Source organism: Pseudomonas sp. MF08831, from assembly GCF_059862645.1.
In genome coordinates this window covers 285,082-342,752 of sequence record NZ_JCBCUX010000005.1, presented here as the reverse complement: position 1 = coordinate 342,752, position 57,671 = coordinate 285,082, and the positions used below count along the sequence as shown (strand labels likewise).

Genomic DNA, 57,671 nt, shown 5'->3' with positions numbered 1-57,671 from the left:
TAGAAAGTCAAAGCCTTCCTTTATATGGACGACACGCGTCTTCTCGAGTGACAACTGCAGCCCCCGCACTGCTAGGAACTGCTCTACCCAAGGTCTGACTTCAGTTTCCAGCACCTCTCGCGAGGTTCCGGTTATCACAAAGTCATCCGCGTAACGCACCACATTGATTTTCAGCTTCTTGGCCTTGGTCACACCCAGATGTTGCTTAAGTTGTGACTCCAGCCCATCCAGCACCAGATTCGCCAAGCTGGGCGAGACAATCCCGCCCTGTGGCGTACCGGCATCCGTTGCCTGTAGCTGGCCTTTATGAATCACGCCAGCTTTCAACCATTTTCGGAGAACCACCTTATCCGTTGGGACGTTGGTGATAAGCCAGTCATGATTGATATGGTCAAAGCAGCCTTTGATGTCCGCCTCCAAAACCCATTGGGCCGAAACCTTCTTGGATAGGCATACGAACAACTGCCCCATTGCATCCGCCGTAGATCGCTCGATCCTAAAGCCGTAGCTGTTTGGATCGCCGGTGGTTTCTGCAATGGGTGCCAGAGCAAGCAAATACAACGCCTGCATTGCCCTGTCCGTCATGGTCGGAATGCCCAGAGGGCGCTCCTTTCCATTTGACTTCGGAATAAACACACGCCGTAAAGGCCGTGGCTTATAACCGTGGCGCCTCAACCCATTTGCCGCCTTCCATTTGGCATCGGGTGTATCCCAGAGCACGCGGTCGACTCCCGCCGTGCGCTTACCCTGGTTTTCAGTGACTCGCCGTACGGCCAAGTATCTGGCCGAGCGTGAGCGGGTCAGCATCCGCTGCAAGGCTTTCACCCTGCGCCAGTTGCCTTCCCGACAAGCCTTCGCAATCCGTATCTGCATCGCCCGGACATTCCGCTGAACACGCCACCAATCGATGTCATGCCATTGTTGCGGAGCGCCGGAAGGCGCAGACACGGCCAATTGGCTATGTTCTAACATGCTGCCTTCCTCTCAAGTTGCCCCAAGCGAAAGACGCACACATCCCCTGACGGGAATGGACGCTCCCGCCAGGGCTGGATTAATAGAAGATCCGTTACAGCTGGATCTCTAGGTTTATTGAGACAGGTTCACTCAGAGTTCATGCGACGAAAGACCACGCAGAAGTCTGCCCGGTTTCCCGTGGAGCAATGTTCCAGCCCCTATCCAGGCCATTACAGCCCGGCTTTCGCTTTCTCTGCGATCCCATACCCGCACAGCCAACGGATCACCTTGCGGTTCACCTGCCCGAAGGCAGCTATACGGGCTTACCACGTTCCCTGCCTGTCACACGACTGGGTTAGAGTCTGCCTATTCGCCGGCGACCTTATGTGACGACGTGTTCCGACCCTTGACCAGAACAACCGGTCGCATCACCTTTTTGGTTAATGCCTATCAGCAGATTAGGCACCGTAATGCTGACGACGTTTATTAGCAGTTCACTTGTGTTACCCATACCAGCCAGCCTAGCGCCTCAACCCGGTACTGCTCCGAGCATCTGCGCTCCGCCTCACGGCGAAGACGCACCCATACGGGGGCTACATTGTTGGAAGAGCTTCACACCCCACCGTTACCAGTGACGCATGTCTTCCTAGGCTATCGTTGGTCGCACAACGAGTCCGCTGCCACTCCAAACAGGCAATGGTTGGACAATGACAGACAGAGCTTTCGCTCATGTCTCCGGTTTGATGTGAACAGGGACTGCCGAGGCAGCATGCTCAAAGAATTGTTACCTCCTGTTTCAAAAGCAGGAGGGAACCCCAGCGGGGATTCTCTCCCGCATGGGTTTAGCCCTGAATAGGGCTGATGTGTAGTAGGCACTCCAATACCGGAAATCCAGTACTGCGGTCGAGCCACCGAGCGCTAATCGACCTTGAGTTTGCCACCGCCGCTGCGGCAAGTCCTTGAAGGCATTGGACTTCTGGGAGGGTTTTGTTTCTTGGGGTTGGGTACCCAAGCTCTCGGCTCTCTTTCGAAAACCCTTCAAGATGACTCTACACCTCGAAGTTTAGGAGACACGCCACGCGTGTCGCACCAAGGGCATGCATTCTAGTGGGTCAAACTCAAGAAGTCACCCTACTGAAAACGGGTAGAAAAACAGCAGGCCATTTATAGGTTCAAGTGCACGCATGCACTTCATCCCGTAAGCAAATACAGCTCATCATGCCAAGGCTCTGCATCAGCCTTCTATATATAGAAGAGCGTGGACGTCCAACCTTGGCGACCGACCTTGCACGCAAGGTCGAAGGGCGCGGCAGCAGCATCGAGAAACACAAATACGACGAAACGCCCCACCCTGGAAACTCAAGACACTTAAACAAAAACGGCACAGCCCTTTTCAGGTACTGCGCCGTTATTCGCTATTAAATAGCTGCACTGACCCCGATAGAGCCGGGAATCAGTTCTACACGCTCAAAACCGGCAACGATTCTAACGCCAAGGCATTGAGAATGCTTGCTTTTTCTTGGCGTCAAGCCACAGCGTCGACAGACAGGAAATTCTGGGCGCAAAAAAAAGCGCCAGATCATTGATCTGGCGCTTTTTCTGAATATGGGGTGGACGAAGGGGATCGAACCCTCGACAACGGGAGTCACAATCCCGTGCTCTACCAACTGAGCTACGCCCACCATATTGCATTAACAAAGAACTCAACCATCTTCTTTGTCGAACCTCGCACCCCCTGACGGCGGTGCAAAGCTTTAATTGGTGCGGATGAAGAGACTCGAACTCTTACGCCTCGCGGCGCTGGAACCTAAATCCAGTGTGTCTACCAATTCCACCACATCCGCGCTTGAAGCTCTTAAAGCAAAGGCGCCAGATGATTAATCTGGCGCCTTTTAAAATATGGGGTGGACGAAGGGGATCGAACCCTCGACAACGGGAGTCACAATCCCGTGCTCTACCAACTGAGCTACGCCCACCATATAGCGCTACTTGTGCCAAAGCTGCCTAATGGCGCACCCGGCAGGACTCGAACCTGCGACCATCCGCTTAGAAGGCGGATGCTCTATCCAGCTGAGCTACGGGCGCCTGATTAATCTGTACTCTTGGAGGATTACAAACTAAGTGCTTCCAGCCTTGCACGACAACAATTGTGCTCGACCTTCTTAACCAGTGCTAGGCTGTGCCCGACAAGTGCGACGAATAGTATAGACGCCTCGGAAACCCGTCAAATCTTTTTTGAAAAAAATTCATTTTATTTAAGGGGTTAGGGCAATTTGCAGACCAAGCGCCTTTGCCCTCACGTCTTGGCATGCGAGAATGCGCGCACTTTTCTTCCCCCTCTCGATGGTTAATCACGCGTAATGACTGCACAACTTATCGACGGCAAATCAATCGCCGCCAGCCTGCGCCAGCAGATCGCCAAACGAGTCACCGAGCGTAGCCAGCAAGGCCTGCGCACGCCTGGCCTCGCGGTGATCCTGGTCGGCAGCGATCCTGCCTCTCAGGTTTATGTCTCGCACAAGCGTAAAGACTGTGAAGAGGTCGGCTTTATTTCCAAGGCCTACGACCTGCCGGAAGACACCACCCAGCAGGCCCTGACCGACCTGATCGACAGCCTTAATGACGACCCGGGCATCGACGGCATACTGCTGCAGCTGCCACTGCCCGAGCACCTGGATGCCTCTAAATTGCTGGAGCGCATCCGCCCGGACAAAGACGTCGACGGTTTCCACCCTTATAACGTCGGCCGCCTGGCCCAGCGTATCCCGCTGCTGCGCCCGTGCACCCCGAAAGGCATCATGACCCTGCTGGAAAGCACCGGTGTCGACCTGTACGGCCTCGATGCCGTCGTGGTCGGCGCGTCCAACATTGTCGGGCGCCCGATGGCCATGGAGTTGCTGCTGGCTGGCTGCACCGTGACCGTCACTCACCGTTTCACCAAAGACCTCGCTGGCCATGTCGGCCGCGCCGACCTGGTAGTCGTGGCTGCCGGCAAACCCGGCCTGGTCAAAGGTGAGTGGATCAAAGAAGGTGCCATCGTCATCGACGTCGGTATCAACCGCCAGGAAGACGGCAAGCTCGTCGGCGACGTGGTGTACGAAACCGCCCTGCCCCGCGCCGGCTGGATTACACCAGTGCCAGGCGGAGTGGGCCCGATGACTCGAGCATGCCTGCTGGAGAACACCTTGTACGCGGCAGAAACACTGCACGACTGATAAGTGCCTGTTATAAAAAGCCCCGCCTGATCGCGGGGCTTTTTATTGGGCGCAATTAACGAACGACGCTGCGTCGTACCTGCCGTGGCACCTTGTTCAGCGGGTGGCAATGCTCTCCCCTGGCCAGCCTCGCTTCCAACGAAGGCGTCATTATCGCCGGTGGTACTGGCAGAACCGCGTTTACACGCCTGTTACTTAGGACCAGGCGCGTAGCCCGGAGTACACCGATGCACTCATCGAAACACTCAATGACCGAGCGTTTGAGCTCAACCTGAAAGTGGGCTATTTATGTTTAAGCACCCTGCCTGACTTTGTGGGCAACTTCACCCGGCACACACTGGTAAAATCGTCGGCCTAAAGCCGCTTTGAAAAAAAACTGGCGCGATGAGCAGGATTTTTAAAAACCGGTACAACCCTGACCAATCATCGGCTTACAGCCTTTATTTAAAGGCCTCTATCGCTTTCTGATCCATACTCCTAAAATGTAACGGCATTTGTCATATAACCCGTTCCTGAACGGTATTTCCTTACTTTTTAGCGAGTTCACCCGCGTGAAAATTCGTCTCTCTATTGTCAGCCTATTTTTTGTATTTACAGGCACCTTCGCGCACGCAGCCGAAACCACTCTGGCGCCGCGCGACACCTCCAAACTGCAGATCGCTTCCGGCAGCGCCATGCTGGTTGACCTGCAGACCAACAAAGTCATCTATTCCAGCAACCCCGACGTGGTCGTGCCCATCGCATCCGTCAGCAAACTGATGACCGGCCTGATCGTGCTTGAAGCCAAGCAGAACATGGACGAGTACATCGACATCAACATCAAAGACACGCCAGAAATGAAAGGCGTGTTCTCGCGCGTGAAAATCGGCAGCGAAATGCCGCGCAAGGAAATGCTGCTGATTGCCCTGATGTCTTCGGAAAACCGCGCCGCCGCCAGCCTGGCCCACCACTACCCAGGTGGCTATCCAGCCTTTATTGCCGCAATGAACGCCAAGGCCAAAGCCCTGGGCATGACCAGCACGCACTATGTCGAACCCACCGGGCTGTCGATTCACAACGTGTCCACCGCGCGCGACCTGAGCAAGCTGCTGGCCTATGCGCGCAAGTTTCCGATGCTGAGTCAGTTGAGCACCACCAAGGAAAAGACCGTGTCGTTTCGCAAACCCAACTACACCCTGGGTTTCTCCAACACTGACCACCTGATCAACCGCGCCAACTGGGACATCAAGTTGACCAAGACCGGTTTCACCAATCAGGCCGGCCACTGCCTGGTGCTGGTCACCAGCATGAGTAACCGCCCAGTGTCGTTGGTGATTCTGGATGCCTTTGGCAAGTTCACCCACTTTGCCGATGCCGGGCGCATTCGCAACTGGGTTGAAACCGGCAAGAGCGGCTCAGTGCCGGACGTAGCGCTGCGCTACAAGGCTGACAAGAACCTGAAGAACCGTCCTAACGCCGCAGAAGTGCGTCGCTAAGCACCACAGTGTCAATGTGGAAGCGGGCTTGCTCGCGAAGGCGGTGGGTCAGTCATGAATGTATCGACTGACACTCGGCTTTCGCGAGCAAGCCCACTCCCACCTGTTTGGGTCTGCGTTGCCTTTACTTGCGTTCCGCCAACACCTTGAGCGCCTGCGCCGCTGCCTGCTCCTGGCCGGCTTGGGCGGTGGCGTTCGCCGCCGCCTGCCAGCGCTGCGCATCCACATTCGCCGGCAACTGGCTCGGGCGCTGAGTCAGGATGGCCCAGTTGCCTGCGCTCTTCCACGCTGACTCAAAGTCGCTGAAGCTCATCAACAAACGCCGGTCCATGCCCGAGCGCAACAGCACCGTGCTCTTCTGTTGATTGAACCCCACCACCACGACATAGCGCGTGCCAGACCAAAAGCTCGGGTTAATCCGCGCCATCACCGGGTAACCCGCCGCCACCTGCGCCAGAACGGCCGTCAGCTGGTTGTCCAGCGGATACACCATCAGCCCGTATTCACGCGCCAACACCTGCATGTTGCGCTCCAGGTCCGCCTCGCCGCCTGGCAAGTGCAGGGGCTTATCGAGCAAACCGGGTGTCATGACAATGCCTTGTTGCGACAGCATGCTGGCTAAAGCCGAGGGGCCACTCAGGTAAGCCTCGCTGCGAAAGGTCGGCACGCCGTTGAGTTCTACACGCTCCGGCAGACCCGCCAGCCTCGACGGATGCCCGGAACAGGCCGCGAGCCCCAGGGCGCAGGCCAGCAGCAGGGATGTTTTAACGTTCGACCGTAACCGCAATTTTTTACTCTCTTGATCAACTGCCGGTAAGGGCCCTGATCATAGGATGCTCCGCAAGGCGGGTATAGCCCGAGGCGTCAGTAAAATGCGCTGGATAGAGCAAACAAGTTGGATGGACTCGACCATTGGTCAATAGCAGGCAACCGTCAGGTAGCTAGACTGTCCATTGAGAAGACTGTGTGTGCCCCCTGCGGGGCGAAAGGAGGCCCTAATGAGCCTTGCAACAACGATTTTCCTGTTGATCTGCGGTTGGCTGGCGGTAGCCAGCGCCATGTTGTGGGGGGTCATGCGCGTAACTCGCCGGCATCATCACCCCCACGTCAAACCCGCTGCACCGGCCGAACCCCCCAAGGCAGCAGCGCATCACGCCTAGCCGGGCATGCAATTGAAGTCTTGAGTCGCTGCCACTTCCTTGCCGTGCCCGTCCTTGAGGACGGCACGCACGGTGGTGCCCAGGCTCGATTCGGTCAGGGTGTAATGCTCACCCGCCTGGAAATGCTTGTACTCGACCCGACCCTGGCAGTCCTGCTGATTGTCATCGCCTGCCTCCTCCTCGAATAAGGTCACATCCAGGCGATGGTCACCCGGTGTCACCTCGAAAAAGCGCCCGTCGTCCACGCGCTTGCCGTCGACACGCTCGGCCATCAGGTCGTTCGGCGCCTCTTCTTTCAAACCAATCCAGGCTTCGCTCGGGTCAGCCTTGGGAATCGGACCGGCGCAGGCCGACAACAACAAAACAGCACCAAGGGCTGGAATCAACAACAACGGTTTAAGTGACATGGCAGGGCTCCAAAGGACATCAGAAAAAAACGTTGGACGGCGTACAAATGTGTCGCGTCCGATGGGAGACAAGCTTGGAGAGCTGCCCTTTGTAGAACAAATGAATACATATGAAACGATCTTCAGCCGTTAACTAAATGTTCCTTCACCTGGCTGAAAGGTCCGTGTTAGGTGGGTCGGGCAAGACTGCCGGGGTTTGCAATCCTGCTCCCTCGGAGGTTCACGCATGCTCGGGCTGGTAAAGACCGCACTGCAAAAGCCGTACACGTTTATCGTGTTGGCCATATTCATCTGTATCGTCGGGCCGATGGCGGCCCTGAAAACCCCTACGGATGTTTTCCCCGATATCGGCATCCCCGTCGTCGCGGTGGTCTGGCAGTACAACGGCCTGTCGCCGGACGCCATGGCCGGTCGGGTGATCTACACCTACGAACGTTCCCTGAGCACCACCGTCAACGACATCGAACACATCGAATCGCAATCGCTGCCCGGCATGGGCATCGTCAAGATCTTCTTCCAGCCCGGTGTGGACATCCGCACCGCCAACGCGCAAGTGACCGCGGTGTCACAAACCGTGCTCAAGCAGATGCCACCGGGCATCACGCCACCGCTGATCCTCAACTACAGCGCCTCCACGGTGCCGATCCTGCAAATGGCGTTCTCCAGCCCCAGTCTTTCGGAAGCCAAGATCCGTGACCTGGTGCAGAACAACATTCGCCTGCCGCTGAGCGCCCTGCCCGGCCTGGCCATGCCCACGCCAATGGGCGGCAAGCAGCGCCAGATCACCCTCGACCTCGACCCGCAAGCCCTGGCCGCCAAAGGCTTGTCGGCGCAGGACGTGGGCAACGCCCTGGCCCTGCAAAACCAGATCATCCCGGTGGGCACCGCCAAACTCGGCCCCGACGAATACACGATCCTGCTCAACAACAGCCCCAAGGCGATTGATGAACTCAACGACCTGCCGATCAAGACGGTCGATGGCGCACTGATCACCATCGGCCAAGTGGCCCACGTGCGTGACGGCTCGCCGCCGCAGACCAACATCGTGCGCGTCGACGGCCACCGCGCGGTGCTCATGCCTGCGTTGAAAAACGGCAGCATCTCGACCTTGTCGATCATCGACGGCATCCGCCAGATGTTGCCGCGCATCAACGAAACCCTGCCGCCGTCGCTGAAGACCTCGCTGCTGGGCGACGCCTCGGTGTTCGTCAAGCAATCGGTGGGCAGCGTGGCCCAGGAAGGCATCATCGCCGCACTGCTGACCAGTGCGATGATCCTGCTGTTCCTCGGCAGCTGGCGTTCGACGTTGATCATCGCCGCGTCGATTCCCTTGGCGGTGCTGTCGGCGATCGCGCTGCTGGCGGTCACCGGGCAAACCCTCAACGTCATGACCCTGGGCGGGCTGGCGTTGGCGGTGGGGATTCTGGTGGACGACGCCACGGTCACCATCGAAAACATCAACTGGCACCTGGAACAAGGCAAGGCGGTGAAGACCGCGATCCTCGACGGCGCCGCACAAATCGTCGGCCCGGCGTTCGTCTCGCTGCTGTGTATCTGCATCGTGTTCGTGCCGATGTTCCTGCTGCAAGGCATCGCCGGCTACCTGTTCCGGCCAATGGCGCTGGCGGTGATTTTCGCCATGGCCAGCTCGTTCATACTTTCGCGCACCCTGGTGCCGACCCTGGCGATGTTCCTGCTCAAGCCGCACACACCGGAACAAGGCGCCGGGCATCACCCCGAAGATGCATTCATCAACCACCACGAAGGCGATCAGCACAAAAAACCGCGCAACGCCGTGCTGCAATCGGTGCTTAATTTTCAGCAAGGCTTCGAGCGCCACTTCTCGAATATCCGCGACAGCTACCACGGCTTGCTGATTCTTGCGCTGGGCAACCGCAAGCGCTTTATCGTCGGTTTCCTGGCCTGCGTGCTTGCCTCGTTCCTGCTGCTGCCCAGCCTGGGCCAGGACTTCTTCCCGGCCACCGACGCCGGCGCCCTCGCCCTTCATGTGCGTTTGCCGCTGGGCACGCGGATTGAAGAAAGCGCGGCGGCGTTCGACCGTATTGAAGCGCGGATTCGTGAAGTGATACCCGCCGAAGAACTCGACACCATCGTCGACAACATCGGCATTCCGCTCAGCGGCATCGACATGGCCTACAGCAGCAGCGGCACCATCGGCCCGCAGGATGGCGACATCCAGGTCACGCTGAAAAAGGACCACGCGCCCACCGCCGACTACGTGAAAAAACTGCGTGAAGCCTTGCCCGAAAGCTTCCCCGGCAGCCACTTCGCGTTCCTGCCGGCGGACATCAGCAGCCAGATCCTCAACTTCGGCGCACCGGCCCCGCTGGACGTGAAAATCTCCGGGCGCAGCGATGAAGAAAACCGCACCTACGCGGTGGAACTCGAACGTCGCCTGTCGCACATTCCGGGCATCGCCGACCTGCGCATCCAGCAGTCCACCGGCTACCCGTCGCTGCAAGTCAATGTTGATCGCATGCGCGCCAATGGCCTGGGCATCACCGAGCGTGACGTGACCAACAGCATGGTCGCCTCCCTCGCCGGCAGCTCGCAAACCGCGCCGACTTTCTGGCTCAACCCGGCCAACGGCGTGTCGTATTCCATCGTCGCCGCAACCCCGCAATACCGCCTCGACAGCCTGCCGTCACTGGAAGCCTTGCCGGTCACCGGGGCCGATGGCCAGTCGCAGATCCTCGGCGGCGTTGCCACCATCTCCCGCGTGCAAAGCCCGGCGGTGGTGACCCACTACAACATCGAACCCACCCTGGACCTGTATGCCAACGTGCAGGGCCGCGACCTCGGCGGCGTGGCGCGCGACGTGCAAAAAGTGCTGGATGACACCGCCTCCATGCGCCCCAAAGGCGCGGTGATCAGCCTGCATGGGCAGATCGATGCGCTGCACGAAGCCTTCAGTGGTTTGAGCTTCGGCCTGCTCGGCGCCGTGGTGCTGATCTACTTGCTGATCGTGGTCAACTTCCAGTCCTGGGCCGACCCGTTCGTGATCATCACCGCCTTGCCGGCCGCGCTGGCGGGCATCGTGTGGATGCTGTTCCTCAGCGGCACCTCGCTGTCGGTGCCGGCGTTGACCGGGGCCATCCTGTGCATGGGCGTGGCCACCGCCAACTCGATTCTGGTGGTGAGCTTCTGCCGTGAACGCCTGGCCGAACATGGCGATGCGTTGAAGGCCGCCATGGAGGCCGGTTACACGCGCTTCCGGCCGGTGTGCATGACGGCCCTGGCGATGATCATCGGCATGTTGCCGCTGGCGTTGTCCGAAGAACAGAACTCGCCCCTTGGCCGGGCGGTGATCGGCGGCTTGATCTTCGCCACCGTCGCCACCCTGTTGTTTGTACCCGTGGTCTTCAGCCTGGTCCACGGTCGTCACCCTACTCGCGCTGCTGCTGGAGAAACTTCACATGTCGTCTGATCACAAACCCTCGCGCAAGCGTCTGATGCTCATGGGTGTCGGCGGCCTGACACTGGCCGCCCTGTTGGTCGCCAACGGCCTGCACGCCCGCACGATGCACGAACAGTCGGTGAGTGCCTGGACCGAAACCGCCGCCATCCCGCAAGTGATGGTGTTCCAACCCAAACAGAACGTCGCCGGCGATACCTTGCGCCTGCCCGCGCACCTTGAGGCATGGAGCAAGGCGCCGATTCACGCGCGCGTCAGCGGCTACTTGAAGGACTGGAAAGCCGACATCGGCACCCAGGTCAAAGCCGGGCAAGTGCTCGCCGAAATCGACAGCCCCGACCTCGACCAGCAAATGGCGCAGACCCACGCGCGCCTGGTGCAGGAGCAGGCCAACGCACGCCTGGCCGAAACCACCGCCACGCGCTGGCAGAACCTGTTGGCCAGCCACTCGGTGTCGCGTCAGGAGGCCGATGAAAAAACCTCCAACGCTGCCGCCGCCAAAGCCAACGCCGAGGCGGCCGCCGCCGACTACGCACGGCTGTCGGCACTGGAAAGCTACAAGACCATCCGCGCGCCGTTCGCCGGCACCATCACCGCGCGCAACACCGACATCGGCCAGTTGATCAAGGCCGACACCGACAGCGACCCGGAGCTGTTCAACATTGCCGATACCCATCAGCTCAGACTCTACGTGCCGGTGCCGCAGAACTATGCAGCCGTGATTCATCCAGGGTTAGAAGCCGAGCTGACGGTGCCCGAGCACCCCGGCGAGCACTTCAAGGCGCGCCTGATCGGCGACTCCACCGCCATCGACCGCCGCTCCGGCACCCTGCTGGCGCAGTTCGTCGCCGACAACCCCAACGGCGAATTGCTGCCCGGTGATTACGCCGAAGCCACCCTGCCAATTCCGGCGGACACCCACGGCGTGAGCATCCCGGCCAGCGCACTGATCTTCCGCGCCCAAGGTACCCAGGTTGCGGTGCTGGACGCGCAAAATCACGTGCACTTGCAAGACATCCACATCGGCCTCGACCTCGGCGAACGCCTGGTGATCGACCAAGGCCTGAAACCCGCCGACCGCGTGGTCGACAACCCGCCCGATGCCCTGCGCGAAGGCGACCCCGTGCAACTGGCCGACGCCGGAGGTGCGCATGCGCCCAAGGCTTAAACCCCTGGCGGCGTTGATGCTGCTGCTGTTGCAGGGCTGCTCGATGGCGCCCACCTACAAGGTGCCGTCGGTGGACCTGCCGGCAGGCTATCGCGAACAGACCAGCGATGGCCCGTGGCACAGCGCGCAACCGTCCGACCAACTGGCGCCCGAGTGGTGGAAGCTCTACAACGATCCGTGCCTGACTGACCTGCAACAGCAACTGCTCAAGGCCAACCCTGACCTGGCGGCGGCATTGGCGCATTTCGATGCGTCCCAGGCGTATGCCAGCCAGTTGCACGCCGGGTTGTTCCCGCAAATTACCGCCAGTGCGCAGCCGCTGCGTCAGCGGCAATCGGATTCGCGGCCGCTGCGCGGGGACACACAGCCGTCGGTGTACAACAGCAATACGGCGGGCTTCTCGCTGAGCTACGACTTGGACCTGTGGGGTAAAATCCGCAACCAGGTCGCGGCCGGCGATGCCCAGGCGCAAGCATCCGGCGATGACTTGGCGGTGGCACGCCTGAGCCTGCAACATCAGTTGGCGACGCTGTATGTGCAGCTCAACGGGCTGGATGCGCAGAGCCGGATTCTGAACAGCTCACTGGATGATTTCAGCCAGGCATTGCAACTCACGCGCAGCCGTTACGAGGGCCAGATTGCTTCAGAGCTGGACCTCACCCGTGCGCAAAACCAACTGGCCGAAGCCAAGGCGCAACTCGACGAAGTGCGCGGGCAACGCAACCTCACCGAGCATGCGATTGGCGAATTGGTGGGTGTGGCAGCCAGTAACTTCAGCTTGCCGTCCAGCCAGCAATTGATTGCGCTGCCAGGGATTCCATCGCAGTTGCCCAGCCACCTGTTGCAACGGCGCCCAGACATTGCGGCGGCGGAACGCCGAGTGTTTGCCGCCAATGCCAATATCGGCGTGGCGAAGGCCGCGTGGTACCCGGACTTCAGCTTGACCGGGTTGATAGGCGGGCAAACTCAGGGAGTTGGCAACCTGCTGTCCGCCGGTAACCGCTACTGGGCGCTGGGGCCGTTGGTGAACTTGCCGATCTTTGATGGCGGGCGCTTGAGTGCCAATGAACGTCAGGCCAAAGCCGAGTTTGAAGAGGCTTCGGCGCAGTACCGCAGCCACGTGCTCAAAGCTGTGCGCGAGGTGGAAGACAACCTGGCGCAGCTAAGGGATTTGCAGCAGGAAGCGCAGGATGAGCAAGCGGCGGCAGATGCGGCGCAGCACACGCAATCTCTGGCGATGAACAGCTATCAGGCCGGAGCCGTGAGTTACCTGGATGTGGTGACCGCGCAGACAGCGGCGTTGCAGGCGCAAAGGACCTTGCAAGCGGTGCAGACGCGGCAGTTGCAGGCGAGTGTGGGGTTGGTCACGGCGCTGGGTGGTGGGTGGCAACCGGGCGCCTGAGATCGCTTGGAGGTTCAGCTCGGTTGTAAAGGTGAGAAAGGGCTCGCCCTCGATTGCGGTGCGCCATAGGGCTCATTTGTAACTGATACACCGCCATCGGGGGCAAGCCCCCTCCCACAGGGGACCTGCGTCAGACACATGATGTATGAACACATCAGATCCAATATGGGAGGGGGCCGGCCCCCAACATGGGTTCTGCGCCAGACACAGCATGTATGAACACCTCAGAGCCAATGTGGGAGAGGGCTTGCCCCCGATGGCGTCCCTCCAGACACATCCTGCCAAAAGCCTGTCGATCACTCCTGGATTACTCGATCTAGCCTCTCAACACCCATCCAGAGAGAGGCCAAGGAATGCCTGACTTACCCGCTTCACACCGCCTGCGCATTGGACGCTTCAGCGAACCCAACCGCATCTACCTCATCACCACCAACACTCACGAACGTCTTCCCATCTTTAGCACTTTCCATCTAGGTCGCCTGGTGGTCTGGCAATTTCGGCTGGCCCAATACCAAGGACTCGCCAACTCCCTGGCGTGGGTGATCATGCCGGACCATTTCCACTGGATTATCGAACTGCAAAAAGGCTCGCTGGCGGATTTGATGCGGCATGTGAAATCCAAGAGCACGCGGTCCGTCAATGGCGCAAGTGGGCGCAAGGGAAGGCTCTGGCAGGAAAGTTTCCATGACCGAGCGCTGCGCAAGGAAGATGACGTAGTGAAGATGGCCAGGTATGTGGTGGCCAATCCACTGCGGGCCGGGTTGGTGGAACGAATTGGCGACTACCCTTTATGGGACGCGATTTGGATCTAGCGCCCAGCAAACCCGTTCAAATGTGGGAGGGGGCTTGCCCCCGATCGCGGTGTATCAGAGCCAGCTCAGCCAAATGACCCACTGCCATCGGGGGCAAGTCCCCTCCCACATTTTTCAACCGCCGGTCAGGCAGCCAGCTTGCCGCTGGCGATCGCCGCCGAAGCCGCCACCATCGCCCTCAACAACACCGCACACCCCGCCGCCAGGTCATCCGGTGCGGCGTTCTCGATTTCGTTGTGGCTGATGCCGCCTTCGCACGGCACAAAGATCATCCCGGCCGGGCCGAGTTCGGCGACGAAGATCGCGTCGTGCCCTGCCCCGCTGACAATGTCCATGTTCGACAGCCCCAGCCCATTCGCCGCATCCCGCACAGCGTCCACGCAGCCTTTATCGAAATACAGCGGCGGGAAATCGGCGGTGGGTTCCAGCTCAAACGTCAGCCCATGCTTGGCGCAGGTTTCGTCAATCACCTTGCGCACCTGGGCAATCATCGAATCCAGGCGTGCCGGTTCCAGGTGACGCAAGTCCAGGGTCATGCGCACCTCACCCGGAATCACGTTGCGCGAGCCGGGATACGCCTGCAGGCAACCGACAGTGCCACACGCATGCGGCTGATGCCCCAGCGCCGCCGCATTCACCGCCGCCACCACGGCCGCCGCGCCCACTAACGCATCCTTGCGCAAGTGCATCGGCGTCGGCCCGGCATGCGCCTCAACACCGCGCAGTTTCAGGTCGAACCACTTCTGTCCCAATGCCCCCAACACCACGCCGATGGTTTTCTTTTCATCCTCAAGAATCGGCCCTTGTTCGATATGCGCCTCGAAGTAAGCCCCGACTTTATGCCCGCTGACCGGCCGCGTGCCCGCATAGCCAATGGCATTGAGCGCATCCCCCACGCTCACGCCCTCCACATCCACCTTGGCCAAGGTCTCGGCCAGGGTAAATTTTTCGGCAAACACGCCAGAGCCCATCATGCACGGCGGAAAGCGTGAGCCTTCCTCGTTGGTCCACACCACCACTTCCAGCGGTGCTTCGGTTTCGATCTTGAGGTCATTGAGCGTGCGCAGCACTTCCACACCCGCCAACACGCCGAAGCAACCGTCAAACTTGCCGCCCGTGGGCTGGGTGTCGATATGGCTGCCCGTCATCACTGGCGGCAAGTTGGGATTGCGACCCGGGCGACGGGCGAAGATGTTGCCGATGCCGTCGATGGTCACGGTGCAACCGGCTTCCTCGCACCACTGCACAAACAGGTCACGGGCTTTGCGATCAAGGTCGGTGAGGGCCAGTCGGCACACACCGCCTTTGGGTGTGGCGCCGAATTTGGCCAGGTCCATCAGCGACTGCCACAAGCGGTCGCGGTTGATGTGCTGATGGGTGGATTGCAGAACGTCGATGGCAGCGTTCATGGGGATCTCCTCAGGCTACTGTTCTTATGAATTGACTCGCTCAAATAGGGGGAGCCGGTATGTGTGGGAGCTGGCTTGCCTGCGCTCCAGGCGGCTCGATATTCCTGCAGAGCCGAGGTGATGCAATCGCAGGCAAGCCAGCTCCTACATTGGCCGTTTTTACAAAGGTGATTTAGCGGTGACTGGGCTGATACCACGTTTGGCATTCAACCCGTAATACAACAACCCACCCAGCGCCGATCCGGTAAACCAGCCATAGCTGTAGAACCAGCTGAACGCATCACTGCCCAGCGACAGCAAGGTCAGCACCACGGGCACGCCGAAGGCGATAAAACCGCTCCAGTTCCACGCCGGGTACACGTCGTCACGGTACAAACCGGCCAGGTCGAGCTGCTGTTTGCGGGTGATGAAGTAGTCCACCACCATGATCCCGGCAATCGGCCCCAACAGGCTTGAATAGCCCAGCAACCAGTTCGAATACACGGTTTCCAGGCTCACGTCCGAGACGATCAGCCCGAGTTTTTTCAGCAGTTCATGGCCCATCAACGCAAGCCCCACCAGGCCAGTGAGGATCACCGCAGTGGTGCGGTTGATCAGCTTGGGCGCGATGTTCTGGAAGTCGTTGGTCGGTGAGACGATGTTCGCCGCAGTGTTGGTGGACAAGGTGGCGATGATGATCAGCAGCATGGCGATGGCCACCCACACCGGGCTCTGGATGTGCCCGATCAAGGTCACCGGGTCGGAGACGCTCACGCCCACCAGTTTCACCGACGCGGCGGTCATGATCACGCCAAGGGCAGCGAACAGGAACATGGTCAGCGGCAGGCCGAAAATCTGCCCGAGAATCTGGTCCTTCTGACTTTTGGCGTAGCGGCTGAAGTCGGGAATATTCAGCGACAACGTCGCCCAGAAACCCACCATCGCCGTGAGCCCCGCCATGAAGTAACCGGTGAGGCTCGCGCCTTCGGGGCGCTTGGGTGGAATCGCCATCAGCTCGCTGATTGACACGTTCGGCATTGCCCACACCAGCAGGCCGATCCCCACCGCCACCAGCAACGGCGCAGACAGGGTTTCGAGGCGTTTGATCGACTCGGCGCCGCGCAGCACCACCCACAGGTTCAGGCACCAGAAAATCATGAACCCGATGACTTCACCGGTACCGCCAAGGGATTTCCAACCCTCGAAAATCGAGCCCAGAAACAGGTGAATCGCCAGCCCGCCGAACATTGTCTGAATGCCAAACCAGCCGCACGCGACCAGCGCGCGAATCAGGCACGGCACGTTGGAGCCGAGGATGCCAAACGATGAACGCAACAAGACGGGAAACGGAATGCCGTACTTGGTGCCGGGAAACGCGTTAAGGGTCAGCGGGATCAGCACCACGATATTGGCCAGCAAAATCGCCATCAGCGCCTCGCCCACCGACAAGCCAAAGTAGGCGGTGAGCACCCCGCCGAGCGTGTAGGTGGGCACGCAGATCGACATGCCGATCCACAGCGCGGTGATGTGCCACGTGTTCCAGGTGCGTTCGTGCACCTTGGTCGGTGCCATGTCGTGGTTGTAGCGGGGGCTGTCGAGGACGTCGGCGCCGGCGTCGAGTTCGTACAGGCCGTTGCGTTCAATGACTTGCGATCTGTTCTGTTGCATGGCCGCTCCACGGTTTTTTCGAATTATTGTTGCTCACCCAACGCTAAGCGCAGGGTGGCCGGAGTACCTCGTAAACAACATGACATCACGGGCCCGGCCAGCCGCCACTGCACTCAATAACCGTGCCGACCTGCCACCTTGAACCCGCACCGCTTATATAACGTGCTGATGTTAATCAGCTTTCCGATTGCGCCTTCGGAACTTGCCGCCTCACTCAGGCTACATAATGCGAAGTTGCCGAACTGTCAGGACTCAATCTGGTGCAACACAATTATTTTTATTTCCTGTCGCCGTCAAGGGGCATGTCTCAAGCGTCTGATTTGCAATAAGAAATGTTGCTCAAATCCAGAACCTGTCAAGTGCGTCAAAATAGTGAACGGTCGCCACATTTTGGTGAATTTATATTTTTATCGTTATTAATCAATAATTTAAAACAAATATAAGCTTATAAAAAATCTTCTTGCTCATTCGAAAAACTCCGGATAGTTTCTATTCCTGTCACCGATGACAGGATTTAATTGTTCATCGGCAAGCAGCATTACAACACTTAGAACTGGCACAAGCCGGTCAAGCCTGTGAGGAACTCGACATGTCGCTGTTGATCCGTGGCGCCACCGTTATTACCCATGATGAAAGTTACCGCGCCGATGTGTTTTGCGCAGGCGGTCTAATTCGCGCTATTGGCACGGATCTGGATATTCCCGCCGGCACTGAAATACTCGATGGCAGTGGCCAATATTTGATGCCCGGCGGCATCGATCCGCATACGCACATGCAATTGCCCTTCATGGGCACTGTGGCCAGTGAAGACTTTTTCAGTGGCACCGCGGCAGGCCTGGCGGGCGGCACCACCTCGATCATCGACTTTGTGATTCCCAACCCACAGCAATCCTTGATGGAAGCCTTCCACCAGTGGCGCGGCTGGGCGCAAAAGTCTGCCTCCGACTACGGTTTTCACGTGGCGATCACCTGGTGGAGCGAACAGGTGCGCGAGGAAATGGCCGAACTGGTCAGCCACCACGGCATTAACAGCTTCAAGCATTTCATGGCCTACAAGAACGCGATCATGGCGGCTGATGACACCCTGGTCGCCAGCTTCGAGCGCTGCCTTGAACTCGGCGCAGTGCCGACGGTGCACGCAGAAAACGGCGAGCTGGTGTATCACCTGCAACGCAAGCTGATGGCCCAGGGCATCACCGGGCCGGAGGCGCACCCGCTGTCGCGCCCGTCCCAGGTCGAAGGCGAGGCCGCCAGCCGTGCGATTCGTATCGCCGAAACCATCGGAACGCCGCTGTACCTGGTGCACGTATCGACCAAGGAGGCGCTGGATGAAATCACCTATGCCCGTGGCAAGGGCCAGGCGGTGTACGGCGAAGTGCTCGCCGGCCACCTGCTGCTCGACGACAGCGTTTACCAACACCCTGACTGGCAAACCGCCGCCGGCTACGTGATGAGCCCGCCATTCCGCCCGCGCGGGCATCAGGAGGCACTGTGGCACGGCCTGCAATCGGGCAACCTGCACACCACCGCTACCGACCATTGCTGCTTCTGCGCCGAGCAAAAAGCCGCCGGCCGTGACGATTTCAGCAAAATCCCCAACGGCACTGCCGGTATCGAAGACCGCATGGCGTTGCTGTGGCACGAAGGCGTCAACACCGGGCGCCTGTCGATGCAGGAATTTGTCGCGCTGACTTCCACCAATACCGCAAAGATCTTCAATCTTTACCCACGCAAAGGCGCGATTCGCGTGGGTGCCGATGCTGACTTGGTGCTGTGGGACCCCGAGGGTACCCGGACGATTTCGGCCAAGACCCACCATCAGAAAGTCGATTTCAATATCTTCGAAGGCAAGACCGTACGCGGCGTGCCGAGCCACACCGTCAGCCAGGGCAAGCTGGTCTGGGCCGATGGCGACCTGCGTGCCGAACGCGGCGCCGGGCGGTATGTAGAACGCCCGGCATACCCGTCGGTGTTCGAGCAGTTGAGCAAGCGGGCGGCGCATTCCAGGCCTGTCGCTGTGAAACGCTGATACCGCCAATCGCGGGCAAGCCCGCTCCCACATTCGATCGGGTTTACACAATCCAACTGTGGGAGCTGGCTTGCCTGCGACGAGGCCAGCCCAGGCAACACAAAAACCAATGCCCATCAGAGGCAGCACCTCAATAACCGTGAGGCCAAAACCGTGATCCAGACCCTGACCCACCTCCCCCATCCCCATGAAGATGGGCCGACACTCGCCAGCCATTTCACCGACCTGGCGCCGCCCCTCAATGCGCGCCAGGCTGCACTTGAAGCGTCGCGCTGCCTGTATTGCTACGACGCGCCGTGCGTCAATGCGTGCCCTAGCGAGATCGATATCCCGTCGTTCATTCGCAATATCCACACTGAAAACGTTCAGGGCGCGGCGCAGAAGATTCTTTCGGCCAACATCCTCGGCGGCAGTTGCGCACGGGTTTGCCCCACCGAAATTCTGTGCCAGCAGGCCTGCGTGCGTAACAACGCCGAAGAATGCGCGCCAGTGCTGATCGGCCTGTTGCAACGCTACGCCATCGACAATGCGCACTTCAGCGAACACCCCTTCCAGCGCGCCGCGCCCACCGGCAAGCGCATCGCCGTGGTCGGCGCCGGGCCTGCGGGGTTGGCCTGTGCGCATCGCGCCGCCCTGCACGGCCATGACGTGGTGATTTTCGAAGCGCGGGAAAAAGCCGGCGGCCTGAATGAATACGGAATCGCCAAGTACAAACTGGTGGATGACTTCGCCCAGAAGGAACTGGATTTCCTCCTGCAGATTGGCGGCATCGAAATCCGCCACGGCCAGCGCCTGGGTGACAACCTGACCTTGAGCGAGCTGCACCAGCAATTCGACTCCGTGTTTCTTGGCCTCGGCCTCGCCGCCAGCAAACAGCTCGGCCTGCCACACGAGGACGCCCCCGGCCTGCTGGCCGCCACCGACTACATCCGCGAATTGCGCCAGGCCGATGACCTTACCCAACTGCCGCTGGCCGACCGCTGCATCGTGCTTGGCGCGGGCAACACCGCCATCGACATGGCCGTGCAAATGGCCCGCCTCGGCGCCCGCGATGTGAACCTGGTGTACCGCCGTGGCTTGGCGGACATGGGCGCCACCCACCATGAGCAGGACATCGCCAAGGCCAATCAGGTGCGCCTGCTGACCTGGGCCCAACCCGAAGAAGTGTTGCTCGATGATCAAGGCCACGTGCGCGGCATGCGCTTCGCTCGCACACGCATGGACAACGGCCGCCTGCACCCTACCGGCGAGACCTTTGAACTGGCTGCCGATGCGATTTTCAAAGCCATCGGTCAGGGCTTCGACAGCGAGGCATTGCACGACCCGTTGGCCCAGCAACTGCACCGCGTGGGCGAACGCATCTTTGTTGACGAACACCTGCGCACCAGTATTCCCGGGGTGTACGCCGGCGGCGATTGCGTCAGCCTTGGCCAGGACCTCACCGTGCAGGCGGTACAACACGGCAAGCTGGCGGCTGAAGCCATGCACGCCCAACTCATGCTGAATGTGGAGGCTGCGTAATGGCCGATCTCTCGATTGTGTTCGCCGGTATCAAAGCCCCCAACCCGTTCTGGCTGGCCTCCGCACCGCCCACCGACAAGGCCTACAACGTGGTCCGCGCCTTTGAAGCCGGCTGGGGCGGCGTGGTCTGGAAAACCCTCGGTGAAGACCCGGCGGCGGTTAACGTGTCGTCACGCTACTCGGCGCACTTCGGCGCCAACCGTGAAGTGTTGGGCATCAATAACATCGAGTTGATCACCGACCGCTCGCTGGAGATCAACCTGCGCGAAATCACCCAGGTGAAAAAGGACTGGCCGGACCGCGCGCTGATTGTGTCGCTGATGGTGCCCTGTGTTGAAGAATCCTGGAAAAACATCCTGCCGCTGGTGGAAGCCACCGGCTGCGACGGCATCGAGCTGAACTTCGGTTGCCCCCACGGCATGCCCGAGCGAGGCATGGGCGCAGCGGTCGGCCAGGTGCCGGAGTACGTGGAACAGGTGACGCGCTGGTGCAAGACGTATTGCTCGCTGCCGGTGATCGTCAAGCTCACGCCAAATATCACTGACATCCGCGTGGCCGCGCGTGCGGCGTATCGCGGCGGTGCGGACGCGGTGTCGCTGATCAACACCATCAACTCCATCACCAGTGTCGACCTTGAGCGCATGGTCGCCCTGCCGGTGGTCGGCACCCAAAGTACCCATGGCGGGTATTGCGGCTCGGCCGTCAAGCCGATCGCGTTGAACATGGTCGCGGAAATCGCCCGCGACCCGCAGACCCAAGGCCTGCCGATCTGCGGGATTGGCGGCATCGGCAACTGGCGCGACGCGGCGGAATTCGTCGCGCTGGGTTGCGGCGCGGTGCAGGTGTGCACGGCGGCGATGCTGCATGGGTTTCGGATTGTGGAAGAGATGAAGGACGGCCTATCGCGGTGGATGGACAGCCAAGGCTACAAAAGCCTGCAGGAATTTTCCGGGCGCGCGGTGGGCAATACCACCGATTGGAAGTACCTGGATATCAATTATCAGGTGATCGCCAAGATTGACCAGCAAGCCTGCATTGGCTGTGGGCGTTGCCACATTGCCTGTGAGGACACGTCGCACCAGGCTATCGCGAGCTTGAAGCAACTGGATGGCACGCACAAATACGAGGTGATCGATGATGAGTGCGTGGGCTGCAATTTGTGCCAGATCACCTGCCCGGTGGCCGATTGCATCGAGATGGTGCCGATGGAGACGGGCAAGCCGTTTTTGAATTGGACACAGGACCCACGTAATCCGTATCGGGAGGCGGTGTAGTCCTGTAGACCGCTATCGCAGGCAAGCCAGCTCCCACACTTGAATGTGTTCACCCATCAACTGTGGGAGCTGGCTTGCCTGCGATAGGCCATAAGCCTTCAGACAAGGCTCAAGGCTCCAACCCCACTGGACCGCCTTGGCGAGCAAGCCCGCGTCCCCCAGTCGACAGCATTTCCTTCAGGCAAAACGCGGTCAACTGTGGGAGCTGGCTTGCCTGCGATAGGGCCATAAGCCCTCACACAAGTCTTAAGGCTCCAACCCAATCCCGCGCAAAATCACCGCGGTCACGGTCTGAATCGCCTTTTCGAACTGCATGTCCGACAACGGCTGGTGATCATTCAGAATCTTCACCTGGTGATCAAAGTCGGCATAGTGCTGGGTCGATGCCCAGATCATGTACAGCAGGCTCGACGGTTCCACCGGCAGGATGCGTTTGTCCTCCACCCACTGGCGAATTTTCGCTTCTTTCATCTTGGCCCAGTCGTACAGGCTTTCGTCCAGTGCCTCACCGAGCGTCGGCGCACCGTGGATGATTTCATTGGCCCAGACTTTCGAGCCATAGGGCCGAGTACGCGAGCGCTGCATCTTGGCGCGGATGTAGCTGCTGAGCACCACCCGCGGATCATCAAAGGTTTCAAAGCTCAGGGCATCCTGCTTCCACAGCTCCAGCAGGTCGAACAGCACCGCGCTGTACAGTTCGCTTTTGGTGGTGAAGTAGTAATGCAGGTTGGAGCGTGGCAGTTGCACTTCTTCAGCGATGTCAGCCATGGCGGTGCTGCCGTAGCCTTTTTCAGCGAAGATTTTCTCCGCCGCCAGCAGGATTTTTTCGACGTTGACCCGCCGAATTCCGATCTTGTGATTGCCCATAAGGGCTCCCCGACAACAACATGGCCTCAAGACTACCATCGGCTCTAGATCGCGGCGACAGGGCATAATGAAACTTCTTACGCGAACCTTTCCCCTGCAAAACGGATTGGTTAGGATCGCGATCCCCATGAAGGATCATTGCCATGACTATCCGACCTCGCGTGGCCGCCGACGACCCAGTGCTGGGAGCACTGTGGGAGCGCTCGGTGCGGGCCACCCATGACTTCCTCCCCGAGGATGACATCCAGCGTTTGCTGCCACTGGTACGCGACGCTTACCTGCCGATGCCGGCCCTCGACGTTTGGGTCTATGAAGACCAGAACGGCATCGCCGGTTTTATCGGCACCGGCGGCCACAATGTAGAAATGCTGTTTATCGACCCCGATCGCCGTGGCCAGGGCATCGGCCGCCAATTGCTCGACCACGCCCGCGCACGCCACGACACGCTGACGGTGGATGTGAACGAACAAAACCCGCAGGCCGTGGGCTTCTACCTGCACTATGGTTTTATCCAGGTCGCGCGCTCGCCGCTGGATGGCGAAGGCAAACCCTTTCCCTTGCTGCACATGGCCTTACCGACTCCCTAAACCTGAAGGTATTGAACAATGTTGATCAAGAAAACCCTGACCACCGTCGCCCTGCTCGCCTCCTTGCTGGGCGCCTCGGCAGCCTTTGCCCATGCCCACCTCAAGAGTTCGACACCGGCGGCTGACAGCTCCGTCGCAGCGCCCGCCGACCTGCGCCTGACCTTCACCGAAGGCGTTGAAGCGACGTTCACCAAAGTGTCCCTGAGCAAGGACGGCACCGAAGTCGCGATCAAAGGCCTGGAAACCCCGGACGCCGACAAGAAAGTCCTGGTGGTCACGCCGGCGGCACCGCTGGCGGCCGGCACCTACAAAGTGGAATGGCACGCCGTGTCCGTGGACACCCACAAGAGTGAAGGCAGTTACAGCTTCAAGGTCGGCCAATAACCCATGGCGACCCTGCTGGTGCTGTGCCGCTTCCTGCATTTCATCGTCGTGCTGTTGATGTTCGGGGCCTGTGTGTTCAGGCCCTGGCTAGTCGGCGCTGAACCGCAGCCGGCGCTGGACCGGCAACTGCTGCGCCTCACCCGCGCGCTGGCCTGGCTGGGGCTGGGCTCTGGCGTGGCCTGGCTGCTGCTGATCACCGCCAGCATGGCCGGCAGCTGGGACGCGGCCTTGCAACCGGCCACCGTGCAGTTGGTGCTGGGCAAGACCTTTTTCGGCCAGGTGTGGGTCTGGCATCTGCTGCTGAACCTGTTGCTGGTGATCGCGCTGATCAAACCCTGGCCCGCCCTGCGCCTGCCACTGACTGCGCTGCTGTTGGCAACGCTGGCACCTGTGGGCCATGGCGCCATGCTCAATGGCTTGAGCGGGCAATTGCTGATCCTCAACCAGGTAGTGCACCTGGTGTGCGTCGGCGCGTGGCTCGGCGGGCTGCTCGTGCTGGTGCTGATCTTCAGGCAGCCGCAGGGCTACGCGCTGCAGCCGATCCTCAAGCGCTTCAGCGGCGTGGGTTATGGCCTGGTCGGCGGGTTGCTGGTGACGGGTTTGATCAACGTGCGCGTCCTGACCGGGCAACTGTGGCCCACACCGCTGTTCAACGGGTTCGCGCTGATTCTGTTGATCAAAGTGCTGCTGGTGCTGGGCATGCTGGCGTTGGCGTTGCTGAACCGGTTGCGTATTGAGCGCTGCGAAGAGCGCCGGGCCAGTTTGAAGGCCAGTGTGATGCTGGAGTGGGGATTGGGGGTGTGTGCAGTTGCCGCCGTTTCGCTCCTGGGCACCCTTCCGCCGATGGTCATGGCCAACTGAACATCTCTTTTGACATGCAATCGATGTGGGAGCGGGCTTGCCTGCGATGGCATCCACTCGGTGCACCTGACACACCGAAGTGTCTGCATCGCAGGCAAGCCAGCACCCACATTAACTGTGCCCGCTTTTGATCGGAACACCCGGCGTCATCGTACAACTTCCGCTTGACACCCTACGAAAACCCCGTAAATATCCTGCCCAATGTTGTACGACAACGTATAACAAATAATAAAAACAACAAAAGAAAAAGGGAGCTTCTCTGTGAATCAATTCACCCGCAATTCCTCCTCGCGTATCGGCCTTATCGGTCTCGGCAGCCTGGCGTTCGCCCTGCCCCTCAGCGCCCAGGCCGACGGTTTCCTTGAAGACGCCAAAGCCACGCTCAACCTGCGCAACGCCTACTTCAACCGTAACTTCACCAATCCGACCTACCCGCAGGCCAAGGCCGAGGAGTGGACGCAAAACTTCATCCTCGATGCCAAATCCGGCTTCACCCAGGGCACTGTGGGTTTTGGGATTGATGTGCTGGGCCTGTATGCGCAAAAGCTCGATGGCGGCAAAGGCACCGGCGGCACGCAGCTGCTGCCGATCCACAGCGACGGCCGGCCCGCCGACAATTTCGGCCGCCTGGGCGTGGCCCTGAAAACCAAACTGTCGAAGACCGAACTGAAAGTCGGCGAATGGATGCCGGTGCTGCCGATCCTGCGTTCGGACGACGGCCGCTCGCTGCCCCAGACCTTTCGCGGTGGTCAGGTCACGTCCAATGAAATTGCCGGCTTGACGCTCTACGGCGGACAGTTTCGCGGCAACAGCCCCCGTAATGACGCGAGCATGGAAGACATGTTCATGAACGGTAAAGCCGCGTTCACCTCCGACCGTTTCAACTTCGGCGGCGGCGAGTACAGCTTCAACGACAAGCGCACACAGGTCGGCGTCTGGTATGCCGAGCTGACGGATATCTACCAGCAGCAGTATTTCAACCTGACCCACAGCCAGCCGGTAGGCAACTGGACCCTGGGCGCCAACCTCGGTTATTTCAACGGCAAGGAAGACGGCAGCGCCCTGGCCGGAGACCTCGACAACAAGACCGTGTCCGCCCTGCTCTCGGCCCGCTACAACGGCAACACGTTTTATGTCGGCCTGCAAAAACTCACCGGTGACAGCCTGTGGATGCGGGTCAACGGCACCAGCGGCGGCACGCTCGCCAACGACAGTTACAACGCCAGCTACGATAACGCCAAGGAAAAATCCTGGCAGGTGCGCCATGACTTCAACTTTGTGGTGCTTGGCATTCCGGGGCTGACCATGATGAACCGCTATATCAGCGGCAGTAACGTGCACACCGGGGCGATCACCGACGGCAAGGAATGGGGACGCGAATCGGAACTGGCCTACACCGTGCAAAGCGGCGCGCTGAGGGACTTGAACGTGCGGTGGAGGAATTCGACTCTGCGTCGGGACTTCAGCAACAATGAATTTGATGAGAATCGGATTTTTATCAGCTATCCGATTTCGCTGCTGTAATGCGGTGAATGTGGCCTCTGGCTTGCCTGCGATAGCGGTGTTTAAGCAAAACGCCTATCCACTGACAGACGGCTATCGCAGGCAAGCCAGCTCCCACTTTTTTCAAACCTGTCGTCTGGCAGCGTTGACAACCTGGGGAATCCCTAACGATACTTCCATCAAGTCATACGACAACCTACAACAAAAATGGAACCCTCATGACCACCTCTACCATCACGCCTGTTCCATTCAACCGCCTGCTGCTCACCGGTGCCGCCGGCGGCCTGGGCAAAGTCTTGCGCGAACGCCTGCGCCCTTACGCCCAAGTCCTGCGCCTGTCGGACATCGCCAACATGGCGCCAGCGGCCGATGCATCCGAGGAAGTGCAACCTTGCGACCTGGCCGATAAACAAGCCGTGCACCACTTGGTGGAAGGCGTCGACGCCATCCTGCACTTCGGCGGCGTGTCAGTGGAGCGCTCGTTCGAAGAGGTCCTCGGCGCCAATATCAGCGGCGTGTTCCACATCTATGAAGCCGCTCGCCGCCACGGCGTGAAGCGTGTGATCTTCGCCAGCTCCAACCACGTGATCGGCTTCTACAAGCAAGGCGAAACCCTCGACGCCCGCTCGCCTCGCCGCCCGGACAGCTACTACGGTTTGTCCAAGTCCTATGGCGAAGACATGGCAAGTTTCTACTTCGACCGCTACGGCATCGAGACCGTGAGCATCCGCATCGGCTCCTCGTTCCCCGAACCGCAGAACCGCCGCATGATGCACACCTGGCTGAGCTTCGATGACCTCACTCAGCTGCTCGAGCGCGCGCTGTACACGCCGAACGTCGGTCACACGGTGGTCTACGGCATGTCGGACAACCTCGATACCTGGTGGGACAACCGCTACGCCGCGCACTTGGGTTTCACCCCCAAGGACAGCTCCGAAGTGTTCCGCGCCCAGGTCGAAACCCAGCCACCGGTCGCCGCCGATGACCCGGCCAAGGTCTATCAGGGCGGCGCCTTCTGCGCGGCGGGGCCGTTCGGTGACTGACTGCACACCCAAGGGAATGAGTTGCCATGACTGCTGAACTGATTGTTGACGCCCGCAATGCCGTGGGCGAATGCCCGGTGTGGGTGCCTGAGGACAACGCGCTGTACTGGGTGGATATCCCCAACGGCGGCCTGCAGCGCTGGAGCGCCGCCAGCGGCCACAGTGCCGCCTGGAAAGCCCCGCAGATGCTCGCCTGCATTGCGCGCACCACGGCAGGCAACTGGGTCGCCGGGATGGAAACCGGGTTTTTCCAACTCACGCCACACGATGACGGCAGCCTGGACACCACCGCGCTGGCGAGCGTCGAGCACCCGCGCCCCGACATGCGCCTCAACGACGGCCGCTGTGACCGCCAGGGTCGCTTCTGGGCCGGCAGCATGGTGTTGAACATGGGCTTGAATGCGGCCCAGGGCACGCTCTACCGTTACGCCTGTGGTAGCGCGCCGCATGCCCAGCTGGACGGGTTTATCACCCTCAACGGCCTGGCATTCAGCCCGGACGGCCGCACAATGTATGCCTCGGACTCACACCCGCTGGTGCAGCAGATCTGGGCCTTCGATTACGACACCCAGACCGGCACGCCCTCCAATCGTCGCGTGTTTGTCGACATGCATCAGTTTCTCGGTCGCCCCGACGGCGCGGCCGTCGACGCCGACGGCTGCTACTGGATCTGCGCCAACGACGCGGGGCTGATTCATCGCTTTACCCCCGACGGTCGCCTGGACCGTTCCCTCGCCGTGCCGGTGAAAAAACCCACCATGTGCGCCTTTGGCGGCAGCCGCCTGGACACCTTGTTTGTCACCTCGATCCGTGATGACCACAGTGAACAATCGCTGTCCGGCGGCGTCTTCGCCCTCAACCCTGGCGTACAAGGACTGCCCGAACCCCGCTTCACCCTCTAGCTGCATGGCTGTGCCTTGAATACAAAAATAACAACACAGGAGTGACATTCCATGGACTTCAAACGCACCTTGCTCGCCGCCACACTCGTTGCCCTCAGCAGCGCCGCCCACGCGCTGGAAATCAAGTTCGCCGACATCCATCCCGCCGGCTACCCCACCGTCGTTGCTGAAGAGAACATGGGCAAAGCCCTGACCCAGCAAAGCAACGGCGAACTGACCTTCAAGTACTTCCCAGGCGGTGTCCTGGGCTCTGAAAAAGAAGTCGTCGAACAGGCACAGGTCGGCGCGATCCAGATGACCCGGGTCAGCCTCGGCATCGTCGGCCCGGTGGTGCCGGACGTGAACGTGTTCAACCTGCCGTTCGTGTTCCGCGACCAGGCGCACATGCGCAAGGTCATCGACGGCCCGATCGGCGACGAGATTCTCGCCAAGATCACTGACTCCGAATTCGGCCTGGTAGCCTTGGCCTGGATGGACGGCGGCACGCGCAATATCTACACCAAGAAACCAGTGCGTACGATCGAAGATCTCAAGGGCATGAAGATTCGCGTGCAAGGCAACCCGCTGTTTATCGACGCTTTCAATGAAATGGGCGCCAACGGCATTGCCATGGACACCGGCGAGATCTTCAGCGCATTGCAGACCGGCGTGATTGACGGCGCGGAAAACAACCCGCCGACCCTGCTGGAGCACAACCACTTCCAGAACGCCAAGTTCTACACCCTCACCGAACACCTGATCCTGCCCGAACCGATCGTGATGTCGAAAATCACCTGGAACAAACTCACCCCCGTGCAACAGGACATGGTGAAAAACGCCGCCAAGGTTGCTCAGGCCGATGAGCGCGTGCTGTGGGACGCCAAGTCCGCCAGCAGCGAAACCAAGCTCAAGGCCGCCGGCGTCGAGTTCATCACTGTCGACAAAAAGCCCTTCTATGAGGCCACCGCGCCTGTTCGCGCGAAGTACGGCGCAGCTTACGCCGACATCATCGAGCGCATCGACGCCGTCGAGTAAGCCCCCTCCTCCTCTTAGTCAGGCCCGGCGCGGTCCGCTTTGACGTGCCCGGTTACGGTGAACGCCATGAAGAATCAACTGCTGCGCTTCAACGACCGCCTCTACATGACCTGCATCTGGGTCGCCGGCCTCTCGGTATTGGGCGTCGCGCTGATCATCCCCTGGGGCATTTTCGCCCGCTACATCCTCGGCACAGGCGCAAGCTGGCCAGAGCCCAGCGCCATCCTGCTGATGCTGGTGTTTACCTTTATCGGCGCCGCCGCCAGCTACCGCGCCGGGGCGCATATGTCGGTGGCCATGATCACCGACCGCCTGCCACCGCGCCAACGCCAACTCGTCGGCATCGTCTCGCAACTGTTGATGGCAACCATCTGCCTGTTCATGACGATTTGGGGCAGCAAGCTGTGCCTGTCTACCTGGAACCAGTTCATGAGCGCCATCCCCACCCTGCGCGTGGGCATCACCTATATGCCGATCCCGATTGGCGGCTTGCTGACCCTGGTGTTCGTGCTGGAAAAACTCCTGCTCGGCGACCAGAGCCACCGGCGCGTGGTGCGCTTTGACCTGGTTGAAGAAAGCGAAGGGGCTGCCTGACATGGACGCATTGATTCTGTTGGGCAGCTTTATCGCGTTGATCCTGATCGGCATGCCGGTCGCTTACGCCCTGGGGCTGTCGGCGCTGATCGGCGCGTGGTGGATCGACATTCCGTTCCAGGCCTTGATGATTCAGGTGGCAGGCGGGGTGAACAAGTTTTCGCTGATGGCGATCCCGTTCTTCGTGCTCGCCGGGGCGATCATGGCCGAAGGCGGCATGTCGCGCCGGCTGGTGGCGTTTGCCGGCGTGCTGGTGGGCTTTGTGCGCGGCGGCCTGTCGTTGGTCAACATCATGGCCTCGACGTTTTTCGGCGCCATTTCCGGCTCATCAGTGGCAGATACCGCCTCGGTCGGCTCGGTGCTGATTCCGGAAATGGAGCGCCGCGGCTACCCCAGGGAGTTCGCCACGGCGGTGACCATCAGCGGCTCGGTACAGGCGCTGCTGACCCCGCCCAGCCACAACTCGGTGCTCTATTCCCTGGCGGCCGGCGGCACGGTGTCGATCGCCTCGCTGTTCATGGCCGGCGTGGTCCCGGGCCTACTGATGAGCGCGTGCCTGATGGTGCTGTGCCTGATCTTCGCGAAGAAACGCGACTACCCCAAAGGTGAAGTCATCCCGCTGAAGCAGGCGCTGAAAATCTGCGCCGACGCGCTGTGGGGCCTGATGGCGATGGTGATCATTCTTGGCGGCATCCTCTCGGGCATTTTCACCGCCACCGAGTCCGCCGCGATTGCCGTGCTGTGGGCGTTCTTCGTGACCATGTTCATTTACCGCGACTACAAATGGCGTGAGTTGCCCAAGCTGATGCACCGCACGGTGCGCACCATATCCATCGTGATGATCCTGATCGCCTTCGCCGCCAGCTTCGGCTACATCATGACCCTGATGCAGATCCCGGCGAAGATCACCACGATGTTCCTGACCCTGTCGGACAACCGCTACGTGATCCTGATGTGCATCAACATGATGCTGCTGTTGCTCGGCACCGTGATGGACATGGCGCCGCTGATCCTCATCCTCACGCCCATCCTGCTGCCGGTGATTCTCGGCATCGGCGTCGACCCCGTGCACTTCGGCATGATCATGCTGGTGAACCTGGGCATCGGCCTGATCACCCCGCCAGTGGGCGCAGTGCTGTTTGTCGGCGCGGCGGTGGGCAAGGTCAGTATCGAGAAAACCGTCAAAGCCCTGCTGCCGTTTTATGGCGTGCTGTTTCTGGTGCTTATGGCCGTCACCTACATCCCGGCGCTGTCGCTGTGGCTGCCGGGGCTGGTGCTGTAAGCCTTTCTTCGAGGCCGAGGTTCAACGGTGGACGCAGGCTTGCCAGCGTCCACAAATCACCTCTGTGTTGGTTTATTCATGCGGCGGGACACCCATGCCTTCAGACTTGATCGAGCTCAGCGACCCTCTCACCCACCTCACCCTGGCCCCGGCCCTGGGTGGCAGCATCGTCAATTGGACGGTACGCGCCACCGGGCAGCCGTTGTTGCGACACAGTGACGAGCACGCGGTAAATACCGGTTTACCGGGCAAGTTGGGGTGCTACCCGTTGGTGCCCTGGTCCAACCGGATCGCCCAAGGCGGTTTCGATAACCCCGACGGCTGGCTGGCGCTCACCGCCAACAGCCTGACCGATCCGTTGCCGATTCACGGTTCGGCCTGGCAACAGGCGTGGCACGTGGTCAGCCAGGCGGCGGATGAAGTGGTGCTGGCGCTGCGGAGCGACACGCCGTTCGCCTATCACGCCGAACAGCGCTTTGCCTTGCGCGACGGTGAGCTGAGCATCGCGTTGCGCGTAACGCATCTGGCCGAACAGGCGGCGTGGCATGGCTTGGGCTTGCACCCGTACTTGCCGCGTACGTCGGGCACGCGGTTGCAGGCCAAGGCTGGGCAGGTATGGATGAGCGATGCCTCAAAGCTGCCCACAGGATTGGCGCCAGTGCCGCGGGATTGGGATTTCAGCACATTGAACACCCTGCCCGAAGGCCTGGTGGACAATGGGTTCTGCCAGTGGGACGGGCATTGCCGGATCGAGCAGCCGCACTTGGGCTACACCCTGGAATGCCGGGCGACCGGGGCGGATTACTTCCTGCTGTATTGCCCGCCGGGGTTGGCATTCTTTTGCATCGAGCCGGTGAGCCATCCGGTGAATGCGCATCACCTGCCCGGCAGGCCGGGGCTGAGGTTATTGGAGCAAGGCCAGTCGACCCAACTCGATTTCACCCTCAAATACAGTGCCCATGGGGACGCGGGCTTGCCCGCGAAAGCCGTGGGTCGGTAACCACGCGCTCTCCGGCACTGCGCTTTTGCGAGCACGCCCGCGTCCACAGGGTGACCTGTACTGTGTCAGGGCGGGGTGTCTTTCAGGCGCCCCGCCGTGTCGATACTCACCACCACCGATAACCCCGGCCGCAGGCGCTCGCTCTCGGCCTGATCCGGGTCAACGGTGATCCGCACCGGCACGCGCTGGGCGATCTTCACAAAGTTGCCGGTGGCGTTGTCCGCCTGCAACAGGCTGAATTCCGAACCGGTCGCCGGGGAAATGTGCTGCACCGTGCCGTGAAACTTGCGGTGGTTCAGCGCGTCCACCGTGAAGGTTACCGGCTGGCCCACCTGCACATTGTCCATTTGGGTTTCTTTCATGTTGGCGATCACCCACAGCTGGGGCGGCACCAATGCCATCAACTGCGCACCGGAGTTGACGAAGGCGCCCAGGCGCACGCCGATCTGCCCGAGCTGGCCGTCACGCGGCGCGAGGATACGGGTGTTGGACAGGTCAATACGCGCCAGCTCCACTGCCGCGTCGGCACTGGCCACGGCGGCCTCCAGTGAACCGCGGTTGACGATCACGGTTTGCAGGTCCTGCCGGGCGATTTCCAGGCTGGCCTGGGCCTGGGCCACGGCGGCGATGGTCTGGGCATTGGCGGCGCGCGTCACGTCCAGTTCACGCTTGGACACCGAGCCATCGCTGATCAGCTCTTCGTTACGGCGCAAGTCAGCGGTGCTTTTTCGCGCCTGGGCCTGGCTGTCGACCAGCGCGGCCTGGCGCAGCTTGATGGTGGCTTCGGCACTGTTGCGTTGCTGCACCACGTTGGCCAACGAGGCTTTCTGCACCGCCAGTTGCGCCAACGCCTGGTCGAGGCGCTGCTTGTAGATGCGATCATCCAGGCGCACCAGCAGGTCGCCGGCCTTGACGAACTGGAAGTCCTGCACCGGCACTTCATACACATAGCCGCTCAGTTGCGGGCCGATAATGGTCACCTGGCCGCGCACCAATGCGTTTTCAGTGCTCTCCACGGCGCTGCTGAAGGGCGGCAATTGCCAGGCATAGAGCACGATCAGCACGCCGACGATGGCAATCGCGGCAAAGCCCAGCGATGAGATGATGCGCACCCGCAGTGAGCGTGGCTCAGTCGCGGTTGCTCCCGGTGGAGCGGTGCCTTCCGGGGTGGAGGCGATGGCGTTGGTGGTGGTCGTGGTTGTTTCGGTCATGAAGTAACGCCGCTGGGTTGAACGGGAGGGGCTGCTGCTTTGGTGGTGCTCATCAGCCACAGACTGCGGATGAAGATCCAGAGCATGGTGAGGATCGCGATGATCGCAATCAACATGAACACATCGTTGTAGGCCATTACATTCGCCTCACGCGTGGCCGCCGTGGCCAGGCTGCGAATGCCCATCAGGTTGCGCAATTGCGGGTCGGCGATGATGCCGCCATACGCCGAACCGCCGCTTTGCACCCGCGCGGCCACACGCGGGTCCAGTAAGGTCAGGTGTTCGACGATCATGCTGGAGTGATACTTCTCGCGCACGATCTGGAAAGTGCCCAGCAACGCCGCGCCTATCAGGCCGCCAAGGTTCTGGCAGATGCCGAACATCACCGAAAAACTCACCAGGTTGCGCGGGTTGGTGAGCACGTTGCGCGTGCCCAGCACCATGGTCGGCCCCAGAAAAAAGGTGCCGCCAAAGCCTAGCAGGAACTGGCTGATATACAGGTTCTGTGGACGGGTCAGGTTGCTTGAGAAGCTGTCCATCACCGAGCCGGTGGCCATCAGCGCCAGGGAGATGATCAAGGGCATCAACAGGTGCGCCGGGTTGATCGTCAGCGCACTGACCACCAGCCCGGCAATCGCCCCGGCCAGCATCACCACGTAGAGGGTGTGCATCTGCTGGTAGCTCATGTTCAACATTTGCATGAAGCCCACGGCGCCAGTGGATTGCTCCGACAACACCATGCGAATCAACACCACCGCCAGGGCCAGGCGAATCATCACCCCACTGCCCAGCCAACGGGTCATCAGCAATGGGTTGGCGCGGTTATGCTCGATGGCCAGGCCGGCCATGATCAACACCAGGGAACAGGCCGACGCCACGCCGATCCACGGGGCTTCCAGCCACCAATCGATACGCCCCAGCGACAACACCGCGCAGAGCAGCGCCACGCCGGTGGCGAGGATGCCGAAGGTGAGGAAATCGAGTTTTTCAAAGGTCTTGAAGCGATCGCCGGGCGGCAGTTTGAGCAGGAAGACGCAACCCAGGCAGATCAGCGCCATGCCCAGTTCGAACAAGTACAGCCCGCGCCACTCGGCAATTTGCAGCAGGTCTTCAGAGAACAACCGCGCCAGCGGCAGTGCCAGCTGCGCCGTGCCCAGGCCGAGCACCAGGGCTTTCATGCGCCACTTGGCCGGGAACGCCTGGATCATGTAGTACAAACCCAGCGAACTCAGCGCCGCGCCCACCATACCGTGGGCCGCCCGCACCGCGATGGCGGAGCTGAGGTCGTTGACGAACAAGTGGCCGAAGGTGACCAGCGCATACAGCACCAGAAACACCTCGGTGAACGCGCGCAGGCCAAACTGCTGGCGAAACTTCACCAGCAGCAGGTTCATGCACACATTGGTCATCACATAGGCGGCGGGCAGCCAGGCCATTTCGGCGGTGGTCGCGCCCAAGGCGCCTTGCAAATATTGCAGGTTGGCGATCACCAGCGCGTTGCCCAGCCCACCAGTGATTGCCACCAGCACACCGACCATCGCAAACAACCAGCGCTTGTGCGTGGGGTGCAGCGGCGTCGACGGCGAGCCGGGCAGGCTCGGTCGCTCGTGGGGCTGCCAGGTGTGGGGGGTGTATTTGTCCATTCGATAGCCTTGATAAGCCGACGTGCAAGGTCGGTGAATCCATTACTCAGGGAGTAGTAAACCTGAGAGACGTTCATCTTGCCATGTCAGGGCAGCAATTGAACTCTTGAACGGGCACGTTCAAAACGGTGGGAGCGGGCTTGCTCGCGAAGACGGTGGGTCAGTCGACTCATTCGGTGTCTTGCACACCGCTTTCGCGAGCAAGCCCGCTCCCACCGTTGGAATGTATTTCAGGTCGGTCAGAGTGTGGCCTTGAGCACCATGCCAATAGCCACCACCACGCACAGGCTGGCAAAGCCGACTTGCAGGGTGCGCGCCTTGATCACCGAACACAGGCGCCGCCCAATCAGCATGCCGACGATGCTCGCGCCGATAAACACCCAGCCCACAGGCTCGATGCTCACCCCGGCATGAAACGCACCCGCGACGCCAATCAGCGAGATCAGGCTGATCACCATCAACGAGGTGGCGACGATGCCGCGCATCTGCACATCCGTCAGCTGCTTGAACGCCGGCACGATCAGAAAGCCGCCACCCACGCCGAGCAAACCCGACACCGCACCGGTCACCGCGCCGAGGGCGGCCAACGTGGCGCTGCACTTGGCCGTCCAAGCCAGGCGCCCGGTCTGCTGATCAAGCATGCAGTTCTTCTGGCCCCACGACGCGGCGCCATGATCGCTGGGCCCGACCTCGACCTTTTCGCGCTGCAACATGCGCCAGGCCACCAGCACCATCAATGCGCTGAACAGCCCCATCAGCACGGGCTCCGGCAGTTGATGGGCGAAAAATACACCCAGGGGCGAAAACAGTGCGCCGAGCAAGGCGATCAATAAGGCCGCGCGGTAACGCACCAGACCATGGCGCAAGCCGTCGATTGCGCCGACCGCCGCCGCCGCGCCCACCGCGAGCAATGACACCGGCGCCGCCTGGGTCATCGTCAAGCCCAACCCCAGCACCAGCGCCGGCACCCCAAGGATGCCGCCGCCCGCGCCCGTGAGGCCCATGACCAGGCCCATCAACACGCCCAATACGCTTGCCAGCAGCATTTAATCCACCTTGCTCAGACGGGTCAGCCACTCGCGGCCCTTGAGCATGCCGTTCCAGTAGAACCACGGCAGCAGCGTGGCCTTGAGAAACCACATCGAACGGCGCGCCTGGGTCGGGTCCAGCGGGAAGGTCGGCAGCAGTTTGCCGCCGTAGCCGAACTCGGCCAGTACCACCTTGCCCTTCTCCACCGTCAGTGGGCAGGAACCATAGCCGTCGTACTTGAGCGGCAGTGGCGCCTGTTGACGCAGGGCCAACAGGTTTTCAGCGACCACCACGATCTGCTTGCGCACAGCGGCAGCGGTCTTGGCATTGGTGGTGCCGCACACATCGCCCAGGCCAAAGATGTGTGGGTAACGCAGGTGTTGCAGGCTGTGGGGGTTCACTTCACACCAGCCGGCGGCGTCGGCCAGCGGGCTTTGGCGGATAAAGTCCGGAGACACTTGCGGCGGGACCACGTGCAGCAGGTCGAAGGATTTCTCTTGAACCGTGACCGTGCCCGCAGCGTCTTTCACCTCGAACCAGGCCTTGCGCGCCGGGCCATCGACCTTGACCAGGTTGGAATTGAACGCCAGGCGTGCCTGGTATTTTTCGACGTACTTCATCAATGGCGGCACAAAGGTCGCGACGCCAAACAGCGCGGCGCCCGCGAGATCGAATTCGACGTCGATGTTTTTCAGATGGCCTTGTTTGAGCCAGTGATCGCAGGACAGGTACATCGCCTTTTGCGGCGCCCCCGCGCATTTGATCGGCATGGCCGGCTGGGTAAAAATCGCCTTGCCGCCCTTGAGCTGCTGAACCAGTTGCCAGGTGTAGGCGGCATGCTCGTAGCTGTAATTGGAGGTCACGCCGTTTTGGCCCAGGGTGTCTTGCAGGCCTTCGACCTTTTCCCAGGCCAGGCGCAGGCCGGGGCACACGATCAGGTTGTTCCAGGTAACGCGCTGGCCGCTGTCGAGCACCAGGGTCTGCGCCTCGGGCAGCACTTCGGTGACGGCGGCCTGCACCCAGGTGACGCCATTGGGCAGCACATCGGCGAGTGGCCGCCGGGTCTTTTTGACGTCGTAGGCGCCGCCGCCGACCAGGGTCCAGGCCGGCTGGTAGCAGTGATAGTCGCTCGGTTCGATCAGGGTGATGTTCAGGTGCGGGTCACGTTTGAGCAGGCTGGCCAGCAGGCCGATGCCCGCCGAACCGCCGCCGATGACTACGATATCGCCACTGATGGTAGGGCCACAGTGTTGGTCATTCATGGTCAATCGCCTTTCTTTTACATGCACACAAGGGTCGCTGCCGGATGGCGTCACGCCCAGCTTTTCATGACCGCGCCGCAGTACAGCCCGGACAGGGTTTTCATCACTTGAATCACTTCATGGCTGGCCAGCCCGTAGAAAATGTATTTGCCTTCCCGACGGGTGGCGACCAACCCTTCGTCACGCAGGATGCCCAACTGTTGAGACAGCGTGGGCTGGCGCACGCCGGTCAGCGCTTCCAGTTCACCCACGTTGCGCTCGCCCTGGGTCAATTGGCACAGGATCAACAAACGGTCCTCGTTGGCCAACGCCTTGAGCAAGGAGCAGGCCTTGGACGCCGATGCGCGCAACTGGGCGACTTCGCCCTCACTCAGAGTAGATTCCATTTGCTTCGAGTCCTTTACGTCACTTAAGCTCAAAACATTATGTGTAAACGTAAACTGATTGTAACGACTTTTTTCTTCACCGTTTTTCTTCCTCAACAGGGACAGCCGCCATGCCAGCGTTGATTCACGCTTTTCTGGACGAGGCATCGTCGACCTTCACCTACGTCATCCATGAAACGGACGGCGGCCCATGTGCCATCGTCGACTCGGTGCTCAACTACGACCCGGCCTCCGGGCGCACCGACACGGCCCAGGCCGACAAAGTCATCGCGTTTGTGCGTGCGCACGGCCTGCAGGTGCAATGGCTGCTGGAAACCCATGCGCATGCCGATCACTTGTCTGCCGCGCCGTACCTGCGCCGTACGCTGGGCGGCAAGATCGCCATTGGTCAGTCGATCAGCAAGGTCCAGGACGTGTTCAAGAACCTGTTCAACCTGGAGCCGGAATTTCGCGTCGATGGCTCGCAGTTCGACCATTTGTTTGCGCCCGATGAGGTCTTTCATATCGGCAACCTGAAAGCGCAGGCGCTGCATGTGCCCGGGCATACCCCGGCGGACATGGCCTACTTGATCGACGACCGCTTGATTCTGGTGGGTGACACACTGTTCATGCCGGACGTGGGCACGGCGCGCTGCGATTTCCCGGGTGGCGATGCGCGGCAGTTGTATGCGTCGATGCGTAAGTTGCTGGCCTTTCCTTTGGAAACCGAACTGTACGTGTGTCATGACTACCCACCTGAAGGCCGCGAGGCCAAGTGCCTGACCACAGTCGCGGAACAGCGCGCGGGCAATATTCATGTGCATGACGGGGTGGATGAGGCGACGTTTGTTGCGATGCGCACGAAACGTGATGCCGGGCTGGGGATGCCGACGCTGTTGTTGCCGGCGATTCAGGTGAATGTGAGGGCGGGGCATATGCCGCCTGCCGAGGGGAATGGGGTGACTTACCTGAAGATTCCGCTTAACCAACTCTGAAAGAGGATCTAAACGTGGGAGCGGGCTTGCTCGCGCCCACTTTTTTACAGCGGCGCGGCTGAGGTCATGTGCCGAGGTTGATGCCATTGGCGGGTAAAGGCAGCGCCGTCTTGTAGCGCACTTGCTTGAGCGCAAAGCTGGAGCGGATATTCGCGACGCCGGGCACTTTGGTCAAAAAGTCCATCATGAAGCGCTCCAGCGACTGGATCGTCGGCACCAGCACGCGGATCAGGTAGTCCGGATCACCGGCCATCAGGTAACACTCCATCACTTCCGGGCGGTCCGAGATCGCGCCTTCGAACTGCTGCAGCGCCAGCTCGTTCTGCTTTTCCAGGCTCACATGAATAAACACGTTGACATGCAGCCCGAGCAAATCGGCATCGAGCAGCGTGACCTGATCGCGAATCAGGCCCAACTCTTCCATTGCCTTGACCCGGTTGAAACACGGTGTGGGTGACAGGTTGACCGAGCGGGCCAGGTCGGCGTTAGTGATGCGCGCGTTCTCCTGCAGGGCGTTGAGAATGCCGATATCGGTACGGTCCAGTTTGCGCATGAGACAAAATCACCTGTTTATTATGTTTATGCAGTTTTTTTATCCGCAAATGATCGCGAGCGCAACGAAACAGAGATAAATATTCTTCTACGCCACGCCTATGATTGTTGTAGGACAAGATTTCTCCTACCCGGAGACGGACTGTCAGCTAGCGCGCCCACTACAAGAAATTCACAAGATAGAGCGTAGAAAGCCATGACCCAGCAGTACGAACCACTGCGCCTGCACGTTCCCGAACCCTCGGGACGCCCAGGCTGCAAGACCGACTTTACCTACCTGCGTCTGACCGACGCCGGCCTGGTGCGCAAACCCCCCATTGACGTAGAACCCGCCGACACCGCTGACCTGGCCAAGGGCCTGATTCGCGTGCTCGACGACCAAGGCCAGGCCCTTGGCCCGTGGGCCGAAGGCGTTCCTGTCGAGATCCTGCGCAAAGGCATGCGCGCCATGCTCAAGACGCGGATCTTCGACAACCGCATGGTGGTCGCCCAGCGGCAGAAAAAAATGTCGTTCTACATGCAAAGCCTCGGCGAAGAGGCCATCGGCAGCGCCCAGGCCCTGGCCCTGAACATCGACGACATGTGCTTCCCCACCTACCGCCAGCAAAGCATTCTGATGGCGCGCGAAGTGCCGCTGGTGGACTTGATCTGCCAACTGCTGTCCAACGAGCGCGACCCGCTCAAGGGCCGCCAGTTGCCCATCATGTACTCGGTCAAGGACGCTGGCTTCTTCACTATTTCCGGCAACCTCGCCACCCAATTCGTACAAGGTGTGGGCTGGGGCATGGCCTCGGCGATCAAGGGCGACACCAAAATCGCCTCGGCCTGGATCGGCGACGGCGCCACCGCCGAATCCGACTTCCACACCGCCCTCACCTTCGCCCACGTCTACCGTGCGCCGGTGATTCTCAACGTGGTCAACAACCAGTGGGCCATTTCCACCTTCCAGGCCATTGCTGGCGGTGAAGCCACCACCTTCGCCGGACGCGGTGTGGGTTGCGGTATCGCCTCCCTGCGCGTGGACGGCAACGACTTTATCGCCGTGTACGCCGCCTCCGCCTGGGCGGCCGAGCGTGCACGCCGTAACCTCGGGCCGACGCTGATCGAATGGGTCACCTACCGTGCTGGTCCGCACTCGACCTCGGATGATCCGTCCAAATACCGCCCCGCCGATGACTGGAGCCACTTCCCGCTCGGCGACCCGATTACGCGCCTCAAGCAGCACTTGATCAAGATTGGCCAGTGGTCCGAAGAGGAACATGCGGCGGTCAGTGCCGAACTTGAGGCCGAGGTGGTCAAGGCGCAAAAAGAAGCCGAACAGTACGGCACCCTCGCCGGCGGCCAGATTCCAAGCGCCGCCACCATGTTCGAAGACGTTTATAAAGAGATGCCGGAGCACTTGAAGCGCCAGCGTCAAGAGTTGGGGATCTGACCATGAACGATCACAACAACCGTATCGAAGTGGAAACCGCCATGACCACCACCACCATGACCATGATCCAGGCCTTGCGCTCGGCCATGGATGTGATGCTTGAGCGTGACGATAACGTGGTGGTATTCGGCCAGGACGTCGGTTACTTCGGCGGTGTGTTCCGTTGCACCGAGGGCTTGCAGAACAAGTACGGCAGCTCGCGGGTATTCGACGCGCCGATCTCCGAAAGCGGCATTGTCGGTGTGGCTGTGGGCATGGGTGCCTACGGCCTGCGCCCGGTGGCAGAAATCCAGTTCGCCGACTACGTCTACCCCGCGACCGACCAGATCATCTCCGAAGCTGCGCGCCTGCGTTATCGCTCGGCCGGCCAGTTCACTGCGCCGCTGACCATGCGCATGCCCTGCGGCGGCGGCATCTATGGCGGCCAGACCCACAGCCAGAGTATCGAAGCGGTGTTCACCCAGGTCTGCGGCCTGCGCACGGTGATGCCGTCCAACCCGTATGACGCCAAAGGCCTGCTGATTGCCTCGATTGAAAACGATGACCCGGTGATCTTCCTCGAGCCCAAACGCCTGTACAACGGCCCGTTCGACGGCCACCACGACCGCCCGGTAACGCCGTGGTCGAAACACCCGCAAGCACAAGTGCCGGACGGTTACTACACCGTGCCGCTGGACGTCGCCGCCATCGTGCGTCCGGGCTCGGCCGTCACCGTGCTGACCTACGGCACCACCGTGTATGTGTCGCAAGTCGCCGCCGAAGAAACCGGTATCGACGCTGAGGTCATCGACCTGCGCAGCCTGTGGCCGCTGGACCTGGAAACCATCGTCAAGTCGGTGAAAAAAACCGGCCGTTGCGTGGTGGTGCACGAAGCCACGCGCACCTGCGGCTTTGGCGCCGAGTTGGTGGCGCTGGTGCAAGAGCATTGCTTCCACCACCTGGAAGCGCCGATCGAACGCGTCACCGGCTGGGACACCCCCTACCCGCACGCGCAAGAGTGGGCGTATTTCCCAGGGCCGTCCCGTGTGGGCGCGGCGTTGAAACGGGTCATGGAGGTCTGAATGGGCACGCACGTTATCAAGATGCCGGACATCGGCGAAGGCATCGCAGAAGTTGAACTGTCGGTATGGCACGTAAAAGTCGGCGACCTGGTGGTTGAAGACCAGGTGTTGGCGGATGTGATGACCGATAAGGCGATGGTGGACATTCCCTCGCCGGTGCACGGCAAAGTGATTTCCCTCGGCGGCGAGCCGGGTGAAGTCATGGCCGTGGGCAGTATTTTGATCAGCATTGAAGTGGAAGGCGCGGGTAACGCCAAGGATGTACCGGCGGTGGCTACACCGGCAAACGCTGCGCCTGCACCTGCGCCAGCTGCGGTTGCTGAAGCCAAACCCGCGCCAGCGCCAAGCAAGCCCGCGCCCGCGCCCGTGGTTGCAGCTCAACCACACGTGGCCCGTGAAGCTGACGAGCGCCCACTGGCCTCCCCTGCCGTGCGCAAACATGCCTTGGATGCTGGCATCCAGCTACGCCTGGTGCAGGGCACTGGTCCGGCGGGCCGGATTTTGCACGAAGATCTGGAGGCTTTCTTGCTCCAGCGTCCGGCGCAAAATAAAACCGCTGCCAACCCCTATGCCGAACGCACCGACGAAGAACACATCCCGGTGATCGGCATGCGCCGCAAGATTGCCCAGCGCATGCAGGACGCCACCCGGCGCGCCGCGCATTTCAGCTACGTGGAAGAAATCGACGTCACTGCCCTCGACGAGTTGCGCGTGCACCTCAACGAGAAGCACGGTGCCACGCGCGGCAAGCTGACCCTGCTGCCGTTTATCGTGCGCGCCATGGTCGTGGCGTTGCGCGATTTTCCGCAGATCAACGCGCGGTATGACGACGAAGCCCAAGTCATCACCCGCCTTGGTGCGGTGCATGTGGGCGTTGCCACCCAGAGCGACGTCGGCCTGATGGTGCCAGTGGTGCGTCACGCCGAAGCGCGCAGCCTGTGGGGCAATGCCGAGGAAATCGCGCGTTTGGCCACCGCCGCGCGCAATGGCAAGGCCAGTCGCGACGAGCTGTCGGGTTCGACCATTACCCTGACCAGCCTCGGCGCCTTGGGCGGCATCGTCAGCACGCCGGTGCTGAACCTGCCGGAAGTGGCCATCGTCGGCGTCAACCGCATCGTTGAGCGGCCGATGGTGATCAAGGGCCAGATCGTGATCCGCAAGATGATGAACCTCTCCAGCTCCTTTGATCACCGCGTGGTCGACGGCATGGACGCGGCGCAATTCATCCAGGCCATTCGCGGCCTGCTCGAACAACCCGCCAGCCTGTTTTTGGAGTAAGGCATGTCCCAGACATTACACACCACGCTACTGATCATCGGTGGCGGCCCTGGCGGTTACGTCGCGGCGATTCGCGCTGGCCAGTTGGGTATCCCAACCATTCTGGTCGAAGGCCAGGCGCTGGGCGGCACTTGCCTGAACATCGGCTGCATTCCGTCCAAAGCCTTGATTCACGTGGCTGAGCAATTTCAGCAAACCGTGCACCACAGCCAGGGTTCGCAGTTGGGCATCGAAGTCGACGTGCCGACGCTGGATATCCGCAAGAGCGTGGAATGGAAAGACGGCATTGTCGATCGCCTGACCACAGGCGTCGCCGCCCTGCTGAAAAAACACAAAGTGCAAGTGATCCACGGTTGGGCCAAGGTGGTCGATGGCAAGACGGTCGACGTCGGCGACCAGCGTATCCAATGCGAACACCTGCTGCTGGCCACCGGATCGAAGAGCGTCAACCTGCCGATGCTGCCGATTGGCGGGCCGATCATTTCCTCCACCGAAGCCCTGGCGCCTACGCATGTGCCCAAGCGTCTGATTGTGGTGGGCGGCGGCTATATCGGGCTGGAGCTGGGCATTGCCTACCGCAAGCTTGGCGCCGAGGTCAGTGTGGTCGAGGCGCAGGAACATATCCTGCCCGCCTATGACGCCGAGCTGACATTGCCGGTGGCAGAATCCCTCAAGCAACTGGGCGTGAAGCTGTACCTGAAACACAGCGTCACCGGTTTTGAGAACCAGTGCCTGCAAGTGCGCGATCCCAATGGCGATACCTTGTCGCTGGAAACCGATCAGGTGCTGGTGGCTGTGGGTCGCACACCCAATACCCAGGGCTGGAACCTGGAAGCGCTGAACCTGGACATGAACGGTTCAGCGATCAGGATCGACAGCCGTTGCCAGACCAGCATGCGCAACGTGTGGGCGATCGGCGACCTGAGCGGCGAGCCGATGCTGGCCCACCGCGCCATGGCTCAGGGCGAGATGGTGGCCGAACTGATCAGCGGTAAATCCCGCGAATTCAACCCGGCGGCGATCCCGGCGGTGTGCTTTACCGACCCGGAACTGGTGGTGGTTGGCAAGACCCCGGACGAAGCCAAGGCCGCGGGCCTGGACTGCATCGTGTCGAGCTTCCCGTTCGCCGCCAATGGCCGGGCGATGACGCTGGAGTCGAAAACCGGCTTTGTGCGTGTGGTTGCGCGGCGTGACAACCACCTGATTGTCGGCTGGCAGGCCGTAGGCGTGGGCGTCTCCGAGCTGTCCACCGCCTTCGGCTTGAGCCTGGAAATGGGCGCGCGTCTGGAAGATGTGGCCGGCACCATCCACGCCCACCCGACGCTCGGCGAAGCTGTACAAGAAGCGGCCCTAAGAGCCTTGGGCCACGCGCTGCACCTGTAAATCCGCGGTGAGGCTATCGCGGGCAAGCCCGGCTCCCACAGGGGAATGCATTCCAAATGTGGGAGCCGGCTTGCCTGCGATAACGGCGGATCAGCCAACACACATGCTGAACGGCCCACCCACCTGCTCCCACACCGGCCAATAATGCAGTATTGTTGCGCCCATCCAGAAAAAACCGATACGCCTGCCTTCGACCAGGCGGTTGACCAGAGATAGAGGGTGTCATGGGTAACGAAAGCATCAATTGGGACAAGCTGGGTTTTGACTACATCAAGACCGACAAGCGGTTTCTCCAGGTCTGGAAAAACGGCGAATGGCAAGAAGGCACCCTGACCGACGACAACGTGCTGCACATCAGCGAGGGCTCCACGGCCCTGCATTATGGCCAGCAATGCTTTGAAGGCCTCAAGGCCTATCGTTGCAAGGACGGTTCGATCAACCTGTTCCGCCCTGACCAGAACGCCGCGCGCATGCAGCGCAGCTGTGCACGCCTGCTGATGCCGCACGTGTCGACCGACGACTTCATCCAAGCGTGCAAGCAAGTGGTCAAGGCCAACGAGCGGTTCATCCCGCCGTACGGCAGCGGCGGCGCGCTGTACCTGCGCCCGTTCGTGATCGGCACCGGTGACAACATCGGCGTGCGTACCGCGCCGGAGTTCATCTTCTCGGTCTTCGCCATCCCGGTCGGCGCCTATTTCAAAGGCGGCCTGGTGCCGCACAACTTCCAGATCTCCACTTTCGACCGCGCCGCGCCACAAGGCACCGGCGCTGCCAAAGTGGGTGGCAACTACGCTGCCAGCCTGATGCCGGGTGCCGAAGCGAAAAAATCCGGTTTCGCCGATGCGATCTACCTGGACCCGATGACCCATTCGAAGATCGAAGAAGTCGGCTCGGCCAACTTCTTCGGGATCACTCACGACAACCAGTTCATCACGCCGAAGTCACCTTCGGTGCTGCCGGGCATCACCCGCCTGTCGCTGATCGAGCTGGCCCAGTCGCGCCTGGGCCTGAAAGTAGTCGAGGGCGAAGTGTTCATCGACAAACTGGATCAGTTCAAGGAAGCCGGTGCCTGCGGCACAGCCGCCGTGATCTCGCCGATCGGCGGCATCCAGTACAACGGCAAGCTGCACGTGTTCCACAGCGAGACCGAAGTCGGCCCGATCACCCAGCAGCTCTACAAAGAGCTGACCGGCGTGCAAACCGGCGACGTCGAAGCGCCAGAAGGCTGGATCGTCAAGGTCTAAGCCCAAAAGCCAGCCCCACACAACCCATGTGGGAGCTGGCTTGCCTGCGATAGCGGTCTATCAGTGACTGAACACGTTGACTGATAGACCGCCATCGCGGGCAAGCCCGCTCGCACATTTGCGCGACGGTGTGTTCAGGTCTGCGGCGGGATATTCACGGCTATTTTCTTGCCCATGCTGATTCTCGGCTCCACCCCATACCCCAGCGCCTCATAAAACCCCACCACCGCATCATTGCCGCCCGTAATCTGCAAATTGATCTTCATGCACCCCAGTGCAGTCAACGCCTGTTCGGCATACCGCATCAACGAAGCCCCCAGGCCCTGCCGGCGATAATCGCTGTGCACCGCCACCGAATACAGCCAACCACGATGCCCGTCGTAGCCGGCGAGAATGCTGCCGATCACAGCCTTTTTATCCGTGGCCACAAAAAACAACCCATCGTTGACCGCCAGCTTCTTATCAATCGCCAACGTCGGCAGGTTGTGCGCGGTGTCGTACCCAAACGCCTCCTGCCACAAAGCCACCACTTGTGCACGGTGCTGACGGTCGCGATACGGCCCGATGGGGTGACGGGACAACAACGCCTTCTCCATCACCAGCGTGCGCTCGTTACCGTGGTAGACATCGCGCACCGTGTGGAAACCCATCTTGGTGTAGAACGGCTCGGCGGTCAGCGAAGACGGCACGCTCAAGACCGTCACCCCGGCATCTCGCGCACGCAGTTCGATCTCAATCATCAACAACCGGCCAATGCCCTGCCCCTGCAACGCCGGGTTGACGAATACCGAGCGCACCACATTCGCATCCAGCGCCGCAGTGGCGACGATCACCTGACCCTGCACCGCCACCAGCACAACCCGACGCTGGAGCAAGGCCAGCACGGCGTCAGGCGTAAAATTGCTCGCCACGCGAGCGATCACATCCGCCGGGTAATCCCGCGCATTGCTGCTGTGTAAGGCCGCCAGAATGACCTGGCTGATCCCCTCGGCATCGGTGGTTTGGGCAAGACGAACAGCGGTAGACATGCATTCTCCTTCCTGGCTCGGGTGTCACGACCGTCACCATACTAATGTGGGAGCTGGCTTGCCTGCGATAGCGGTCTGTCAGTCAGAACATTCAGTACTGACCTATCGCTATCGCAGGCAAGCCAGCTCCCACAGTTTGAGCGCATTTCAAGCCTCTCAGCCGATCCGGCTGCCCCACCCTACTTTTCAGCTTTCCCGGCTGAGCCGCCCCTCTATTTCAGCCGGGATTCCCCCACCGCAACGCACAAAATACCCCCACAGCTCAGCCCCCCATGGACCCGTGCACCCATGCAAACAACAAAACTGTCCTGATGATTCGCCTGCAGCTGCATTCGGTGACTGACACACCGCTATCCGGTACCGGCCCCCTCTCGCCGTTTTAACCGTGCCCGCTGGAAATTCGCTTGCCCGGCTTGGTCCCAATCAGCTTCGCCTGCCCATCGCGCTGCTTGCCCGTCCGCGCCTCGCTGATCAACCCCGGAATCAACTTGCCCTCCGGCAGGTTCTTCCAGAATCGACTGGGCAAATGCCCTTCCATCACTTTGGGGTTCAAGCGCGCCGGGTTGAAGATATGGCTGTAGTAGGTCAGCCACATGGCGCTGTGAGGGTCTTCGACGTTTTGCGCCAGTTGCTGCCAGGCTTCGGGGCATTCGCGTTGATGAATCAACTGCTGACCGTCGTAATACACCCCATCCAGCGGCGTAGCGATCATCCAGCGATGCCGTCCCATGCGCCCGATAAAGTGCTGACTGGCTGATTTCAATATGTCGTGGGCCGGCTCATGCCAGGCCACGTATTCCGGCAACTGCGGCCCGGCCTCTGCGGGCAGCGCGATAAACCGCACAAATGCGTGCAGGTGGTGAGCTTCGCGACTCACCTGCTTGATCCGCCGTTGCAACTCACTGCCCAGCTTGTCCCCGGCCAGCATGGCGGTACGGTCGCCATGGCTGACTCGCCACAGCACCTCGTAGAGCAAGCTCCAACGCTGATCGCCGTGATAGCAGGCGGCCGACTCCAACAGCGCCAACAGCGCCTTGGGAATGCGCGCCTGAAACGGCCCAAGCTGCGCAGGAATCGGCTCGTCGGTGGCAAACAGGTCTGCCACTTCGGCCTCGCCCCAGCTCACCTGGCTGGGGTCAACCTGATGGCTGAGCAGCCAGCGCGCCTGTTCGCGCCAGGTGCTGAACAGGTTGTCGCATTCCAGGCTGATCATCCCCACAACCCCATTTGCTGAGGCTGCGGGCGGTCGCGCAGTTGCTCGCGCAGCAACACGCTGGTGGTGTCGGCCTGTTGTGGGTGGTAGTCGCTGGTGATGAAAAACGGCTTGGCCTTGGCCAGCACGCAGCGCATGCGCGCCAGGTCTTCGAAACGGATTTTGCGTTCACGGCGCAGGTCCACCAGGCGCTGGGTGGTGCGCAAGCCGATGCCGGGGATGCGCGCAATCAACGTGGGTTCGGCGCGATTCAAGTCCAGCGGAAACACCTCGCGATGCTCCAGCGCCCAGGCCAGCTTGGGGTCGATATCCAGCGCCAGGTGACCGGGCCCTTCAAACAGTTCGTTGGCGCTGAAACCGTAACTGCGCAACAGAAAGTCTGCCTGATACAAACGGTGCTCGCGCATCAGCGGCGGCGCCGCCAGGGGCACGCTTTTCGGGCTGTTGGGGATGGGGCTGAACGCCGAATAATAGACGCGGCGCAACTTGAAGTTGCCGTACAGCGCCTCGGCGCCGTGCAAGATGGTGCTGTCGTCGGTGTCGTCGGCGCCGACGATCATCTGCGTGCTCTGCCCGGCCGGGGCGAAACGCGGCGCGCGCGGCTCATTGAGGACGGTTTGCTCACCGGTGTAGATGGTTTGCATGGCTTGCTTGATTGAAACGATCTGCTTTTCCGGCGCCAGGGTTTGCAGGCTGGCATCGGTGGGCAACTCGATGTTCACGCTGAGCCGATCGGCATAACGCCCGGCCTCGGCGATCAGTGCCGGGTCGGCTTCGGGAATGGTCTTGAGGTGGATGTAGCCGCGAAAGTCATGCTCTTCGCGCAACAGCTTGGCGACCCTGACCAGTTGCTCCATGGTGTAGTCGGCCGAGCGAATAATGCCGGAACTGAGAAACAGCCCGCTGACGCAATTGCGCCGGTAGAAATCCAGGGTCAGGGTGACCACCTCCTCCGGGCTGAAACGCGCACGCGGCACGTCGCTGGAGCGGCGGTTGACGCAGTATTGGCAGTCGTAAAGACAGAAATTGGTCAGCAACACCTTGAGCAACGACACACAACGGCCGTCCGGGGTGTAACTGTGGCAGATGCCCATGCCGTCGGTGGAACCCAGCCCGGCCTTGCCCTCGGAACTGCGCTTGGGCGCGCCACTGCTGGCGCAGGAAGCGTCGTACTTGGCGGCGTCGGCGAGGATACTGAGTTTTTCGATCAACTGCATGGAGAGCTACCGATACTGGTTTTTTGTACAGTACCAGTAGCTCAACCTTGGCGCCAGTGCCGTCTGTAGGACTGTGCTCGATCAGCTCGCAGTTGCAAGGAGCAGGTCCTGCACCGAGCGCGCTTTGCCCCGATGGCGATCGTTTTCATACAACGATGCCGCGATCTCATCCGCCCGAATCGGCAGTACCGACAGCAAGGTATCGCTCAAGCCATGGCTGGCCTGGCTGAAGCCCTGGATATAGATGCCGGCCTTGCAGCGCTCGTCGGTGACGATGCGGTAGTCGCGCGCCACCTCGAAGTCGCCCATATAGGCTTCCAGCGGCGCGAGCAGTTCGCGATGCATCTGGCGCTCGTAACCGGTGGCCAGGATCACCGCGTCGTAGTGGCTGACGCTGGTTTCGCCGCTGGCGTTGTTGCGCAAGGACAGTTCGATGCCCAGCGGGCTGGCGCTGGCTTTCTCGACCACAGTCATGGTGCGGAACGCCTGGCGGACGACACCGGAGACTTTCTGGCGATAGAAAATGCCGTAGATGCGCTCGATCAGGTCCAGGTCAACCACCGAATAGTTGGTGTTCTGGTACTCGGCCACCAGGCGTTCGCGCTCGGCGCCGACCTGCTGGAACACCAGATCGGTAAACGCCGGTGAGAACACTTCGTTGACGAACGGGCTGTCGTCGGCGGGCTTGAGCGCCGAGCCGCGCAGGATCATGTCGACCTGCACCGACGGGAAACTGTCGTTCAAGTCGATAAAGGCTTCAGCCGCGCTTTGCCCACCGCCAATGATCGCAATGCGCATCGCCTTGCCTTCAACACACGGCTGCTGGGCCATGCGCGCCAGGTATTGGGAATGGTGGAACACGCGGCCATCATCCTTGAGGGCCTTGAACGCTTCAGGCACACGCGGCGTGCCGCCGGCGCTGACCACCACCGAACGGGTGGTGCGCACATGCTGTTCGCCCAGCGCGTCACGGGAGATCACGCGCAGTGCTTCAACGTGTTGCTGTTGCAGGATCGGCTCGATCGCCAGCACTTCCTCGCCGTAGCGCGCCTGGGCCTGGAACTGCCCCGCGACCCAGCGCAGGTAGTCGTTGTACTCCATGCGGCACGGGTAAAAAGTGCCCAGGTTGATGAAGTCCACCAGGCGGTCGTGGGCCTTGAGGTAATTGACGAAAGAGTAAGGGCTGGTGGGGTTGCGCAAGGTCACCAGGTCCTTGAGGAACGAAATCTGCAGTTCGCTCTGGGTCACCAGGGTATTGCCGTGCCAACGGTAATCGGCCTGTTTGTCGAGAAACAGCACGTCCAGTTTGCCCTGGGCTTTTTCGCGCTCCTGCAGGGCGATGGCCAACGCCAGGTTCGAAGGGCCGAAACCGATACCGATCAGGTCGTGAACCGCGGGCGAAGCAATTGCCTGTGTCATTCCAGTGTCCTCTGGATAAGCCCCTTGGCGGTGGGGCGGGAATACCTTCACGACCTGCACAACAGGTCATGTGTTGATAGGAAACGAGGACAGTGAAATAAAATTTAACTGATCATTGATCAGTGCGCGTCCCACTCGCGCATGCGCACCCGGCAATGCTTCATGGCGTTGACGATGTGTTTCTCCACCAGGCTGCGGGAAATACTCAGGCGTTCGGCGATTTGCAGGTGGGACAGGCCGTCGAGTTTGCGCAGCAGGAAGCTGTCGCGGCAGGTGGCCGGCAGCTCGGACAGGGCACGCTCGAGCATTTCAAGGCGCTGGTCCTGATCGTGGCAGGCATGCGGTGAACTGGTGGCGAAACGCTCCTCGCTGTCCAGCACGTCCAGGGGTTCGGACTGGCGCAAAGCGTTACGCCGATGACCATCGATTACCAGGTTCAGCGCGGTGCGGTACAAAAACGCGCGCGGTTGTTCGATCGGCGTGTCGCTGGAGCGCTCCAGCACTCGGACATAAGCGTCATGCACCACATCCTCGGCCACCTGACGGTTGCCCAGCTTGGCGTTGAGGAAACACACCAGCTCGCGATAGTAGTTTTCCAACATGACTCCCGGCCGTCAGGGCGACGGCATCAAATCCTTGAGTACTTAACAAGACAGGCCATGGATGATGGCAGTTTGAGTGCGTGCAATTTATAGTAATTCTCATCTACTTTTAAAGAAGTCTTGCATCAATGCGCGAGTTTTTTATTCCATAGCGCTGTTTCCGTGCATGTAAACGCCTAAATCTGCGGGCAATTTTCTCGTATAACACTCAGCCCCTCCGCAACTGCGGCCCTCACTTCCTGGCTGGAACCAACGCATGAAACGCCCTCGCCCCGCTCGACGCGCCCTGCTCGCTGTCGCGTGCCTGATCCCCATCCTTGCGGTGGCCGCCTGGCAGGTGCTGCCGCCCGGCCGCGATACGCTGTCCACGGTCACCGTCACCCGCGGCAATATTGAAAACAGCGTCACGGCGCTGGGTACCCTGCAACCGCGCCGGTATGTCGACGTCGGCGCCCAGGCGTCCGGGCAGATCCGCGAGATTCACGTCGAGGCCGGGGATCAGGTCAAAGAAGGCCAGTTGCTGGTGGAAATCGACCCTTCGACGCAAAAAGCCAAACTCGACGCCAGTCGCTACTCCATCGAAAACCTCAAGGCCCAGCTGCAGGAACAGAAGGCCCAGCAGGAACTCGCGCGCCAGAAATACCAGCGTCAACAGCGCCTGGCCGCCGGCAACGCCACTCGCGAAGAAGACGTGCAAACCGCCAAGGCCGAACTGAGTGCCACCCAGGCCCGGGTCGAGATGTTCCAGGCACAGATCCGCCAGGCCCAGGCCAGCCTGCGCAGCGACGAGGCGGAATTGGGCTATACACGCATCTATGCGCCCATGAGCGGCACCGTGGTGGCGGTGGACGCACGGGTCGGCCAGACCCTCAACGCCCAGCAACAGACGCCGCTGATCCTGCGCATTGCCAAGTTATCGCCGATGACCGTGTGGGCCGAAGTCTCCGAAGCCGACATCGGCCACGTCAAACCGGGCATGAGCGCCTATTTCACCACCCTCGCCGGTGGCAGCCGGCGCTGGACCAGCACCGTGCGCCAGATCTTGCCGATACCGCCCAAGCCGCTGAATGAAACCAGTCAGGGCAATGGCAGCCCCAGCAGCGCCAGCAAAAGCGGGAGTGGCCGCGTGGTGCTCTACACCGTGCTGCTGGATGTGGACAACGCCGACAATGCGCTGATGGCCGAAATGACCACCCAAGTGTTTTTCGTCGCCAGTCAGGTCAAGGACGTACTCACGGCCCCCGTCGCGGCCTTGTTGGGCAGCCACGGCGCCGACCAGCCGTTCGCACGGGTGGTGGCCAAAAACGGCGATATCGAGGAGCGCCCGGTGCGCCTGGGTATCAGCGACCGCCTGCGGGTCGAAGTGCTTGAGGGCTTGAACGAAGGCGATCACCTGCTGATCGGCCCGGTCGATGGCAACGGGGGTTGACTTGACCACGCCGCTGATCGAACTCAAGAACATCCGCAAATCCTACGGCGGCGGCGACAGCCCGCAGGTCGACGTGTTGCGCGGGATCGACCTGTCGATCCATGCCGGGGAATTCGTCGCCATCGTCGGCGCATCGGGCTCCGGCAAATCCACGCTGATGAACATTCTCGGCTGCCTTGATCGCCCCACCGAGGGCGACTATCTGTTCGCCGGCGAAAACGTCGCGCACCTGGACAGCGACGAACTGGCCTGGCTGCGCCGTGAAGCCTTTGGTTTCGTGTTCCAGGGCTACCACCTGATCCCGTCGGGCTCGGCTCAGGAAAACGTCGAGATGCCGGCGATCTATGCCGGCATCAGCGCCGCCGAACGGCACGCCCGCGCCAAGGCGCTGCTGACCCGCCTGGGCCTGGCCGACCGCACCGGCAACCGCCCGCATCAGCTCTCCGGCGGCCAGCAACAACGCGTGTCCATTGCCCGCGCCCTGATGAACGGCGGGCATATCATTCTCGCCGACGAACCCACCGGCGCCCTCGACAGCCACAGCGGCGCCGAGGTGATGGCGCTGCTGGATGAACTGGCGGGCCAGGGCCATGTGGTCATTCTGATTACCCACGACCGTGAAGTGGCGGCGCGCGCCAACCGCATCATCGAGATCCGTGATGGCCTGATCATCAGTGACTCGGCAACCCGTGAAACCCACGTGCCCGCCGCCGCCCACAGCGGCGCGCTGCAAGCCGTGGACCTGCGCCAGCGCCTGGCCGACGGTGCCGAACACAACGGTGCCTGGAAAGCCGAACTGGTGGACGCCGTGCAAGCGGCCTGGCGAGTGATGTGGATCAACCGCTTCCGCACCGCGCTGACACTGCTGGGCATCATCATCGGCGTGGCGTCGGTGGTGGTGATGCTGGCGGTGGGCGAAGGCAGCAAGCGCCAGGTCATGGCGCAGATGGGCGCGTTCGGCTCCAACATCATCTACCTGAGTGGCTCCTCGCCCAACCCGCGCACGCCGCTGGGCATCGTTACCCTTAACGATGTCGCGGCCCTGGCGGCGCTGCCCCAGGTCAAGCGCATCATGCCGGTCAATGGCAGCGACGCCGGTGTACGGTTCGGCAATCTGGATTACCTCGCCTACGTGGGCGGCAACGACGTCAACTTCCCGGAGATCTTCAACTGGCCGGTGGTCGAGGGCAGCTACTTCACCGAGGCTGACGAGCGCGCCGGCGCCACCGTCGCCGTGATCGGCCACCGTATCCGCGAGAAACTGTTCAAAAACGTCGCCACCCCGATCGGCCAATACATCCTGATCGAGAACGTGCCTTTCCAGGTCATCGGCGTGCTGGCTGAAAAAGGCTCCAGTTCCGGCAACAAAGACAGCGATGACCGTGTCGCCATTCCCTACACCGCCGCCAGCGTGCGCCTCTTCGGCACCTACAACCCCGAATACGTGGCGATTGCCGCCGCCGATGCGCGCAAGGTGCATGAGGCCGAACTGGCCATCGACCAGTTGATGCTCAAGCTGCACAACGGCAAGCGCGACTACCAGTTGACCAACAACGCGGCAATGATTCAGGCCGAGGCGCGCACGCAGAACACCCTGTCGTTGATGCTCGGCTCGATTGCCGCGATTTCCCTGCTGGTGGGCGGTATCGGCGTGATGAACATCATGCTGATGACCGTGCGCGAACGGACTCGAGAAATTGGTATCCGCATGGCCACCGGCGCGCGCCAGCGCGACATCCTGCGCCAGTTCCTCACCGAGGCAGTGATGCTCTCGGTGGTTGGCGGGCTGTTGGGCATCGCTTTGGCGCTGCTGGTAGGCGGCGTGCTGGTGCTGGCCGAGGTGGCGGTGCAATTTTCCTTTTGGGCGGTGTTTGGCGCGTTTGGCTGTGCGTTAGTCACCGGTGTCGTATTCGGCTTCATGCCGGCCCGTAAAGCTGCCCGGCTCGATCCGGTTAAGGCGTTGACCAGTGAATAAACGATGCATCCCGCCGCACCTGCCCTTGCTCAGCCTGTGCCTGTTGCTCAACGCCTGCACCGGCCACCCGCCCCAGGTCGACAGCGGCATCGCGCCGCCCGCCGCGTGGCAATACGCCGAGCGACAGGCCGCGCAAGCCACCAACCAGCGTTGGTGGACGCAATTTGGCAGCCCGCAACTCAACCGCCTGATCGACCAGGCCCGGCGCGACAGCTATGACGTGGCGGCCGCCATGGCGCGCGTGCGTCAGGCCCAGGCCAGCGCGGTGATTGCCGGTGCGCCGTTGTTGCCCGAGGTAAATTTCAACCTCACCGCCAGCCGCGAAAAACTGCTGCGCGGCAGCGGCAATTCCTCACTGGACGCAACGGAAAGTAATAAGACCGTCGACAGCTTCGGCGCCAACCTCACCGCCAGCTATGAAGTGGATTTCTGGGGCGGGCGTGCTGCCGCCCGCGACAGTGCCCTGCAGACCCTGCGCGCCAGTGAGTTCGACCAGGCCACCGTCGAGCTGACGCTGCTCAGCAACGTCGCCGACCGCTTTGCGCAAACCCTCGCCGCTCGCCAGCGCCAACAGATCGCCGAGCTGAACCTGGCGAACGCGCGCAATGTGCTCGACCTGGTCCAGACCCGCTACGACGCCGGCTCCGCCACGGCCCTGGAACTGGCGCAACAGAAGAGCCTGGTGGCGAGCCAGCAACGCCAACTGCCGCTGATTCAGCAAGTGGCCGAAGAATCGCTGATCACCCTCGCTGCCCTTCTCGGCCAGCCCGTGCAAGCGCTGAACCTGGGCGCCGAGTCGTTCCAGGCGCTGACCTGGCCGAGCATCGGCCCGGGCGTGCCCAGCCAACTGCTGAGCCGCCGCCCCGACCTGGCCCAGGCCGAAGCGCAGCTTGCTGCGGCCAGTGCCAATGTCACGGTGGCCCGTGCGGCGATGCTGCCCACGGTGACCTTGGGCACCACGCTGGGATCGGGCGCCTACAAGGCCGAGGAACTCCTGCGCAGCCCGTTCTACAACCTGACCTCGGGCCTGGTGGCGCCGATCTTCAACAATGGTCGTTTAAGCGCCGAACGCGACAAGGTCCGCGCCCGTCAGGATGAGCTGCTGCAAACCTATCGCGGCGCCATCATCAACGGCTTTGCCGACGTGGAAAAGTCCCTGAGCAGCATCACGCGCCTGGATCAGCAACGCGACTGGCAAAGCCAAGAACTGCAACAGGCCCAGATCGCTTTCCGCATCGCCGAAAGCCGTTACCAAGCGGGCGCGGAAGACTTGCTGACGGTGCTCGAAACCCAACGCACGCTGTACGCGGCACAAGACCTGAATGTGCAACTGCGGCTGTCGCGTCTTCAAGCCAGCATTGCGCTGTACAAGGCATTGGGGGGTGGATGGAACGCCGGTTTCTGATAACGAAACTCCGTTGTCCTACACAAACCGTTTAACAAACCTACATTCTTCGACCCGAGGTCCTTGGTAAAAAAGCCGTCTTCAAACGGCTGCCCGGACCTTCTTGATGAAACCCAGCGTTGTTGTAAAAAGCCTGGCGTGCGTCTGCCTCTGGCTGGTGGCAAGCCGGGCTTTTGCCGAGCCTCTGATCGCGCCCACGGCAATCGACTGGCTGCTGGATTGTCCCTTCCCCGCCTTTGAACGGCCGGACCCTGAGGTGCTGGAGCGCACCCAATGCGCCAGCGTCAGCGTGCCCCGTGACCACGCCGCGCCCAAGCGTGGCACGGTGCGCCTGGCCCTGACCCGTGTCGGCGCCCGGCAACCGCTCAGCCGCGAGGGTGTGGTGTTCATTCAGGCCGGCGAACCGCAAACGGGCCAGGGCGCAACCTTCGTCCTCAAACTGGTCGGCCGCTGGGAGTCCTACGCCACGGCGGCCTATCGCACCCTGACCAACCGTTATGACGTGATCGAACTGAGCCCCCGCGACCTGAGCCAGGAAACCGGTGTGGAACAGGCCGCGCGCGATATGGAGTTTGTGCGCGAACAACTGGGCGAGGCCCGGCTCAACTTCCTCGGCAATGCCCAGGCCACCCGACTTGGCAGTCGGTACGCCGCGCTGTTTACCGAACGCGTCGCGCGCATGGTCTTGGTCAACGCCGGGCACGATGAGCCGGTGGCCTCCGGCGTCGAGCAATTGTTGCTCAAGGAATCATCCCGGCCCGACGCGGTTGCGGCCGGTTGCGCCAACCGCTGGGTCGCGGATTTTCTGGTCAACGGCCGACAGCCGCCGCCCTCCACGCGCTGTCTCGACCTCGGCCGCTGGGAATAATCACTGCGATTACGGCCTCTACGCGTCGAAAACGACACCCTGCGCTGACGCTCTCGACCAATCGTTATTAAGCGCTATTAATCCGCATTAATAGGCTCAATAGACGCCCATGCTCAGCCGCCCGTTGCGACGCAAACGCCAGAAGCTCTGCGATGTGATTGTCGAGTCGGTCACGCGCTCCATCGTCACCGATGCCTTGAAACCCGGCGACCGCCTGCCTACCGAGCGCGAGTTGATGGAAAGCGTCCAGTGCTCCAAAGGCTCGGCCCGTGGAGCGCTCAAATCGCTGGAAGTGGAAGGCCTGGTGAGTATGCACACCGGTCCCGGTGGCGGCGTGTATCCGAACCCGGCCGGCACCGAACCCGCCAGCCGTGCGTTGCGCACCTACCTGCATTTTCAGCCCCTGGACGGCGAGCAGGTGTACCCGCTGCGCAAGGTCATCGAAGTAGAACTGGCAGTGTCGGTGCTCGGACGGTTAAGCAAAGACGACTTCACAAGCAGTTGCTGATTGCCTTTCGTGCCGGCGACGAACGCGCGGTGCGCAGCTTGATGCATGAACCCATGTGCGATGCCGAACACCACATGACCGCGCTGGAAGGCGAGATCAGCCCGCACTGTTTGCTGGAGTTTGATCACTCTTAAAAACCCCACAGATCCACTGTGAAAACTCAATCAATGTGGGAGCTGGCTTGCCTGCGATGGCATCGGCTGGTTGTGCCTGACACACCGAGTTGCCTGCATCGCAGGCAAGCCAGCTCCCACAGAAAAGCCAAGCAGTGCGGTGCTGGCAGCTGCACTCGGTCAACTTGTGGGAGCGGGCTTGCTCGCGAAGGCGGTGGGTCAGTGATACATGAGCTGACTGAACCACCGCCTTCGCGAGCAAGCCCGCTCCCACATTTGGAGCTCAGTACATCAGATAGAAGTGTGTTGCTGTGCTTTTGATCCGCTTTTGCTTCAACCACTCAGGTCGGCTACCAGGCCGCCGTGCTCTGCTTTTGATCTTGCTTTTGACTTTGATCTGACAGGCCCCGTCAACCACGCTGGCCGAACGCAGGCGAGGTGCCGAGTGGTGGGGCAAAGACCTTTTGGTTACTTTTGGCTGGGCCGGCATTCC

Annotated in this window: 47 protein-coding genes, 4 tRNA genes and 1 pseudogene (1 of these 52 running past the window's edge); 31 read left to right on the top strand and 21 right to left on the bottom strand. The window is 61.1% G+C overall.

The features are described from left to right. The 5 genes from ltrA to AC19YS_RS13365 form a co-directional block, all read right to left on the bottom strand. A protein-coding gene (gene ltrA / locus AC19YS_RS13385; protein ID WP_023093520.1) for a group II intron reverse transcriptase/maturase crosses the window boundary here: on the bottom strand, window positions 1-972 show its 5' portion. Its footprint begins 732 nt before the window's first position; the window shows 972 of its 1,704 coding nt (coding positions 1-972); the start codon lies at window positions 970-972; the stop codon falls past the left edge of the window. Window positions 973-2,560: 1,588 nt separating this feature from the next. Further along, a tRNA-His gene (locus tag AC19YS_RS13380) sits at window positions 2,561-2,636 on the bottom strand. A 77-nt stretch (window positions 2,637-2,713) separates the two neighbouring features. Beyond that, a tRNA-Leu gene (locus AC19YS_RS13375) sits at window positions 2,714-2,798 on the bottom strand. A 56-nt stretch (window positions 2,799-2,854) separates the two neighbouring features. Beyond that, window positions 2,855-2,930: transfer RNA gene (locus tag AC19YS_RS13370), tRNA-His, on the bottom strand. A gap of 32 nt (window positions 2,931-2,962) precedes the next feature. Further along, window positions 2,963-3,039 (bottom strand) — tRNA-Arg (locus AC19YS_RS13365). Window positions 3,040-3,314: 275 nt separating this feature from the next. On the opposite strand from AC19YS_RS13365, the gene folD reads away from it, so the two are divergent. Beyond that, window positions 3,315-4,169 carry a bifunctional methylenetetrahydrofolate dehydrogenase/methenyltetrahydrofolate cyclohydrolase FolD gene (gene folD, locus AC19YS_RS13360; RefSeq protein WP_106578848.1) on the top strand — a complete coding sequence of 285 codons (855 nt, stop codon included), beginning with the start codon at window positions 3,315-3,317 and terminating at the stop codon, window positions 4,167-4,169. Between the two features lie 551 nt (window positions 4,170-4,720). After that, window positions 4,721-5,644, top strand: a complete 924-nt coding sequence (pbpG, locus tag AC19YS_RS13355; RefSeq protein WP_106578962.1) for a D-alanyl-D-alanine endopeptidase — start codon at window positions 4,721-4,723, stop codon at window positions 5,642-5,644. 124 nt (window positions 5,645-5,768) lie between these two features. Here pbpG and AC19YS_RS13350 read toward each other — a convergent pair whose 3' ends face one another. Further along, window positions 5,769-6,431 carry a peptidase C39 family protein gene (locus tag AC19YS_RS13350; protein ID WP_119735666.1) on the bottom strand — a complete coding sequence of 221 codons (663 nt, stop codon included), beginning with the start codon at window positions 6,429-6,431 and terminating at the stop codon, window positions 5,769-5,771. Between the two features lie 211 nt (window positions 6,432-6,642). On the opposite strand from AC19YS_RS13350, the gene AC19YS_RS13345 reads away from it, so the two are divergent. Then, window positions 6,643-6,804, top strand: coding sequence for a hypothetical protein (locus tag AC19YS_RS13345; protein WP_200624441.1), 162 nt, complete (start codon window positions 6,643-6,645; stop codon window positions 6,802-6,804). Here the strand turns inward: AC19YS_RS13345 and AC19YS_RS13340 are convergent. Further along, a complete protein-coding gene (locus tag AC19YS_RS13340; protein ID WP_106578850.1) occupies window positions 6,801-7,211 on the bottom strand; it encodes a PA0061/PA0062 family lipoprotein in 411 nt (136 codons plus the stop codon). The two genes, AC19YS_RS13345 and AC19YS_RS13340, sit on opposite strands and share 4 nt — an antisense overlap. Window positions 7,212-7,437: 226 nt before the next feature. On the opposite strand from AC19YS_RS13340, the gene AC19YS_RS13335 reads away from it, so the two are divergent. The 4 genes from AC19YS_RS13335 (at window position 7,438) to AC19YS_RS13320 (ending at window position 14,029) form a co-directional block, all read left to right on the top strand. Further along, window positions 7,438-10,659 (top strand): efflux RND transporter permease subunit, encoded by a 3,222-nt coding sequence (locus AC19YS_RS13335; protein ID WP_119735669.1) that lies wholly within the window; start codon window positions 7,438-7,440, stop codon window positions 10,657-10,659. Then, window positions 10,649-11,815 carry an efflux RND transporter periplasmic adaptor subunit gene (locus tag AC19YS_RS13330; protein WP_106578852.1) on the top strand — a complete coding sequence of 389 codons (1,167 nt, stop codon included), beginning with the start codon at window positions 10,649-10,651 and terminating at the stop codon, window positions 11,813-11,815. Before AC19YS_RS13335 ends, AC19YS_RS13330 begins: the two co-directional genes overlap by 11 nt. Beyond that, window positions 11,799-13,217: an efflux transporter outer membrane subunit gene (locus tag AC19YS_RS13325; protein WP_500601928.1), complete on the top strand. Its 1,419-nt coding sequence runs from the start codon at window positions 11,799-11,801 to the stop codon at window positions 13,215-13,217. The genes AC19YS_RS13330 and AC19YS_RS13325 overlap by 17 nt, the downstream gene beginning before the upstream one ends. A gap of 353 nt (window positions 13,218-13,570) precedes the next feature. Beyond that, window positions 13,571-14,029, top strand: a complete 459-nt coding sequence (locus AC19YS_RS13320; RefSeq protein WP_500601926.1) for an REP-associated tyrosine transposase — start codon at window positions 13,571-13,573, stop codon at window positions 14,027-14,029. A gap of 125 nt (window positions 14,030-14,154) precedes the next feature. Here AC19YS_RS13320 and AC19YS_RS13315 read toward each other — a convergent pair whose 3' ends face one another. Then, entirely contained in the window at window positions 14,155-15,438 is a 1,284-nt protein-coding gene (locus tag AC19YS_RS13315) for a Zn-dependent hydrolase (protein ID WP_500601924.1), read from the bottom strand. A gap of 159 nt (window positions 15,439-15,597) precedes the next feature. After that, window positions 15,598-17,085: an NCS1 family nucleobase:cation symporter-1 gene (locus tag AC19YS_RS13310; RefSeq protein WP_124417938.1), complete on the bottom strand. Its 1,488-nt coding sequence runs from the start codon at window positions 17,083-17,085 to the stop codon at window positions 15,598-15,600. Between the two features lie 589 nt (window positions 17,086-17,674). Here AC19YS_RS13310 and hydA point away from each other — a divergent pair. From hydA to preA, 3 genes are all read left to right on the top strand, one after another. Then, on the top strand, window positions 17,675-19,114 hold the full coding sequence (hydA, locus tag AC19YS_RS13305; RefSeq protein ID WP_179608947.1) for a dihydropyrimidinase: 1,440 nt from the start codon (window positions 17,675-17,677) through the stop codon (window positions 19,112-19,114). Between the two features lie 153 nt (window positions 19,115-19,267). After that, window positions 19,268-20,635, top strand: a complete 1,368-nt coding sequence (locus AC19YS_RS13300) for an NAD(P)-dependent oxidoreductase (RefSeq protein WP_500601921.1) — start codon at window positions 19,268-19,270, stop codon at window positions 20,633-20,635. Next, the gene (preA, locus tag AC19YS_RS13295; RefSeq protein ID WP_124417941.1) at window positions 20,635-21,909 is read left to right on the top strand and encodes an NAD-dependent dihydropyrimidine dehydrogenase subunit PreA; all 1,275 of its coding nucleotides are present in this window, start codon (window positions 20,635-20,637) and stop codon (window positions 21,907-21,909) included. The genes AC19YS_RS13300 and preA overlap by 1 nt, the downstream gene beginning before the upstream one ends. A gap of 246 nt (window positions 21,910-22,155) precedes the next feature. On the opposite strand, the gene AC19YS_RS13290 is transcribed toward preA, so the two are convergent. Beyond that, on the bottom strand, window positions 22,156-22,776 hold the full coding sequence (locus AC19YS_RS13290) for a TetR/AcrR family transcriptional regulator (protein ID WP_119735688.1): 621 nt from the start codon (window positions 22,774-22,776) through the stop codon (window positions 22,156-22,158). A 143-nt stretch (window positions 22,777-22,919) separates the two neighbouring features. On the opposite strand from AC19YS_RS13290, the gene AC19YS_RS13285 reads away from it, so the two are divergent. From AC19YS_RS13285 to AC19YS_RS13240, 10 genes are all read left to right on the top strand, one after another. Continuing rightward, a complete protein-coding gene (locus AC19YS_RS13285; RefSeq protein ID WP_106578861.1) occupies window positions 22,920-23,363 on the top strand; it encodes a GNAT family N-acetyltransferase in 444 nt (147 codons plus the stop codon). Window positions 23,364-23,381: 18 nt separating this feature from the next. After that, window positions 23,382-23,747 (top strand): copper homeostasis periplasmic binding protein CopC, encoded by a 366-nt coding sequence (copC, locus tag AC19YS_RS13280; RefSeq protein WP_106578862.1) that lies wholly within the window; start codon window positions 23,382-23,384, stop codon window positions 23,745-23,747. A 3-nt stretch (window positions 23,748-23,750) separates the two neighbouring features. Continuing rightward, entirely contained in the window at window positions 23,751-24,608 is an 858-nt protein-coding gene (copD, locus tag AC19YS_RS13275; RefSeq protein WP_367242575.1) for a copper homeostasis membrane protein CopD, read from the top strand. Window positions 24,609-24,869: 261 nt separating this feature from the next. Beyond that, window positions 24,870-26,132 carry an OprD family porin gene (locus AC19YS_RS13270; protein WP_500601917.1) on the top strand — a complete coding sequence of 421 codons (1,263 nt, stop codon included), beginning with the start codon at window positions 24,870-24,872 and terminating at the stop codon, window positions 26,130-26,132. 197 nt (window positions 26,133-26,329) lie between these two features. Beyond that, window positions 26,330-27,154: an NAD-dependent epimerase/dehydratase family protein gene (locus AC19YS_RS13265; protein ID WP_106578865.1), complete on the top strand. Its 825-nt coding sequence runs from the start codon at window positions 26,330-26,332 to the stop codon at window positions 27,152-27,154. 26 nt (window positions 27,155-27,180) lie between these two features. Beyond that, a complete protein-coding gene (locus AC19YS_RS13260) occupies window positions 27,181-28,056 on the top strand; it encodes an SMP-30/gluconolactonase/LRE family protein (protein WP_500601915.1) in 876 nt (291 codons plus the stop codon). A 51-nt stretch (window positions 28,057-28,107) separates the two neighbouring features. After that, on the top strand, window positions 28,108-29,070 hold the full coding sequence (locus AC19YS_RS13255; RefSeq protein ID WP_124417944.1) for a TRAP transporter substrate-binding protein: 963 nt from the start codon (window positions 28,108-28,110) through the stop codon (window positions 29,068-29,070). A gap of 66 nt (window positions 29,071-29,136) precedes the next feature. Further along, window positions 29,137-29,664, top strand: a complete 528-nt coding sequence (locus tag AC19YS_RS13250) for a TRAP transporter small permease (protein ID WP_106578868.1) — start codon at window positions 29,137-29,139, stop codon at window positions 29,662-29,664. A 1-nt stretch (window position 29,665) separates the two neighbouring features. Next, window positions 29,666-30,946 carry a TRAP transporter large permease gene (locus tag AC19YS_RS13245; RefSeq protein WP_145163744.1) on the top strand — a complete coding sequence of 427 codons (1,281 nt, stop codon included), beginning with the start codon at window positions 29,666-29,668 and terminating at the stop codon, window positions 30,944-30,946. Window positions 30,947-31,040: 94 nt separating this feature from the next. Further along, window positions 31,041-31,946 (top strand): aldose 1-epimerase, encoded by a 906-nt coding sequence (locus tag AC19YS_RS13240; protein ID WP_500601912.1) that lies wholly within the window; start codon window positions 31,041-31,043, stop codon window positions 31,944-31,946. 65 nt (window positions 31,947-32,011) lie between these two features. Here the strand turns inward: AC19YS_RS13240 and AC19YS_RS13235 are convergent, their stop codons facing one another. The 5 genes from AC19YS_RS13235 to AC19YS_RS13215 form a co-directional block, all read right to left on the bottom strand. After that, a complete protein-coding gene (locus tag AC19YS_RS13235; RefSeq protein ID WP_106578870.1) occupies window positions 32,012-33,157 on the bottom strand; it encodes an HlyD family secretion protein in 1,146 nt (381 codons plus the stop codon). Further along, window positions 33,154-34,800, bottom strand: a complete 1,647-nt coding sequence (locus tag AC19YS_RS13230) for an MFS transporter (protein WP_106578871.1) — start codon at window positions 34,798-34,800, stop codon at window positions 33,154-33,156. Before AC19YS_RS13230 ends, AC19YS_RS13235 begins: the two co-directional genes overlap by 4 nt. A 239-nt stretch (window positions 34,801-35,039) precedes the next feature. Then, on the bottom strand, window positions 35,040-35,846 hold the full coding sequence (locus AC19YS_RS13225; protein ID WP_500601909.1) for a sulfite exporter TauE/SafE family protein: 807 nt from the start codon (window positions 35,844-35,846) through the stop codon (window positions 35,040-35,042). Then, window positions 35,847-37,091, bottom strand: a complete 1,245-nt coding sequence (locus AC19YS_RS13220; RefSeq protein WP_500601907.1) for an NAD(P)/FAD-dependent oxidoreductase — start codon at window positions 37,089-37,091, stop codon at window positions 35,847-35,849. Window positions 37,092-37,141: 50 nt separating this feature from the next. Next, a complete protein-coding gene (locus AC19YS_RS13215; RefSeq protein ID WP_016974127.1) occupies window positions 37,142-37,477 on the bottom strand; it encodes an ArsR/SmtB family transcription factor in 336 nt (111 codons plus the stop codon). Between the two features lie 110 nt (window positions 37,478-37,587). Between AC19YS_RS13215 and AC19YS_RS13210 the strand changes: the two genes are divergently transcribed. Then, a complete protein-coding gene (locus AC19YS_RS13210) occupies window positions 37,588-38,451 on the top strand; it encodes an MBL fold metallo-hydrolase (RefSeq protein ID WP_200624455.1) in 864 nt (287 codons plus the stop codon). Window positions 38,452-38,515: 64 nt separating this feature from the next. Here the strand turns inward: AC19YS_RS13210 and bkdR are convergent, their stop codons facing one another. Further along, complete coding sequence (gene bkdR, locus AC19YS_RS13205) at window positions 38,516-39,004, bottom strand: Bkd operon transcriptional regulator BkdR (protein ID WP_078743488.1); 489 nt, start codon at window positions 39,002-39,004, stop codon at window positions 38,516-38,518. Window positions 39,005-39,199: 195 nt separating this feature from the next. Between bkdR and AC19YS_RS13200 the strand changes: the two genes are divergently transcribed. The 5 genes from AC19YS_RS13200 to AC19YS_RS13180 all read left to right on the top strand — a co-directional run bounded on the left by AC19YS_RS13200 (window position 39,200) and on the right by AC19YS_RS13180 (window position 45,401). Beyond that, window positions 39,200-40,435, top strand: coding sequence for a 3-methyl-2-oxobutanoate dehydrogenase (2-methylpropanoyl-transferring) subunit alpha (locus AC19YS_RS13200; RefSeq protein WP_500601903.1), 1,236 nt, complete (start codon window positions 39,200-39,202; stop codon window positions 40,433-40,435). A 2-nt stretch (window positions 40,436-40,437) separates the two neighbouring features. Then, window positions 40,438-41,496, top strand: coding sequence for an alpha-ketoacid dehydrogenase subunit beta (locus AC19YS_RS13195; RefSeq protein WP_169367151.1), 1,059 nt, complete (start codon window positions 40,438-40,440; stop codon window positions 41,494-41,496). Further along, window positions 41,497-42,774 (top strand): dihydrolipoamide acetyltransferase family protein, encoded by a 1,278-nt coding sequence (locus AC19YS_RS13190; RefSeq protein WP_500601901.1) that lies wholly within the window; start codon window positions 41,497-41,499, stop codon window positions 42,772-42,774. A 3-nt stretch (window positions 42,775-42,777) separates the two neighbouring features. Continuing rightward, entirely contained in the window at window positions 42,778-44,157 is a 1,380-nt protein-coding gene (lpdA, locus tag AC19YS_RS13185) for a dihydrolipoyl dehydrogenase (RefSeq protein WP_124417950.1), read from the top strand. Window positions 44,158-44,381: 224 nt separating this feature from the next. Beyond that, window positions 44,382-45,401, top strand: a complete 1,020-nt coding sequence (locus tag AC19YS_RS13180; protein ID WP_124417951.1) for a branched-chain amino acid aminotransferase — start codon at window positions 44,382-44,384, stop codon at window positions 45,399-45,401. A 134-nt stretch (window positions 45,402-45,535) separates the two neighbouring features. On the opposite strand, the gene AC19YS_RS13175 is transcribed toward AC19YS_RS13180, so the two are convergent. From AC19YS_RS13175 to AC19YS_RS13155, 5 genes are all read right to left on the bottom strand, one after another. After that, complete coding sequence (locus AC19YS_RS13175; RefSeq protein WP_500601900.1) at window positions 45,536-46,429, bottom strand: GNAT family acetyltransferase; 894 nt, start codon at window positions 46,427-46,429, stop codon at window positions 45,536-45,538. A 379-nt stretch (window positions 46,430-46,808) separates the two neighbouring features. Next, window positions 46,809-47,642 (bottom strand): TIGR03915 family putative DNA repair protein, encoded by an 834-nt coding sequence (locus AC19YS_RS13170; protein ID WP_179608956.1) that lies wholly within the window; start codon window positions 47,640-47,642, stop codon window positions 46,809-46,811. Further along, window positions 47,639-48,859 (bottom strand): putative DNA modification/repair radical SAM protein, encoded by a 1,221-nt coding sequence (locus AC19YS_RS13165; protein ID WP_106578883.1) that lies wholly within the window; start codon window positions 48,857-48,859, stop codon window positions 47,639-47,641. Before AC19YS_RS13165 ends, AC19YS_RS13170 begins: the two co-directional genes overlap by 4 nt. 81 nt (window positions 48,860-48,940) lie before the next feature. Then, window positions 48,941-50,278 (bottom strand): lysine N(6)-hydroxylase/L-ornithine N(5)-oxygenase family protein, encoded by a 1,338-nt coding sequence (locus AC19YS_RS13160; protein WP_500601898.1) that lies wholly within the window; start codon window positions 50,276-50,278, stop codon window positions 48,941-48,943. 119 nt (window positions 50,279-50,397) lie between these two features. Beyond that, window positions 50,398-50,880 (bottom strand): sigma-70 family RNA polymerase sigma factor, encoded by a 483-nt coding sequence (locus AC19YS_RS13155; RefSeq protein ID WP_106578885.1) that lies wholly within the window; start codon window positions 50,878-50,880, stop codon window positions 50,398-50,400. A 256-nt stretch (window positions 50,881-51,136) separates the two neighbouring features. Here AC19YS_RS13155 and AC19YS_RS13150 point away from each other — a divergent pair, with 256 nt between their 5' ends. The 5 genes and pseudogenes from AC19YS_RS13150 (at window position 51,137) to AC19YS_RS13130 (ending at window position 57,199) form a co-directional block, all read left to right on the top strand. Next, a complete protein-coding gene (locus AC19YS_RS13150) occupies window positions 51,137-52,309 on the top strand; it encodes an efflux RND transporter periplasmic adaptor subunit (protein WP_500601896.1) in 1,173 nt (390 codons plus the stop codon). Next, window positions 52,293-54,284, top strand: a complete 1,992-nt coding sequence (locus AC19YS_RS13145; protein ID WP_500601894.1) for a MacB family efflux pump subunit — start codon at window positions 52,293-52,295, stop codon at window positions 54,282-54,284. Before AC19YS_RS13150 ends, AC19YS_RS13145 begins: the two co-directional genes overlap by 17 nt. Next, window positions 54,277-55,689, top strand: a complete 1,413-nt coding sequence (locus tag AC19YS_RS13140; RefSeq protein WP_500601892.1) for an efflux transporter outer membrane subunit — start codon at window positions 54,277-54,279, stop codon at window positions 55,687-55,689. Before AC19YS_RS13145 ends, AC19YS_RS13140 begins: the two co-directional genes overlap by 8 nt. 106 nt (window positions 55,690-55,795) lie before the next feature. After that, on the top strand, window positions 55,796-56,557 hold the full coding sequence (locus tag AC19YS_RS13135) for an alpha/beta fold hydrolase (RefSeq protein WP_500601890.1): 762 nt from the start codon (window positions 55,796-55,798) through the stop codon (window positions 56,555-56,557). Between the two features lie 109 nt (window positions 56,558-56,666). Continuing rightward, a pseudogene (locus AC19YS_RS13130) lies at window positions 56,667-57,199 on the top strand (FadR/GntR family transcriptional regulator). The last annotated feature ends 472 nt before the right edge of the window (window positions 57,200-57,671 follow it).

What these genes read in the sequence shown, in the direction of transcription:
- lpdA (WP_124417950.1), top strand. Translation starts at nt 42,778, where the DNA reads ATGTCCCAGACATTACACACCACGCTACTGATCATCGGTGGCGGCCCT.
- AC19YS_RS13290 (WP_119735688.1), bottom strand. Translation starts at nt 22,776, where the DNA reads ATGGGCAATCACAAGATCGGAATTCGGCGGGTCAACGTCGAAAAAATC.
- AC19YS_RS13315 (WP_500601924.1), bottom strand. Translation starts at nt 15,438, where the DNA reads ATGAACGCTGCCATCGACGTTCTGCAATCCACCCATCAGCACATCAAC.
- AC19YS_RS13180 (WP_124417951.1), top strand. Translation starts at nt 44,382, where the DNA reads ATGGGTAACGAAAGCATCAATTGGGACAAGCTGGGTTTTGACTACATC.
- AC19YS_RS13165 (WP_106578883.1), bottom strand. Translation starts at nt 48,859, where the DNA reads ATGCAGTTGATCGAAAAACTCAGTATCCTCGCCGACGCCGCCAAGTAC.
- AC19YS_RS13245 (WP_145163744.1), top strand. Translation starts at nt 29,666, where the DNA reads ATGGACGCATTGATTCTGTTGGGCAGCTTTATCGCGTTGATCCTGATC.
- AC19YS_RS13265 (WP_106578865.1), top strand. Translation starts at nt 26,330, where the DNA reads ATGACCACCTCTACCATCACGCCTGTTCCATTCAACCGCCTGCTGCTC.
- hydA (WP_179608947.1), top strand. Translation starts at nt 17,675, where the DNA reads ATGTCGCTGTTGATCCGTGGCGCCACCGTTATTACCCATGATGAAAGT.
- bkdR (WP_078743488.1), bottom strand. Translation starts at nt 39,004, where the DNA reads ATGCGCAAACTGGACCGTACCGATATCGGCATTCTCAACGCCCTGCAG.
- AC19YS_RS13250 (WP_106578868.1), top strand. Translation starts at nt 29,137, where the DNA reads ATGAAGAATCAACTGCTGCGCTTCAACGACCGCCTCTACATGACCTGC.
- AC19YS_RS13330 (WP_106578852.1), top strand. Translation starts at nt 10,649, where the DNA reads ATGTCGTCTGATCACAAACCCTCGCGCAAGCGTCTGATGCTCATGGGT.
- AC19YS_RS13325 (WP_500601928.1), top strand. Translation starts at nt 11,799, where the DNA reads ATGCGCCCAAGGCTTAAACCCCTGGCGGCGTTGATGCTGCTGCTGTTG.
- AC19YS_RS13335 (WP_119735669.1), top strand. Translation starts at nt 7,438, where the DNA reads ATGCTCGGGCTGGTAAAGACCGCACTGCAAAAGCCGTACACGTTTATC.
- AC19YS_RS13345 (WP_200624441.1), top strand. Translation starts at nt 6,643, where the DNA reads ATGAGCCTTGCAACAACGATTTTCCTGTTGATCTGCGGTTGGCTGGCG.
- AC19YS_RS13145 (WP_500601894.1), top strand. Translation starts at nt 52,293, where the DNA reads ATGGCAACGGGGGTTGACTTGACCACGCCGCTGATCGAACTCAAGAAC.
- AC19YS_RS13160 (WP_500601898.1), bottom strand. Translation starts at nt 50,278, where the DNA reads ATGACACAGGCAATTGCTTCGCCCGCGGTTCACGACCTGATCGGTATC.
- AC19YS_RS13135 (WP_500601890.1), top strand. Translation starts at nt 55,796, where the DNA reads ATGAAACCCAGCGTTGTTGTAAAAAGCCTGGCGTGCGTCTGCCTCTGG.
- AC19YS_RS13200 (WP_500601903.1), top strand. Translation starts at nt 39,200, where the DNA reads ATGACCCAGCAGTACGAACCACTGCGCCTGCACGTTCCCGAACCCTCG.
- AC19YS_RS13150 (WP_500601896.1), top strand. Translation starts at nt 51,137, where the DNA reads ATGAAACGCCCTCGCCCCGCTCGACGCGCCCTGCTCGCTGTCGCGTGC.
- AC19YS_RS13175 (WP_500601900.1), bottom strand. Translation starts at nt 46,429, where the DNA reads ATGTCTACCGCTGTTCGTCTTGCCCAAACCACCGATGCCGAGGGGATC.
- folD (WP_106578848.1), top strand. Translation starts at nt 3,315, where the DNA reads ATGACTGCACAACTTATCGACGGCAAATCAATCGCCGCCAGCCTGCGC.
- AC19YS_RS13220 (WP_500601907.1), bottom strand. Translation starts at nt 37,091, where the DNA reads ATGAATGACCAACACTGTGGCCCTACCATCAGTGGCGATATCGTAGTC.
- AC19YS_RS13230 (WP_106578871.1), bottom strand. Translation starts at nt 34,800, where the DNA reads ATGGACAAATACACCCCCCACACCTGGCAGCCCCACGAGCGACCGAGC.
- copC (WP_106578862.1), top strand. Translation starts at nt 23,382, where the DNA reads ATGTTGATCAAGAAAACCCTGACCACCGTCGCCCTGCTCGCCTCCTTG.
- copD (WP_367242575.1), top strand. Translation starts at nt 23,751, where the DNA reads ATGGCGACCCTGCTGGTGCTGTGCCGCTTCCTGCATTTCATCGTCGTG.
- AC19YS_RS13340 (WP_106578850.1), bottom strand. Translation starts at nt 7,211, where the DNA reads ATGTCACTTAAACCGTTGTTGTTGATTCCAGCCCTTGGTGCTGTTTTG.
- preA (WP_124417941.1), top strand. Translation starts at nt 20,635, where the DNA reads ATGGCCGATCTCTCGATTGTGTTCGCCGGTATCAAAGCCCCCAACCCG.
- AC19YS_RS13310 (WP_124417938.1), bottom strand. Translation starts at nt 17,085, where the DNA reads ATGCAACAGAACAGATCGCAAGTCATTGAACGCAACGGCCTGTACGAA.
- AC19YS_RS13240 (WP_500601912.1), top strand. Translation starts at nt 31,041, where the DNA reads ATGCCTTCAGACTTGATCGAGCTCAGCGACCCTCTCACCCACCTCACC.
- AC19YS_RS13195 (WP_169367151.1), top strand. Translation starts at nt 40,438, where the DNA reads ATGAACGATCACAACAACCGTATCGAAGTGGAAACCGCCATGACCACC.
- AC19YS_RS13235 (WP_106578870.1), bottom strand. Translation starts at nt 33,157, where the DNA reads ATGACCGAAACAACCACGACCACCACCAACGCCATCGCCTCCACCCCG.
- AC19YS_RS13215 (WP_016974127.1), bottom strand. Translation starts at nt 37,477, where the DNA reads ATGGAATCTACTCTGAGTGAGGGCGAAGTCGCCCAGTTGCGCGCATCG.
- AC19YS_RS13170 (WP_179608956.1), bottom strand. Translation starts at nt 47,642, where the DNA reads ATGATCAGCCTGGAATGCGACAACCTGTTCAGCACCTGGCGCGAACAG.
- AC19YS_RS13260 (WP_500601915.1), top strand. Translation starts at nt 27,181, where the DNA reads ATGACTGCTGAACTGATTGTTGACGCCCGCAATGCCGTGGGCGAATGC.
- AC19YS_RS13285 (WP_106578861.1), top strand. Translation starts at nt 22,920, where the DNA reads ATGACTATCCGACCTCGCGTGGCCGCCGACGACCCAGTGCTGGGAGCA.
- AC19YS_RS13320 (WP_500601926.1), top strand. Translation starts at nt 13,571, where the DNA reads ATGCCTGACTTACCCGCTTCACACCGCCTGCGCATTGGACGCTTCAGC.
- AC19YS_RS13255 (WP_124417944.1), top strand. Translation starts at nt 28,108, where the DNA reads ATGGACTTCAAACGCACCTTGCTCGCCGCCACACTCGTTGCCCTCAGC.
- AC19YS_RS13155 (WP_106578885.1), bottom strand. Translation starts at nt 50,880, where the DNA reads ATGTTGGAAAACTACTATCGCGAGCTGGTGTGTTTCCTCAACGCCAAG.
- AC19YS_RS13225 (WP_500601909.1), bottom strand. Translation starts at nt 35,846, where the DNA reads ATGCTGCTGGCAAGCGTATTGGGCGTGTTGATGGGCCTGGTCATGGGC.
- AC19YS_RS13190 (WP_500601901.1), top strand. Translation starts at nt 41,497, where the DNA reads ATGGGCACGCACGTTATCAAGATGCCGGACATCGGCGAAGGCATCGCA.
- AC19YS_RS13210 (WP_200624455.1), top strand. Translation starts at nt 37,588, where the DNA reads ATGCCAGCGTTGATTCACGCTTTTCTGGACGAGGCATCGTCGACCTTC.